58 protein-coding genes and 1 pseudogene (2 of these 59 cut by a window edge) are annotated in these 56090 nt (G+C 66.6%); 33 read left to right on the forward strand and 26 right to left on the reverse strand.

Annotated elements, in window-relative coordinates; all coding sequences use genetic code 11:
• The 3 genes in view from AB0I14_RS15100 to AB0I14_RS15110 are tightly spaced (at most 6 nt apart) and all read left to right on the forward strand, a layout consistent with a single transcriptional unit that may run on beyond the window.
• Nucleotides 1–38, forward strand: the 3' portion of a protein-coding gene (locus tag AB0I14_RS15100) for a glycosyltransferase family 4 protein (protein ID WP_358022481.1). Its footprint begins 1234 nt before the window's first position; 38 of the gene's 1272 nt are visible here — the last part of the coding sequence; its start codon lies off the left edge, out of view; it ends in the stop codon at nt 36–38.
• Nucleotides 32–754 carry a class I SAM-dependent methyltransferase gene (locus AB0I14_RS15105; RefSeq protein WP_358022484.1) on the forward strand — a complete coding sequence of 241 codons (723 nt, stop codon included), beginning with the start codon at nt 32–34 and terminating at the stop codon, nt 752–754. The genes AB0I14_RS15100 and AB0I14_RS15105 overlap by 7 nt, the downstream gene beginning before the upstream one ends.
• 6 nt (nt 755–760) lie before the next feature.
• Entirely contained in the window at nt 761–1843 is a 1083-nt protein-coding gene (locus tag AB0I14_RS15110) for a prenyltransferase (RefSeq protein WP_358022487.1), read from the forward strand.
• Here the strand turns inward: AB0I14_RS15110 and AB0I14_RS15115 are convergent.
• On the reverse strand, nt 1840–2511 hold the full coding sequence (locus tag AB0I14_RS15115; RefSeq protein WP_358022490.1) for a class I SAM-dependent methyltransferase: 672 nt from the start codon (nt 2509–2511) through the stop codon (nt 1840–1842). The genes AB0I14_RS15110 and AB0I14_RS15115 overlap by 4 nt on opposite strands.
• 54 nt (nt 2512–2565) lie before the next feature.
• On the opposite strand from AB0I14_RS15115, the gene AB0I14_RS15120 reads away from it, so the two are divergent.
• The gene (locus AB0I14_RS15120) at nt 2566–3135 is read left to right on the forward strand and encodes a TetR family transcriptional regulator (protein WP_358022493.1); all 570 of its coding nucleotides are present in this window, start codon (nt 2566–2568) and stop codon (nt 3133–3135) included.
• On the opposite strand, the gene AB0I14_RS15125 is transcribed toward AB0I14_RS15120, so the two are convergent.
• Entirely contained in the window at nt 3112–3696 is a 585-nt protein-coding gene (locus tag AB0I14_RS15125) for a TetR/AcrR family transcriptional regulator (RefSeq protein WP_358022496.1), read from the reverse strand. The genes AB0I14_RS15120 and AB0I14_RS15125 overlap by 24 nt on opposite strands.
• 92 nt (nt 3697–3788) lie before the next feature.
• On the opposite strand from AB0I14_RS15125, the gene AB0I14_RS15130 reads away from it, so the two are divergent.
• On the forward strand, nt 3789–5150 hold the full coding sequence (locus AB0I14_RS15130; RefSeq protein WP_358022499.1) for a cytochrome P450: 1362 nt from the start codon (nt 3789–3791) through the stop codon (nt 5148–5150).
• Between the two features lie 4 nt (nt 5151–5154).
• Here the strand turns inward: AB0I14_RS15130 and msrA are convergent, their stop codons facing one another.
• Entirely contained in the window at nt 5155–5667 is a 513-nt protein-coding gene (msrA, locus tag AB0I14_RS15135; RefSeq protein ID WP_358022502.1) for a peptide-methionine (S)-S-oxide reductase MsrA, read from the reverse strand.
• Between the two features lie 35 nt (nt 5668–5702).
• Here msrA and AB0I14_RS15140 point away from each other — a divergent pair, with 35 nt between their 5' ends.
• From AB0I14_RS15140 to AB0I14_RS15155, 4 genes are all read left to right on the forward strand, one after another.
• A complete protein-coding gene (locus tag AB0I14_RS15140) occupies nt 5703–6107 on the forward strand; it encodes a hypothetical protein (RefSeq protein WP_358022505.1) in 405 nt (134 codons plus the stop codon).
• A 42-nt stretch (nt 6108–6149) separates the two neighbouring features.
• Nucleotides 6150–6650 (forward strand): nuclear transport factor 2 family protein, encoded by a 501-nt coding sequence (locus tag AB0I14_RS15145; protein WP_358022508.1) that lies wholly within the window; start codon nt 6150–6152, stop codon nt 6648–6650.
• Between the two features lie 2 nt (nt 6651–6652).
• A complete protein-coding gene (locus AB0I14_RS15150) occupies nt 6653–7669 on the forward strand; it encodes an NAD-dependent epimerase/dehydratase family protein (protein WP_358022511.1) in 1017 nt (338 codons plus the stop codon).
• 62 nt (nt 7670–7731) lie between these two features.
• On the forward strand, nt 7732–8550 hold the full coding sequence (locus AB0I14_RS15155) for a class I SAM-dependent methyltransferase (protein WP_358022514.1): 819 nt from the start codon (nt 7732–7734) through the stop codon (nt 8548–8550).
• Between the two features lie 65 nt (nt 8551–8615).
• Here AB0I14_RS15155 and AB0I14_RS15160 read toward each other — a convergent pair whose 3' ends face one another.
• The gene (locus tag AB0I14_RS15160; protein WP_358022517.1) at nt 8616–8840 is read right to left on the reverse strand and encodes a hypothetical protein; all 225 of its coding nucleotides are present in this window, start codon (nt 8838–8840) and stop codon (nt 8616–8618) included.
• A gap of 132 nt (nt 8841–8972) precedes the next feature.
• Here AB0I14_RS15160 and AB0I14_RS15165 point away from each other — a divergent pair, with 132 nt between their 5' ends.
• Nucleotides 8973–9242: an FAD-dependent oxidoreductase gene (locus tag AB0I14_RS15165; RefSeq protein WP_358022520.1), complete on the forward strand. Its 270-nt coding sequence runs from the start codon at nt 8973–8975 to the stop codon at nt 9240–9242.
• Nucleotides 9243–9288: 46 nt separating this feature from the next.
• On the forward strand, nt 9289–10755 hold the full coding sequence (locus tag AB0I14_RS15170) for an HNH endonuclease signature motif containing protein (RefSeq protein ID WP_358022523.1): 1467 nt from the start codon (nt 9289–9291) through the stop codon (nt 10753–10755).
• Between the two features lie 10 nt (nt 10756–10765).
• Here the strand turns inward: AB0I14_RS15170 and AB0I14_RS15175 are convergent, their stop codons facing one another.
• Both AB0I14_RS15175 and AB0I14_RS15180 read right to left on the reverse strand, forming a co-directional pair.
• Nucleotides 10766–11221 (reverse strand): SRPBCC family protein, encoded by a 456-nt coding sequence (locus AB0I14_RS15175; protein ID WP_358022526.1) that lies wholly within the window; start codon nt 11219–11221, stop codon nt 10766–10768.
• 21 nt (nt 11222–11242) lie between these two features.
• Nucleotides 11243–12214: an aldo/keto reductase gene (locus tag AB0I14_RS15180; protein WP_358022875.1), complete on the reverse strand. Its 972-nt coding sequence runs from the start codon at nt 12212–12214 to the stop codon at nt 11243–11245.
• Nucleotides 12215–12275: 61 nt separating this feature from the next.
• Between AB0I14_RS15180 and AB0I14_RS15185 the strand changes: the two genes are divergently transcribed.
• The 4 genes from AB0I14_RS15185 to AB0I14_RS15200 all read left to right on the forward strand — a co-directional run bounded on the left by AB0I14_RS15185 (nt 12276) and on the right by AB0I14_RS15200 (nt 15037).
• Nucleotides 12276–12635 carry a DUF427 domain-containing protein gene (locus AB0I14_RS15185; RefSeq protein ID WP_358022529.1) on the forward strand — a complete coding sequence of 120 codons (360 nt, stop codon included), beginning with the start codon at nt 12276–12278 and terminating at the stop codon, nt 12633–12635.
• Between the two features lie 9 nt (nt 12636–12644).
• Complete coding sequence (locus tag AB0I14_RS15190; protein ID WP_358022533.1) at nt 12645–13544, forward strand: DNA-3-methyladenine glycosylase 2 family protein; 900 nt, start codon at nt 12645–12647, stop codon at nt 13542–13544.
• 70 nt (nt 13545–13614) lie between these two features.
• On the forward strand, nt 13615–14166 hold the full coding sequence (locus AB0I14_RS15195; protein ID WP_358022536.1) for a DNA starvation/stationary phase protection protein: 552 nt from the start codon (nt 13615–13617) through the stop codon (nt 14164–14166).
• Between the two features lie 76 nt (nt 14167–14242).
• Nucleotides 14243–15037 (forward strand): hydrolase, encoded by a 795-nt coding sequence (locus AB0I14_RS15200; RefSeq protein ID WP_358022539.1) that lies wholly within the window; start codon nt 14243–14245, stop codon nt 15035–15037.
• Between the two features lie 2 nt (nt 15038–15039).
• Here AB0I14_RS15200 and aqpZ read toward each other — a convergent pair whose 3' ends face one another.
• Nucleotides 15040–15813 (reverse strand): aquaporin Z, encoded by a 774-nt coding sequence (aqpZ, locus tag AB0I14_RS15205; RefSeq protein ID WP_358022543.1) that lies wholly within the window; start codon nt 15811–15813, stop codon nt 15040–15042.
• 123 nt (nt 15814–15936) lie between these two features.
• Complete coding sequence (locus AB0I14_RS15210; protein ID WP_358022546.1) at nt 15937–16737, reverse strand: PaaI family thioesterase; 801 nt, start codon at nt 16735–16737, stop codon at nt 15937–15939.
• 62 nt (nt 16738–16799) lie between these two features.
• Here AB0I14_RS15210 and AB0I14_RS15215 point away from each other — a divergent pair, with 62 nt between their 5' ends.
• The 3 genes from AB0I14_RS15215 (at nt 16800) to AB0I14_RS15225 (ending at nt 25301) form a co-directional block, all read left to right on the forward strand.
• Nucleotides 16800–18857 carry a heavy metal translocating P-type ATPase gene (locus tag AB0I14_RS15215; protein WP_358022549.1) on the forward strand — a complete coding sequence of 686 codons (2058 nt, stop codon included), beginning with the start codon at nt 16800–16802 and terminating at the stop codon, nt 18855–18857.
• 395 nt (nt 18858–19252) lie between these two features.
• Nucleotides 19253–23842: a glutamate synthase large subunit gene (gltB, locus tag AB0I14_RS15220; protein WP_358022878.1), complete on the forward strand. Its 4590-nt coding sequence runs from the start codon at nt 19253–19255 to the stop codon at nt 23840–23842.
• On the forward strand, nt 23835–25301 hold the full coding sequence (locus AB0I14_RS15225) for a glutamate synthase subunit beta (RefSeq protein WP_358022552.1): 1467 nt from the start codon (nt 23835–23837) through the stop codon (nt 25299–25301). The genes gltB and AB0I14_RS15225 overlap by 8 nt, the downstream gene beginning before the upstream one ends.
• Here the strand turns inward: AB0I14_RS15225 and AB0I14_RS15230 are convergent.
• Nucleotides 25298–25987 (reverse strand): LuxR C-terminal-related transcriptional regulator, encoded by a 690-nt coding sequence (locus tag AB0I14_RS15230; RefSeq protein ID WP_358022555.1) that lies wholly within the window; start codon nt 25985–25987, stop codon nt 25298–25300. The genes AB0I14_RS15225 and AB0I14_RS15230 overlap by 4 nt on opposite strands.
• A gap of 76 nt (nt 25988–26063) precedes the next feature.
• Here AB0I14_RS15230 and AB0I14_RS15235 point away from each other — a divergent pair, with 76 nt between their 5' ends.
• The 4 genes and pseudogenes from AB0I14_RS15235 to AB0I14_RS15250 all read left to right on the forward strand — a co-directional run bounded on the left by AB0I14_RS15235 (nt 26064) and on the right by AB0I14_RS15250 (nt 31744).
• Nucleotides 26064–27773, forward strand: coding sequence for an amidohydrolase family protein (locus AB0I14_RS15235; protein WP_358022558.1), 1710 nt, complete (start codon nt 26064–26066; stop codon nt 27771–27773).
• Nucleotides 27773–29209 (forward strand): amidase family protein, encoded by a 1437-nt coding sequence (locus AB0I14_RS15240; protein ID WP_358022561.1) that lies wholly within the window; start codon nt 27773–27775, stop codon nt 29207–29209. Before AB0I14_RS15235 ends, AB0I14_RS15240 begins: the two co-directional genes overlap by 1 nt.
• Nucleotides 29193–30095, forward strand: a pseudogene (locus AB0I14_RS15245) (nitrilase-related carbon-nitrogen hydrolase); the annotation flags it as partial. The gene AB0I14_RS15240 and the pseudogene AB0I14_RS15245, both read left to right, overlap by 17 nt.
• A gap of 305 nt (nt 30096–30400) precedes the next feature.
• Nucleotides 30401–31744 (forward strand): glycosyltransferase family 87 protein, encoded by a 1344-nt coding sequence (locus AB0I14_RS15250; RefSeq protein WP_358022564.1) that lies wholly within the window; start codon nt 30401–30403, stop codon nt 31742–31744.
• A gap of 471 nt (nt 31745–32215) precedes the next feature.
• Here AB0I14_RS15250 and AB0I14_RS15255 read toward each other — a convergent pair whose 3' ends face one another.
• Nucleotides 32216–33067 (reverse strand): LLM class F420-dependent oxidoreductase, encoded by an 852-nt coding sequence (locus AB0I14_RS15255; protein WP_358022567.1) that lies wholly within the window; start codon nt 33065–33067, stop codon nt 32216–32218.
• Nucleotides 33068–33217: 150 nt separating this feature from the next.
• Here AB0I14_RS15255 and AB0I14_RS15260 point away from each other — a divergent pair, with 150 nt between their 5' ends.
• A complete protein-coding gene (locus AB0I14_RS15260) occupies nt 33218–34564 on the forward strand; it encodes an NAD-dependent succinate-semialdehyde dehydrogenase (RefSeq protein WP_358022570.1) in 1347 nt (448 codons plus the stop codon).
• Here AB0I14_RS15260 and AB0I14_RS15265 read toward each other — a convergent pair.
• A complete protein-coding gene (locus tag AB0I14_RS15265) occupies nt 34557–36191 on the reverse strand; it encodes a SulP family inorganic anion transporter (protein ID WP_358022573.1) in 1635 nt (544 codons plus the stop codon). The genes AB0I14_RS15260 and AB0I14_RS15265 overlap by 8 nt on opposite strands.
• An 80-nt stretch (nt 36192–36271) precedes the next feature.
• Here AB0I14_RS15265 and AB0I14_RS15270 point away from each other — a divergent pair, with 80 nt between their 5' ends.
• Both AB0I14_RS15270 and AB0I14_RS15275 read left to right on the forward strand, forming a co-directional pair.
• Nucleotides 36272–36649, forward strand: coding sequence for a DUF393 domain-containing protein (locus AB0I14_RS15270; RefSeq protein ID WP_358022576.1), 378 nt, complete (start codon nt 36272–36274; stop codon nt 36647–36649).
• A gap of 9 nt (nt 36650–36658) precedes the next feature.
• A complete protein-coding gene (locus tag AB0I14_RS15275) occupies nt 36659–37663 on the forward strand; it encodes a PHP domain-containing protein (RefSeq protein WP_358022881.1) in 1005 nt (334 codons plus the stop codon).
• Nucleotides 37664–37666: 3 nt separating this feature from the next.
• Here the strand turns inward: AB0I14_RS15275 and AB0I14_RS15280 are convergent, their stop codons facing one another.
• Nucleotides 37667–37957: a YiaA/YiaB family inner membrane protein gene (locus tag AB0I14_RS15280; protein ID WP_358022579.1), complete on the reverse strand. Its 291-nt coding sequence runs from the start codon at nt 37955–37957 to the stop codon at nt 37667–37669.
• 75 nt (nt 37958–38032) lie between these two features.
• Here AB0I14_RS15280 and AB0I14_RS15285 point away from each other — a divergent pair, with 75 nt between their 5' ends.
• Nucleotides 38033–38464: a hypothetical protein gene (locus tag AB0I14_RS15285; RefSeq protein WP_358022582.1), complete on the forward strand. Its 432-nt coding sequence runs from the start codon at nt 38033–38035 to the stop codon at nt 38462–38464.
• 14 nt (nt 38465–38478) lie between these two features.
• Here AB0I14_RS15285 and dinB read toward each other — a convergent pair whose 3' ends face one another.
• Together dinB and AB0I14_RS15295 are read right to left on the reverse strand one after the other, a co-directional pair.
• Entirely contained in the window at nt 38479–39717 is a 1239-nt protein-coding gene (dinB, locus tag AB0I14_RS15290) for a DNA polymerase IV (protein WP_358022585.1), read from the reverse strand.
• Between the two features lie 24 nt (nt 39718–39741).
• The gene (locus tag AB0I14_RS15295; RefSeq protein ID WP_358022588.1) at nt 39742–40383 is read right to left on the reverse strand and encodes a TetR/AcrR family transcriptional regulator; all 642 of its coding nucleotides are present in this window, start codon (nt 40381–40383) and stop codon (nt 39742–39744) included.
• 78 nt (nt 40384–40461) lie between these two features.
• On the opposite strand from AB0I14_RS15295, the gene AB0I14_RS15300 reads away from it, so the two are divergent.
• Nucleotides 40462–41931, forward strand: a complete 1470-nt coding sequence (locus AB0I14_RS15300) for an NAD(P)/FAD-dependent oxidoreductase (protein ID WP_358022590.1) — start codon at nt 40462–40464, stop codon at nt 41929–41931.
• Nucleotides 41932–41992: 61 nt separating this feature from the next.
• Here the strand turns inward: AB0I14_RS15300 and rraA are convergent, their stop codons facing one another.
• The 8 genes from rraA to AB0I14_RS15340 form a co-directional block, all read right to left on the reverse strand.
• Complete coding sequence (gene rraA, locus AB0I14_RS15305; RefSeq protein WP_358022593.1) at nt 41993–42472, reverse strand: ribonuclease E activity regulator RraA; 480 nt, start codon at nt 42470–42472, stop codon at nt 41993–41995.
• 20 nt (nt 42473–42492) lie between these two features.
• Nucleotides 42493–43260: a MerR family transcriptional regulator gene (locus tag AB0I14_RS15310; RefSeq protein WP_358022596.1), complete on the reverse strand. Its 768-nt coding sequence runs from the start codon at nt 43258–43260 to the stop codon at nt 42493–42495.
• A gap of 44 nt (nt 43261–43304) precedes the next feature.
• Entirely contained in the window at nt 43305–43853 is a 549-nt protein-coding gene (locus AB0I14_RS15315; RefSeq protein ID WP_358022599.1) for a hypothetical protein, read from the reverse strand.
• A 99-nt stretch (nt 43854–43952) separates the two neighbouring features.
• Entirely contained in the window at nt 43953–44906 is a 954-nt protein-coding gene (locus tag AB0I14_RS15320) for a CopD family protein (protein WP_358022602.1), read from the reverse strand.
• Nucleotides 44882–45388, reverse strand: coding sequence for a copper resistance CopC family protein (locus tag AB0I14_RS15325; RefSeq protein ID WP_358022604.1), 507 nt, complete (start codon nt 45386–45388; stop codon nt 44882–44884). Before AB0I14_RS15325 ends, AB0I14_RS15320 begins: the two co-directional genes overlap by 25 nt.
• Nucleotides 45385–46071, reverse strand: a complete 687-nt coding sequence (locus tag AB0I14_RS15330; RefSeq protein ID WP_358022607.1) for a YcnI family protein — start codon at nt 46069–46071, stop codon at nt 45385–45387. Before AB0I14_RS15330 ends, AB0I14_RS15325 begins: the two co-directional genes overlap by 4 nt.
• Before the next feature lie 37 nt (nt 46072–46108).
• Nucleotides 46109–46633 (reverse strand): hypothetical protein, encoded by a 525-nt coding sequence (locus tag AB0I14_RS15335; RefSeq protein ID WP_358022611.1) that lies wholly within the window; start codon nt 46631–46633, stop codon nt 46109–46111.
• Between the two features lie 9 nt (nt 46634–46642).
• A complete protein-coding gene (locus tag AB0I14_RS15340; RefSeq protein WP_358022884.1) occupies nt 46643–47299 on the reverse strand; it encodes a DUF6474 family protein in 657 nt (218 codons plus the stop codon).
• Nucleotides 47300–47511: 212 nt separating this feature from the next.
• Here AB0I14_RS15340 and AB0I14_RS15345 point away from each other — a divergent pair, with 212 nt between their 5' ends.
• From AB0I14_RS15345 to AB0I14_RS15355, 3 genes are all read left to right on the forward strand, one after another.
• Nucleotides 47512–48744 (forward strand): hypothetical protein, encoded by a 1233-nt coding sequence (locus AB0I14_RS15345; RefSeq protein ID WP_358022613.1) that lies wholly within the window; start codon nt 47512–47514, stop codon nt 48742–48744.
• A 69-nt stretch (nt 48745–48813) separates the two neighbouring features.
• Nucleotides 48814–49305 carry a DUF955 domain-containing protein gene (locus tag AB0I14_RS15350; RefSeq protein ID WP_358022616.1) on the forward strand — a complete coding sequence of 164 codons (492 nt, stop codon included), beginning with the start codon at nt 48814–48816 and terminating at the stop codon, nt 49303–49305.
• Nucleotides 49302–50444, forward strand: a complete 1143-nt coding sequence (locus tag AB0I14_RS15355; protein ID WP_358022619.1) for a hypothetical protein — start codon at nt 49302–49304, stop codon at nt 50442–50444. The genes AB0I14_RS15350 and AB0I14_RS15355 overlap by 4 nt, the downstream gene beginning before the upstream one ends.
• 82 nt (nt 50445–50526) lie before the next feature.
• Here AB0I14_RS15355 and AB0I14_RS15360 read toward each other — a convergent pair whose 3' ends face one another.
• The 4 genes from AB0I14_RS15360 to AB0I14_RS15375 all read right to left on the reverse strand — a co-directional run bounded on the left by AB0I14_RS15360 (nt 50527) and on the right by AB0I14_RS15375 (nt 53519).
• A complete protein-coding gene (locus AB0I14_RS15360) occupies nt 50527–50925 on the reverse strand; it encodes a secretion protein EspR (RefSeq protein ID WP_044518958.1) in 399 nt (132 codons plus the stop codon).
• An 891-nt stretch (nt 50926–51816) separates the two neighbouring features.
• Entirely contained in the window at nt 51817–52353 is a 537-nt protein-coding gene (locus tag AB0I14_RS15365) for a peptidase (RefSeq protein WP_358022622.1), read from the reverse strand.
• A gap of 232 nt (nt 52354–52585) precedes the next feature.
• Nucleotides 52586–53209: a superoxide dismutase gene (locus AB0I14_RS15370; RefSeq protein ID WP_358022625.1), complete on the reverse strand. Its 624-nt coding sequence runs from the start codon at nt 53207–53209 to the stop codon at nt 52586–52588.
• Between the two features lie 151 nt (nt 53210–53360).
• Nucleotides 53361–53519: a hypothetical protein gene (locus AB0I14_RS15375; protein WP_358022627.1), complete on the reverse strand. Its 159-nt coding sequence runs from the start codon at nt 53517–53519 to the stop codon at nt 53361–53363.
• A gap of 453 nt (nt 53520–53972) precedes the next feature.
• On the opposite strand from AB0I14_RS15375, the gene AB0I14_RS15380 reads away from it, so the two are divergent.
• From AB0I14_RS15380 to AB0I14_RS15390, 3 genes are all read left to right on the forward strand, one after another.
• The gene (locus AB0I14_RS15380) at nt 53973–54314 is read left to right on the forward strand and encodes a rhodanese-like domain-containing protein (RefSeq protein WP_358022629.1); all 342 of its coding nucleotides are present in this window, start codon (nt 53973–53975) and stop codon (nt 54312–54314) included.
• A gap of 126 nt (nt 54315–54440) precedes the next feature.
• Nucleotides 54441–55433 (forward strand): DUF4328 domain-containing protein, encoded by a 993-nt coding sequence (locus AB0I14_RS15385; protein ID WP_358022631.1) that lies wholly within the window; start codon nt 54441–54443, stop codon nt 55431–55433.
• Nucleotides 55434–55438: 5 nt separating this feature from the next.
• Nucleotides 55439–56090 carry the 5' portion of a glycerophosphodiester phosphodiesterase gene (locus AB0I14_RS15390; RefSeq protein WP_358022634.1) on the forward strand. The gene runs 218 nt beyond the window's last position, so only the first 652 of its 870 coding nucleotides appear in the window; it begins with the start codon at nt 55439–55441; its stop codon lies off the right edge, out of view.

Genomic DNA, 56090 nt, shown 5'->3' on the forward strand with positions numbered 1-56090 from the left:
GCACGCGAGGAGCGGAAATGAAGGAAACGTCATGCTGACCGTCGATTTCGACCGTCTCGGTGTCGGACCGGGCACGACGGTGATCGACGTCGGCTGCGGCGCGGGCCGCCACACGTTCGAGGCCTATCGGCGCGGGGCCAATGTCGTCGGCTTCGACCAGAGTGCGTCCGACCTCAACGACGTCGACACGATGCTGCAGGCCATGCGGGAAGAGGGCGAGGTTCCGCTGTCGGCCAAGGGTGAGGCCGTCAAGGGTGACGCACTCGACCTCCCGTACCCCGACGCCAGCTTCGACTGCGTCATCGCCTCGGAGATCCTCGAGCACGTCCCGCAGGACGAGCGGGCCATCGGCGAACTGGTGCGTGTCCTCAAACCCGGTGGCTCGCTGGCCATCACGGTGCCGCGCTGGCTGCCGGAGAAGCTGTGCTGGATGCTGTCGGACGAGTACCACGCCAACGAGGGCGGACACATCCGCATCTACAAGGCCGACGAGCTGCGCGACAAGGTCCTCGCGCACGGGCTCACGCTCACCCACACGCACCACGAGCATGCGCTGCACTCGCCGTACTGGTGGCTCAAATGTCTTGTCGGCACCGAGAAGAACGACCACCCCGCGGTCAAGGCCTACCACCAGCTGCTGGTGTGGGACATGATGGGCCGGCCGTGGCTCACCCGCACCGCCGAGTCGCTGCTGAACCCGGTGATCGGCAAGAGTGTGGCGCTTTATTTCCACAAGCCGGAATTCAACGGGTAGGCGTCCGTGCTTGCGCCTGAGATCCCCGGTGTGCCCGGAGTTTTGACACCAGAAGACTGCCTGCAGACGGCGCGATCGATCGCCGCGACCCAGGAATCCTCAGGCGCCCTGCCGTGGTTCGACGGTGGCCACACCGACCCGTGGGACCACGTGGAGAACGCCATGGCGCTGACCGTGGCCGGGTTGATCGAACCCGCCCGGGCGGCCTTCGACTGGTGCCGCACCGTGCAGCGTGCCGACGGCTCCTGGCCGATCCAGCTACGCAACGGGGTCGTCGAGGACGCCAACAGCGACAGCAACTTCTGCGCCTACGTGGCCACCGGCGTCTGGCATCACGTGCTGATCACCGGGGACCGCGCTTTCGCCGAGTTGATGTGGCCGGTGGTGACCCGGGCGCTCGATTTCGTGCTGGGTCTGCAGGCCTCGGGCGGCGAGATCTACTGGGCTGCAAGCCCGTCCGGCGCGGTGGAGGAGGCGCTGCTGACCGGTTGCGCCAGCGTGTACCACAGCATCCGGTGTGGGCTGGCGCTTGCCGACTATCTCGACGATCCCCAGCCGGAATGGGAGGTCGCAGTCGGGCGTCTCGGCCACGCCATCGCCGCTCATCCAGAGGCGTTCTCCGCCAAGGACACCCATGCGATGGAGTGGTACTACCCGGTGCTCGGCGGCGCACTGCGCGGGGCGGCGGCCCAAGCGCGGATCGACGACCGGTGGGACGATTTCGTGGTGCCCGGACTGGGCATCCGGTGCGTCGATCATCGGCCCTGGGTCACCGGTGCGGAGACCTGCGAGCTGGTGATGGCCCTGGACGCGATCGGTGACACGCGGCGGGCCCGCGAGCAGTTCGCGGCCATGCAGCACCTACGTGAGGACGACGGATCCTATTGGACCGGGCTGGTTTTCGCCGACGGCAAGCGCTGGCCCGAGGAACGCACCACGTGGACCGGCGCGGCTATGATCCTGGCTGCCGACGCGTTGTCGCAGACCACCGCGGCCAGCGGCATCTTCCGTGGCGTCGGGCTGCCGCGCGGCCTGGAGGGCGAGTACGACTGCGAGTGCGTGGCGGGCCGGCAAGCCGGCGACCGCTAGTCCAGCAGTCCCGGCTCGCCCGAGGTCCGCTCCAGCACCCGCATCGACCCCATCGTCACGACCTCATCGAAGGCGCCCGTCGCCAGCGCGCGCTGGTAGATGTGGAACGGCGCCTGGCCGCCGTCATCGGGATCGGGGAACACGTCGTGGATGATCAGCGCGCCGCCCACCTCGACCCAGCGGGCCCAGCCGTCGAAGTCCCGCTGCGCCGCCTCTTCGGTGTGTCCACCGTCGATGAACAGCAGCCGCAACGGCGTTCGCCAGCCGCGGGACACCACGGGTGAGCGGCCGACGACGGCGACCACATGCTCGTCCAGGCCGGCAGCGTCCAGGGTGTGACGCATCGTGGGCAGGGTGTCGAAGAGTCCGGTGACGGGATCCACCATGGTGGTGTCGTGGTACTCCCAGCCGACCTGATGCTCTTCCGAGCCGTGGTGGTGGTCGACGGTGTAGAGCACCGAGTTGGTCTCCTGCGCGGCCGCGCCCAGCATGACCGTCGACTTACCGCAGTAGGTGCCGATCTCGACGCCGACCCCGCCGCCGAGGTAGCGCAGCCCGGCGTCGTAGAGGGCGCGGCCCTCGTCGGCGGGCATGAAGCCGGTGACCTGCTCGGCAAGGGCGAACAGGCGCTCGGCGCGCGGCGGCAGGGCGGTGTCAGCGGTGCTCATGAATGCCCAACCTACCGTTGCTGGCCGACGGCGGTTGTAGTAGCGTCCGGACACGTGTCCGAGACGGCCCTGGAGTCGACGCGCCGCCGTCTGAGTGCACGGCAGGCCGATACTGTCGAGCGGCTGGGCAAGGCCGCATTACAGCTGATCATCCGGGACGGATTCGCGGGACTGACCGTGCGCCGGGTGGCCGCCGAGGCCGGTGTCGGGGCAGCGACGGCATACACCTACTTCTCCTCGAAAGAACACCTTGTCGCCGAGGTGTTCTGGCGCAGGCTTTCCGCTGCGCCGCCGGCCGCGCACGAATCGGCCGACCCGGCCACGCGGGTGGTCGAGGTACTGCAGCACATCGCCTCGCTGGTGGCCGACGAACCGGAGTTCGCCGGCGCGGTCACCAACGCCCTGCTCGGCAAGGATCCCGATGTGGACGCGCTGCGGCAGCGCATCGGCGCCGACGTGCGGGGCCGGCTGGTCGCCGCACTCGGGCCCGACGTGGACCTCGATGTGATCGAAGCGCTGGAGTTGCTCTACACCGGCACGCTGGTGTGGGCCGGCATGGGATACGAGACCTACGCCGCCATCTCGCAGCGGCTGGAGAAGTCAGCGCGGTTGGTGCTGAGCTGAATTCGCGGTCATGATCGCCGTCGATGCGGCGACCGCGGGTCCGTAGATCTCCTGGATGTCCCCGCCGTCTTCGACGATCAGCGCGGTCAATTCGCGTAGTCCGCCCAGCAGGATGATGGCCATCGGCTCGGTGAGCCGGGGCAGGCCGGCACGTTGGAAGCCCGCGCTGCCGCTGAGTTCGATCAGCAGATCGGTCAGCTCCCGCAGGGCTTCGCGTTGCAGGGGCCGGGCCCTGCTGCCCAGTGCGGGCAGTTCGCGGATCCAGCTCAGGGTGATGGCCGGGGCGGATGCGATGTGGTCGACATAGGCGCCCACGGCCTGTCCGATCTGGTCCGGCCACGACGCCTCGGGGTCGACGGCGCCCTGAATGCGGTCGACGAGTGCGGCGTTGTTGGCGCGCAACAGCTCGAGGAAGCCGTCCTCCTTGGTGCCGAACTGGTCGTAGAACGTGCGCTTGGACGTGCGGGCGTGGCGGACGATGTCGGCGACCGTGGTCTCGCGATAACCCTTGTCGTTGATCGCCGTGGCGAGTCCGTCGAGCAAGCGCAACCGGTAGGTCATCGTGTCCGACCCCCTTGCGCTGCCTGGTACCTGGGAGTACCGTACCTCATAACCATTGGTACTGTGCGGTACCAGGATTGGCTGGAGATGGTATGACCGAGCTTGTAGCTGCTGAGAAGACCACCGATAACCCCACTGCGAGCGCCGCGCCGGGCCGGATACCGCCACCGGCGCGGTTTCCGAAGCCGTTGCAGGCCATCGGCTTTGCCCTGGCCAGGCGCTGGGTGGTGAAACAGGTCGCGCGGCGTCAGGGCGATGTCTTCAGCCTGAAGCTCCCGATCTTCGGCCCCACCGTGTTGGTCGCCGACGCCCAACTGGCCAAACAGCTCTTTGCGGCCAACCCCGACGACGTCGGCAACATCCAGCCCAACTTGAGCCGCATCCTGGGATCCGGATCGGTGTTCGCCCTCGACGGCACCGATCACCGGCGCCGTCGCAAGCTGCTGACCCCGCCGTTCCACGGCAAGAGCATCAGGAACTACGAGCAGATCTTCGAAGAGGAGACTCTCCGGGAATCGGCGAACTGGCCGCAGGGACAACAGTTCGAGACGCTCGAACCGATGATGCGGATCACCCTCAACGTGATCCTGCGCGCGGTCTTCGGCGCCGACGGTGAGCAACTCGACGAGTTGCGCCGCATCATCCCGCCCTGGGTCACCCTGGGCTCGCGGCTGGTGGTGGTGCCCACCCCGGCGCGCACCTACGGCCGGTTCAGTCCGTGGGGCCGGCTGGCCGGATACCGCCAGCAGTATGACGCCGTCATCGGTCGGTTGATCGACAAGGTCGAAGCCGACCCGGACTTCGACCAGCGCGACGACATCCTGGCATTGCTGCTGCGTAGCACGTATGAGGACGGATCGGCCATGTCCCGCAAGGACATCGGCGATGAGCTGCTGACCCTGCTGGCCGCCGGGCACGAAACCACGGCGTCAACCCTGGGCTGGGCCTTCGAGCGGATCAGCCGCCATCCGCAGGTGCTGGCCGAGCTGGAGGCCGAGGCGGCCACCGACGGCAACGAATACCGTCAGGCCACCATCCTGGAGGTGCAGCGCAACCGCACCGTCATCGACTTTTCCGGCCGCCACGTCTATGCGCCGTCAATCCGGCTGGGGGAGTGGGAGATTCCGCGCGGACACTCCATCATCGTGGCTATCTCGCAGATCCAGGAATCCGAAAAGGAATTCCCCGATCCGGACCGGTTCGATCCGCAGCGATTCGTCGGAAGCCGGCCCGGCCTGGGCTGGCTGCCGTACGGCGGCGGCACCCGGCGCTGCGTCGGGGCCGTGTTCGCGAACGTGGAAATGGATGTGGTGCTGCGAACGGTGTTGCGGCACTTCGTGATCGAGACCACCACCGCACCGGGCGAGAAAGTGCACTCCCGCGGTGTGGCCTACACCCCTGCGGCGGGCGGGCGCATCGTCGTGCATCGCCGCGCCACGCCGCTGGGGGGCTGACCGGCTATCCGGCGGTCTGACGCCTGGGCAGCTTCCAGCCCGCGCGCGGGAAATGGCACGTGTACCCGTTCGGGTAGTGCACCAGATAGTCCTGGTGCTCGGGCTCGGCATCCCAGAAATCACTCGCCGCGGTCACCTCGGTGACCACCTTGCCCGGCCACAATCCCGATGCGTCCACATCGGCGATGGTGTCCAGCGCAACGCGCTTCTGGTCGTCGTCGAGGTAGAAGATCGCCGACCGGTAGCTCGTGCCGACGTCGTTGCCCTGCCGATCCTTTGCCGACGGATCGTGGATCTGGAAGAAGAACTCCAGCAGCGCGCGGAAATCGGTTTGCGCCGGGTCGTACTCGATCTCGACGGCCTCCGCATGGCCCGGATGGTTCCGATACGTCGGATGGTCGTTGCGACCGCCGGTGTACCCCACGCGGGTGGAGATCACGCCGGGCTGCTTGCGGATGAGGTCCTGCATACCCCAGAAGCAGCCGCCCGCCAGGATCGCTGTCGAATAGTTACCCATGTGCCCCATTGTGCTCCGTGGTTACCGTGGTGGTCATGCGTGTAGTTGTAACCGCAGTGCTCGCCGGTTTACTCCTGCCGGCCGGCTGCCCCACCGCGGCGGCCGATCCGACCCCGGTCGAAGTGCCGGAGGTGCCGGCTGATCCCGCGCGGACCCTCTTCGTCGACAACCCGGCGATCGTCGACCCCCACTTGACCCAGATCGAATCCTTCAGCCGTGACCAGGAACGCCTGCTGGTCAACTTCACCGCGGGGACCCCGGACTGCTTCGGCATCCACGTGGTCACCCGGGAAACCGCCGATGCCGTCACGATCGACCTTCGCGGCGGGACGCCACCGGAATCCGTCGGCCGGATGTGTATCGCGCTCGCGGTGCACGGCACCGCCGAGGTGGCCCTGCAGGCTCCGCTGGGTTCCCGGCAGGTGCTGACCGCGCAGTGACGGGTCTCGACAAAGGTCGATAGAACGTGTTCTAGTTTTGGGGTGACGAGCAGGTCTTTCAGCCGCGATGAACTCGCCGCTGCCTTTGAAACGTTCGAGCAGACCGTCGACCGGGCCGCGCAGACCAAGAACTGGGACGTGTGGGCCGACCACTACACCGTCGACGTCGACTACATCGAGCACGCGGTGGGCACCATGAAGGGCCGCGAGCAGGTGCGGCCCTGGATCTGGAAGACCATGACCACCTTCCCCGGCAGTTACATGACGTCATTCCCGTCGCTGTGGTCGGTGATCGACGAGCCCACCGGGCGCATCATCTGCGAGCTGGACAACCCCATGCGCGACCCCGGTGACGGCACCATCATCAGCGCCACCAACATCTCGATCCTGACCTACGCAGGCGACGGCCTGTGGTCACGTCAGGAAGACGTCTACAACCCGCTGCGGTTCGCCTCCGCGGCCCGCAAGTGGTGCCGCAAGGCCGCCGAACTCGGCACGCTGACCGAAGAGGCCGAGGCGTGGCTCAAGAAGTTCGGCGGCTGAGGGTGAGCGCGAAGCTGGTCATCGGGGCCAACGGATTCCTGGGCTCGCATGTGTTGCGCCAACTGGTCGCGGCCGACGACGGTTCCGAGATCCGGGCGATGGTGCGGGCAGGCGCGAACACCATTTCGATCGACGACCTGCCGGTGCAGCGGATTCACGGCGATGTCTTCGACACCGAGGCCCTGCGCGAGGCGATGACCGGCTGCGACGTCGTCTACCACTGCGTCGTCGACGCCCGCGGGTGGTTGCGCGACCCGTCGCCGCTGTTCCGTACCAACGTCGAGGGCACCCGCAACGTGCTCGACGTCGCGGTGGAAGTCCCCGGACTGAGCAAGTTCGTCTACACCAGCAGCTACGTCACCGTCGGCCGCAAGCGGGGGAAGCGGTCCACCGAAGCCGACATCGTCGACGTGTCAAAGGTGACGCCGTACGTGCGCTCGCGCGTGCAGGCCGAGGAACTCGTGCTGCAGTACGCGCACGAACGAGGGCTACCCGCCGTCGCGATGTGCGTGTCCACCACATACGGAAGCGGTGACTGGGGGCGGACCCCGCACGGCGCAATCATCGCCGGAGCCGCGTTCGGCAAGCTGCCGTTCGTGATGAGCGGGATCGACCTGGAGGCCGTCGGCATCGACGACGCTGCCAAAGCCATGCTGCTCGCCGCCGAACGGGGCGCCCCGGGCGAGCGCTACCTCATCTCGGAGAAGATGATCAGCAACGCCGAGGTGGCCAGGCTGGCCGCCGAGGCCGCCGGCGTCGCACCCCCACAGCGGTCGATCCCGCTGCCGGTGTCCTACGCGCTGGCCGCAGCAGGCACCCTGAAGGGCAAGCTGCGCGGTACCGATGAACGGTTGTCGCTGGAATCCCTGCGGCTCATGCGGGCTGAAGCCGAGCTCGACCACTCCAAGGCCGTGCGCGAACTCGGTTGGCAGCCAAGGCCGGTCGAGGAATCGATCGCCGAGGCAGCAAAGTTCTGGGTGGGCCTGCGCGCGGCCAAACGGGCCCGCAACGGCAGCTGAACACCACGCCGAGAGGTGTTAAGCCACTGGGCGGCAAGCGTATTGCGGCCTAACCTGGCGATATGACCGACAAGTTGAAAGTCGACCTCACCGGGGCGCCGCAGACCATGCTCGCGACGTTCTACGCCAAGGCGCTCGACGCCGGGATGCCCAACCCGATCCTGGGCGACCAGCTGGCCAAGGAGATCGCCGACCGCATCGACTACGACTGGAGCCGCACCTCGATCACCGAGGCCACGTCGCCTTCGGTGACCACCCGCAGCGCCCACTTCGACCGCTGGACACGCCAATTCCTGGCCGTGCATCCCGAGGCTGTGGTGCTGCATCTGGGCTGCGGTCTGGACGGCCGGTTCTTCCGGGTCCAGCCCGGCCCCGGCGTCGAGTGGTACGACATCGATTACCCCGACGTCGCGCACCTGCGTGAGCAGCTGTATCCCTCAGCCGAGCACTATCACGTCGTCGCCGCCTCGGTGACCGACCCGTCCTGGCTGCGCGATGTTCCCGCCGACCGGCCGACCCTGATGCTCGGCGAGGGGCTGACGATGTACCTCACCGAACGCGAAGGCGTCGCGCTCCTGCGACGCGTCGTCGACGGATTTCCTTCCGGGGAACTGCAATTCGACGCGTTCAACAGCCTTGGTATCAAATCGCAGTGGAGCAATACCGTGGTACGCCGTTCCGGGGCCAAACTCCACTGGGCCATCAACGGCCCCGAAGACATCCTGCGGGCGGTGCCGGGTACCCGGCTGCTGGCCCGGATGTCGCCCTTCGATGACCCGATGTTCAACACGCTGCCCTGGTACTACCGGATGATGCTGGCCGTCATGAAACCGGTCCCGGTGTTGCGATACATGGCGCAGTATCACCGCTACGCGTTCTGACCTTCAGGCACCGAACAGTGAAGAGGGGCAGCCCTTTCCGGGCTGCCCCTCTTCATCTGTCAGCGTCAGCGGGCGCCGCCGCTGTGGCGAACGGTGTTGTCCACCTTGGGAACCATTGGCTTGGGGTGCAGCTGATCGAGCCAATCGAGGCGGTCGACACCCGTGGAGATGGTGACGCTGCTGGGGGCCGCGACGTGAGCGGGCTCAGCGGCCAGGGCCGGTGCGGCCAGGCCCAGGACCGCTGCACTCAGTCCGCTGGCGGCGATGGCGGCGAATCCGAACTTCTTCATTTCCCAACTTCTCCCTGTCTGGACCGGCTGTCGTTTCTGGCGCTTTCTGTGCCGGTTATGACTGTGTAAACCGAGAGGTCAGCCGGACAATTTCCGGTGGCAGAAATTGATCGGCGCGTGGCAGAAAGAAGTATGTTCAGGCAGAAACCAGCGGTGCCCAACACCGTCAACGGTCAGGTCTCCCACTGGTTCGACGAGCTGCCCACGCCCCGGCCCGCCCTACCGGGGGACCGTGACGCCGACGTGTGCATCGTCGGTGCCGGATACACCGGGCTGTGGACCGCCTACTACCTCGCCCAGGCCGACCCGTCGCTGCGGATCACCGTGCTGGAGGCGGCGGACGGGGCCCGGACCTCGCCGATCGCCCGCGTCGCCGACGTCATCACCCGCAAGCCGCACTGACGGCTGATCTGCTCCTTTGTCGGCGAGCCGAAGTAGAATCGAATGTATGTTCGAAGCTGATTCCGATGCGGCCCTGATCGACAGGATCAGCGACGGGGCGCGGGCGGAGTCGGCGGCGATCGCGGGACGCCTTGCCGCGATCGGCGAACTCGACACTCGCCGGGAACGGGAGCTGGCCGAGACGATCTTTTGGACCACCGATCCGTTCGAAGCGGTGGCCGCGGAGGTGTCAGCGGCGTTGAACATCAGTCGGGGCCGGGCCGGCACGCAGATTCATCACGCCCGGGTGTTGCGCGACAAACTGCCTCTGGTGGCAGCCCGGTTCGCGGTCGGGGACATCGACTATCGGGTGGTGCGGATGATCATCGCGCGCACCGGCATCGTCGATCCCGCGGTGTGGTCGGGGTTGGATGAAGAGCTGGCCGCCCGTGCGCACCGGTGGATGCGGTTTTCCGAACGGCAGTTGCGGGATCGGGTGGATCAGTGGATCGCCAAACTCGATCCGAATGGGGTGCGGGTGCCGCCGAATGTGGATGAGGAGCGGTTCGTTCAGGTCGAACCGAGCAGCCCGGGTATGGCCTCGGTGTGGGCCAATGTCCACGCTGCCGATGGGGTCGCGTTGAGTCAGCGTCTGGATGCGGTGGCCGACACCGTGTGTGAGCACGATCCGCGGACCCGTGAGCAGCGCCGCGCCGATGCGATCGGGCCGGTGGCTCGGTTGGAATCGCAGTTGCCGTGCCTGTGTGGTCGTGAGGATTGCCCGGCCACACAGAAGCGGGCCGCCGCCGATGCTGCGATGGTTCACGTGTTGGCTGAGCGGGCCACCGTGGACGGCACCTCCGATGATCCGGGGTATCTGGCCGGCCATGGGATCTTGCCCGCCGAGTCGGTGCGGGACCTGGCCGCCACCGCCAAGATCAAACCCGTGCGCATGCCCACCGAGCCTGGCGAGCCCAGCGATCCGACCGAGCCCGCTGAGCCAGAGAACTCTGAGCCGCAGTACCGGCCGTCTGTGGCGTTGAGTGAGTTCATTCGGTGGCGGGATTTGACGTGCCGGTTCCCGGGCTGTGATGCCCCGGCCGAACGTTGCGATATCGACCACACCGCACCCTGGCCCACCGGCCCGACACATCCGTCGAACACCAAATTGTATTGCCGGGCACACCATTTGGTGAAAACGTTCTGCCCCGGTTGGACGGATCGCCAATTACCGGATGGCGCCGTCGAGTTCACCACCCCCACCGGACACACCTACACGACCGAACCCCACGGCGCCGCCATGTTCCCGACCCTGGGCCAATCCACCGGGCAACTGGATCTCCCCGAACCGCAAGCCCCGCATCCCGATCGCGCCGCGAAGATGCCCAAACGCACACGAACCCGCGAACAAGACCGCCAAGACCGCATCGCCGACGAACGACACCTACGCGCCGAACTCAACAACGACCTCGCATACGAACGCGACTACCAAGCCTGGCTCGCCGAAGAATACGGGCCACCACCACCGTTCTGAGGCAGGGCAATCAACCTTCGGCGTGTTCCTTCAGCCGCTGCAGGGTGAGCTCGATGTGCTCGGCATTGGCGCCATCGCGGTCCGGGACCCCGGTGGCGAGGCCTGCGACCTTCTTGAACCAGCCGGCGCGGCGATCCCAGGTGGACTCGGTCACCGTGCAGCCGCCGTCGGCGGCGGCGATGTCGTAGCGCCAGTGCGCGACGGGGAACACCAGGGACTTCACGTCGAAGGCGAATGTCTTGCCCGGCTCGGCGTCGGTAACCGTGCAGACGGTGCTCCAGGCTTTAGAACCATTGCGGTTGTGGCCCTTGAAAACCGAACCGGGGGTGGCCGAATCGCCCTTCTGCCACTCCATCGCGTGTGCCTCCTCGGCGAGCGAGGCCAGCGTGGGCAGATCGGTGATGAGTGCATACACCGCCGCGGGGTCGGCAGCGATCGACACGGTGGCTTTCACAGGCGCGGTCATGGGCCTGATCGTAGACCCGGGCTACCGGTCGATCATCCGCATCTGAGCCTCGGTGTGATGGTCGCCGGCGGGCGCGGCGAGATTGTCGAGCCTGGACAACTGGTCGGGACCGAGCGTGACCGCATCCGCCGCGATGTTCTCTTCCAGTCGTTCGACACGCCTGGTTCCGGGAATCGGCACGATATCTGGGCCACGCGACAGCAACCAGGCGAGCGCGACCTGTCCCGGCGTCACACCCGAGGCCTCGGCGATCGCCCGCACCTCGTCGGCCAGGCGCAGATTCACCGCGAAGTTCTCGCCGGTAAACCGAGGGTTGTCACGGCGGGTGTCGTCGTCGGCCAAGTCGTCGACGGATCGGATCTGGCCGGTGAGGAACCCACGTCCGAGCGGTGAGTACGCGACGAAGCCGATACCTTTCTCGCGCAAGATATCGAGGATTCCGTCCTCGGGATCGCGGGTGAACAACGAGTACTCCGACTGGAGTGCAGCGATCGGATGTACGGCATGGGCACGCCGGATGGTTTCGACCCCCACCTCGGACAACCCGATATGGCGGATCTTGCCGGCAGTGATGAGCTCGGCGAGTACGCCGATGGTCTCCTCGATTGGCGTGGAGCGGTCCAGGCGGTGCTGGTAGTAGAGGTCGATATGGTCGGTGCCCAGGCGTTGCAGCGACCCGTCCACCGCGGTGCGGATATTGGCTGGGCTGCTGTCCGCCCCGTCGCGGCCGGTGTGGGAGATCATCCCGAATTTGGTGGCGAGCACGACCTTGTCGCGTCGGCCCCGCAGTGCCCGGCCGACCAACTCCTCATTCACGTACGGGCCGTACACCTCGGCGGTGTCGATGAGGGTGACACCGAGGTCGATGGCCCGGTGGATGGTGCGGACGGATTCGGCGTCGTCGCGACCGGCGCTGCCATAGGCGAAGGACATACCCATCGTGCCCAGGCCGATCCGCGCCACTTCGAGGTCACCCAACCGTGCGGTCTGCAATGTTCCCATCGCTCCAGTGTGCCCCGGGAATCGGTGGCCGCGCCGTAGCGTTGTGCCGCATATGACCGAGCGCCAGGTGCTGCAGCCGAGCGCAGCCCACCCCATCACCATCGCCCCGACCGGCCGTCGGGTCACCGTCACTGTCGGCGGCGCGATCGTCGCGCAGACCGATGACGCTCTGACCCTTCAGGAATCGAACTACCCTGCGGTGCAATACATTCCGCGAGCCGACATCGTGTGGGAGACGCTGACGCGCAGCGGCACCACCACCTACTGTCCGTACAAGGGTGAGGCGAACTACTACCACGTCGGCGGGGTCGAGGACGCAGTCTGGACCTACGAGCAGCCGTATGCGGCCGTCGCCGAAATAGCCGATCACCTGGCCTTCTACCCGCAGAAGGCTGACGTCACCCTGGCCTAGTCTGGAGCGGTGCCCTCAACCAGCGTCACGTTCGACGGTCCGGCCAGTCCGGGCCTGACGCTGGCCCCGTGGCGGCGCGGCGGAGGTGACCCCTGCAACCGGATCGGCGCAGACGGCGCGATCTGGCGAACGTCGGCAATGCCCAGCGGTGCGGTCACCGCGCGCATCACCAAGTCGGCCCGCGACACGGTGTCCTGCGAGGCCTGGGGTTCGGGTAGCGCGGAGTTCCTGGATGGTTTCGGGGCGCTGGTGGGTGCCGACGACGACGCCGGCGGCTTCGACCCTGTCGAGCCGACCATTGCCGAGGCGCACCGGCGGGTGCCGCACCTACGTCTCGGACGCAGCGGCCTGGTACTCGAGGCGTTGGTGCCCGCGGTCCTCGAGCAGCGGGTCTCGGGCATGGACGCGTGGCGGGCCTGGCGACGGTTGGTGCTCGCGTATGGTGCCCCGGCCCCTGGTCCGGCGCCTGACGGGATGCGGGTGCCACCCACCGCCGACGCATGGCGGCGCATCCCGTCGTGGGAATTTCACCGGGCCAACGTGGACCCGGGCCGGGCCCGCACCATCGTCGGCTGCGCGCAGCGCTCCGATGCCCTCGAGAGACTCACCGCCGAGCGGGCCGTGACGGCGCTGCGCTCACTGCCCGGGGTCGGCGAGTGGACGGCGGCAGAAACCGTGCAACGTGCCTTCGGAGACGCCGACGCGCTGTCAGTCGGTGACTATCACCTGGCCACGATGGTGGGCCGCAGCCTGCTCGGCCGGCCGATCGACGACGCGGCGATGGTGGAACTGCTCGAACCGCTGCGACCGCACCGGCAGCGTGCCGTTCGCCTACTGGAAGCCAGTGGGCTGGCCCATAATCCGCGTTTCGGAGCGCGTCAGGCAATTCCGAACCTGCGCGCGCTGTAGCCCGGGTGATTGCGCGGCGCGGTTGTCGGGTACCCGGGGCGGAACCGATCGTGAACCGAAAGGAGCCGCAATGACTGCGTTCACCATTCCCGGACTGACCGACAAACAGGGAAGCGCCGTGGCCGAGCTGTTGCAGAAGCAGCTCAGCACGTACAACGACCTGCATCTGACGCTCAAGCACGTCCACTGGAACGTCGTGGGTCCGAACTTCATCGGAGTGCACGAGATGATCGACCCGCAGGTGGAGCTGGCGCGGTCCTACGCCGACGAGGTCGCTGAACGGATTGCTGCACTGGGTAAGTCGCCGAAGGGCACTCCGGGCGCGATCGTCTCCGACCGCACCTGGGATGACTACTCCGTGGGACGTGACAACGTGCAAGCCCACCTCGCAGCACTCGACCTCGTCTACAACGGGGTGATCGAGGACACCCGTAAGGCGATCGACCGGCTGGAGAAACTCGACCTCGTGTCCCAGGACGCCCTCATCAATCACGCCGCCGAACTCGAGAAGTTCCAGTGGTTCGTCCGGGCGCATCTGGAAAGTGCCGGAGGCACGCTGGTCCACGAAGGGGCACCCACTGAGCGCGGCGCGGCCGGAAAGGCGCGGCGCAAGAGCGCATAGTTTCCGGGCTTGACCTCAAGTGCTGTTGAGGTGCCAGGGTCGGTGTATGCCTAGTTGGATATGCACGGGATGCGGTGTGGAACACCCGGATTCCGATACCGAACCCGCCGATAGCTGTGTGTTGACATCGGAGACCGTGTCGATCGAGGAACGTGGTGACCTGCCACCGCACGGCACCTGGACCACGCTGGAGGAATTGGCGGCGCAACCACACCACACCGAACACGTCGACCACGGCCGCGGAGTGCACAGTCTGCGCCGCGCACCCAAGTTCGCCATCGGCCACCGGTCGTTCCTGGTGCAGACCGCACACGGAAACCTGTTGTGGGACGCGCCGAGCTACCTGGATGACGAGATCGTCGGCCTCGTTCACGGCCTCGGTGGCGTCGACGCGATCGCCGCCAGTCATCCCCACATGTTCGGTGCGCAACTCAGTTGGAGCAGAGCATTCGGCGACGTGCCGGTTTGCGTGAATGCCCTTGATGAGGAATGGCTTCCGGGTCCGGATCCGCTCACCCAGCTCTGGACCGACGAGCTGGAACCGCTGGGTGGAGTGCGACTGATTCAAGTCGGCGGTCACATGCGGGGCAGTTCGGTGGCGCTGACGGCCGACGGCACGCTGTTGGTCGGGGACACCATCTCCGGCGGACTGGCCAAGAACTGGGTGTCGTTCCAGCGCAACTTCCCCAAACACGTTCCGTTGTCCGCCGCCGTGGTGCGACGGATCGCGGATCGGCTCGACGGGTACGACTACGACCGGCTCTACACCCTTGGCGGCGATGAGATAGACAGCGCCGCCAAGGACGTAGTGCACCGGTCAGCCGAGACTCATATCCGTTGGGTCAGTGGAGAATTCGACCACCTGACCTGATCTCACCGCGCCCGCTGCTCTTCCAGGGCATCGTCGCGCACCGGGCGTTCGGCCAGCGCTTCCGGGGCACCGAACAGGAACGGGTAGGCCAGGCCCGCGATGGCGGCGCCGACCAGCGGTGCCAGCCAGAAGGCCCAGAGTTGTGCGGGCGCTCCGTTGCCGTTGAAGAATGCGACCGCCGTGGAACGGGCCGGGTTGACAGAGGTGTTGGAGATCGGGATCGAGATCAGGTGGATCAGCGTCAGGGTGAGGCCGATCGACAAACCGGCGAAGCCCTTCGGCGCGCGGTCGTCGGTGGAACCGAGGATGACCAGCAGGAACACCGCGGTGAGGATCACCTCGGCCAGCAGCACCGCCGCGAGCGAATATCCGCCGGGGGAGTGCTCGCCGTAACCGTTGGCGGCCATGTTCCCGGTGGCGGACCAACCGTCCTTGCCGCTGGCGATCACATAGATCACCAGGCCGGCCACCAGACCGCCCACGACCTGTGAAATCCAGTACGGCACAACGGCTGCCCACTCGACGCGGCGGGCGAGTGCCGCGCCCAGCGTGACGGCCGGGTTGAAATGCCCGCCGGAGATGGTGCCGAAGGCGTACACGCCGGTCAGAACCGTCAGGCCGAAGGCGAGGGCCACCCCGAGGAACCCGATCCCTACGGAGAAGCCGTCGGAGAGAAACTTCGCGGCGAACACCGCGCTACCGCAACCGCCCAGGACCAGCCAGAATGTCCCGATGAATTCGGCTGCCAATCGATGTGACATGGTCGGCGTACCCATGGCGAACTCCTCTCTAGATGTGACTAGATGTGATTCACCCGGAGCGTGTCACGCCAGTAGCTGATGGCAGAGTCGTTGTTGCGAAACCGATTGCACAGTGAAATTAACGTTGCCATACCGAAATCAGCGATAAGCGGTCAGCCGGGCCACCAGCGCCACGGCGCCGTCATCGCCGATGGCCTGCGCGTCAGCCACCCCGGAGCTGCGTCCGGCTCGTAATATGCGTGCCTCGTAACGGGATTCATTACCGCCACGGAACTGGCGCAGGTAATTGACCCGCAGGGACGCCGTTCGCCAGGGCTCGCCGACATCATCTCCGAGCGCCGCGGAGCCGACGAGTTCCAGTGCGGCCGCCGACACCCCGCCGTGCACGATGCCGATGCTGTTGTTGATGACGGGATCGGGCAGCTGCCGCAATACCGCGGTGCGACCGCCGGTCTCTGCGACCTCGACCGACATGCGGTCTTCCAGGGTGGCAGGTGGTGTGCCCTCGGCAGAGTCGGCGGGCCACGCGACGACGTGCCCCGGCGCGTGGATGTGGAAGGACCGCACCGTCGCCGTCCCGACCAACTGGTCGCCATGGGTCAGTTCGCACAGCCCCAACGACGCGGTCCCCTTCGGGCCGAACGGTCGCGCGGTCGCCACCACCGGAACCTCCGGTGCGGCTGTGACGAGGTCTATCGCGTGCGGGGTGAGCTCGATGGCCAGCTCGCTGGACACCGTCCACTCGTCGTCATTGCGGCGAAGGTGGTTGATCAGGCCGCCGACATGATCAACCAACATCGCCAGCGGTGCGACGGTCGGCATCCGCGTCAGGGGATTGAGCATGCCGCCCACGGGGATGGAGGCCACGCAGCGGTCCGGGCTCTCCTCAAGGGTTTGTACGCCCATGCGGCCCAACGGGGTATTCAGCGGATAGTGCATCGCCGTCAACAGTTACGCCCATCACGGTGGCGAGATACCCCCTAGGGGTATATGGTGGCGATATGACCACGACCGAACACGCGATGCACGAGCACGAACACACCGGTCACGCGGAGCATGCGGGCCACGGCGACCATGTCGCCCAGTTCCGGAAGCTGTTCTGGGTCATGACGGCGCTGGCCGTGCCGACCGTGGCGCTCTCGCCGATGTTCGCGATGATCCTCGGCTACTCGATCCCGGATTTCCCCGGCGCGCGCTGGGTCTCGCCGGTGCTCGGCACTGTGATGTACATGTGGGGCGGCCGACCGTTCCTGACCGGTGCGATCAGCGAAATACGCTCGCGCGCACCGGGAATGATGCTGCTGATCGGATTGGCGATCACCGTCGCCTTCGTCGCGTCCTGGGGCGCGAGCCTGGGCGTGCTGCACCACGAACTGGACTTCTGGTGGGAGCTCGCGCTGCTGATCGTGATCATGCTGCTGGGGCATTGGATCGAGATGCGATCGCTGGCCCAGACCACCTCCGCCCTGGATTCGCTGGCCGCGCTGCTGCCCGACGAGGCCGAGCGGGTGGAGGGCGACGGCGACGGCGAGCAGGTGGTCACCGTGGCCCCGGCGGACCTCCGGGTCGGCGACCTGGTGATCGTCCGGCCAGGTGGCAGCGTCCCCGTCGACGGCCGGATCACCGACGGTGCGGCCGACATGGACGAGTCGATGGTCACCGGAGAGTCGCGGACAGTGCGCCGGGGCGTGGGCGACGACGTCGTCGCGGGCACCGTCGCCACCGACTCCGGGCTACGGATCCGGGTGACGGCCGTCGGCGACGACACCGCCCTTGCCGGCATCCAGCGGTTGGTCGGCGAGGCGATGAACTCCTCGTCGCGGGCGCAGCGCCTGGCCGACCGGGCGGCGGGCTGGCTGTTCTGGTTCGCCCTGGGATCGGCGATGCTGACGGCGCTGGCCTGGACGCTGCTCGGTGAGCCCGATCAGGCGGTGGTTCGCACGATCACGGTGCTGGTCATCGCGTGCCCGCATGCCCTGGGCCTGGCCATCCCGCTGGTGGTGTCCATTGCGACCGAACGGGCAGCGCGGGGTGGAGTGCTGATCAAGGATCGGCTGGCGCTGGAAACCATGCGCACGGTCGGGGCAGTGCTGTTCGACAAGACCGGCACCCTGACGAGGGGCGAGCCGGCGGTCACCGCGATGGCGGCCACGGACCGTTCCGAGAATGACCTGCTGGCGCTGGCCGCAGCCGCCGAAGCCGACTCGGAGCATCCGCTGGCCCGGGCCATCGTCGCCGCGGCACGGCGCCGCGACCTCGACGTGCCGCCGGCCAGCGACTTCAGTTCCTCCCCAGCGGTCGGGGTCAGCGCCCTGGTCGGTGGGCATCGGGTGCAGGTCGGCGGGCCCGCATTGCTCGACCAGGCCGGAAAAGCGGCCCTGCCGGACAGCGCGCAATGGGACGGCGCCACCGTCCTGCACGTGCTGGTCGACGGGGTAGTGGCCGGCGCGCTCGCTTTGGCCGACGAGATCCGGCCGGAAAGCCGGCAGGCCGTCGACGCGCTGCACAATCTGGGCATCGAAGTGGTGATGATCACTGGTGACGCCGCGCCGGTGGCTTCGGCGGTGGCCTCAGAGCTGGGCATCGACCGGGTATTCGCCGGCGTGCGGCCCGAGGACAAGGCCGCCAAGGTCGCCGAATTACAGCGTGAGGGCCTGACCGTCGCGATGGTCGGTGACGGCGTCAACGATGCGCCCGCGCTGGCCGCCGCCGACGTCGGCATCGCGATCGGTGCGGGGACCGACGTCGCCATCGCGTCGGCCGGGGTCATCCTCGCCAGCTCCGATCCGCGATCGGTGCTGTCGGTGATCGAACTTTCCCGGCAGTCCTATCGGAAGATGAAGCAGAACCTTTGGTGGGCAGCGGGTTACAACCTGATCTCGGTCCCGTTGGCTGCCGGCGTGGCCGCTCCGCTGGGCTTTGTAATGCCGATGTCGGTCGGAGCGATATTGATGTCAGCGTCGACAGTCGTCGTGGCACTCAACGCGCAGTCCCTACGTCGGCTCGACCTACGGCCCGAGGCCGGCGTGCGCAGTGTTGCGCAGGCCTCGGGACGTTGACGATGCAATTCTAAGAATCTGACTAAGCTTTACTGCAAATATCGAATATCGATATAACAGCACTATAACGGGCTAGTGTGATCTGTGTGGCAAACTATGCGGACGCGTGGGGTGGCTGTGAGCCCCGCCGGGGGGCGGGTCACCCCCGATGGCGTCGACATGAAATAACAAGGGCGGCAGCGGAATTCGTCATTTCCGCGACCGGCTGGCGCGCGGGTTCCAAAGTTGCCGAACAAGCATAGTTAGGCTTGGCTAAGTTGGCATCTGCCACGGTAGTTGCCTTATCGTTTTCTCCACTTATGGCGTGTGGGACATAGCCGTCGTCCAGTGCTGCACGGAGGCCACCCACGCCGAGCCGGCTTCTTCGTAGAAGCGTGTTGAAGGGCAAGGTGGGAATGGCGCCCAGCAAGGTCGGGCTGTACAACCCCGCATACGAACATGATGCGTGCGGTGTGGCAATGGTGGCAGACATCCATGGTCGCCGGAGCCGGGACATCGTGGACAAGGCGATCACAGCACTGGTGAACCTGGAGCACCGCGGTGCCCAGGGCGCAGAGCCGAACACCGGCGACGGCGCAGGCATCCTGCTGCAGGTCCCCGATTCGTTCCTGCGCGAGGTGGTCGACTTCGAACTCCCGGAGGCCGGAAGCTACGCCACCGGCATCGCCTTCCTGCCGCAGTCGTCGCGCGACGCCTCCACGGCAGCCGAGGCCGTGGAGAAAATCGTCGAGGCCGAGGGCCTGAAGGTGCTGGGCTGGCGTCCGGTGCCGATCGACGACTCCTCACTGGGCGCCCTGGCCCGCGACGCCATGCCGTCGTTCCGGCAGCTGTTCATCGGCGGCGCCACCGGCATGGACCTGGAGCGCAAGGCGTACGTCGTGCGCAAGCGCGCCGAACACGAGTTGGGCACCAAGGGACCGGGCCAGGACGGCCCCGGTCGCGAGACGGTGTACTTCCCGAGCCTGTCCGGCCAGACCTTCGTCTACAAGGGCATGCTGACCACCCCGCAGCTGAAGGCGTTCTACCTGGACCTGCAGGACGAGCGGATGACCAGCGCGCTGGGCATCGTGCACTCCCGCTTCTCCACCAACACGTTCCCGTCCTGGCCGCTGGCCCACCCGTTCCGGCGGATCGCCCACAACGGCGAGATCAACACCGTCACCGGTAACGAGAACTGGATGCGCGCACGTGAGGCGCTGATCCGTACCGACGTGTTCGGCACCGACGGGCTCGACAAGATCGTCCCGGTCTGTACCCCCGGCGCGTCGGACACCGCGCGCTTCGACGAGGTGCTCGAGCTGCTGCACCTCGGTGGCCGCAGCCTGCCCCACGCCGTGCTGATGATGATCCCCGAGGCATGGGAACGCCACGAGTCGATGGATCCCGCTCGCCGGGCCTTTTATGAGTTCCACGACTCACTGATGGAGCCCTGGGACGGACCGGCCTCGGTCTGCTTCACCGACGGCACCGTGATCGGCGCCGTGCTGGACCGCAACGGCCTGCGCCCCTCCCGTATCTGGGTGACCGACGACGGCCTCGTCGTGATGGCGTCCGAAGCCGGCGTGCTGCCGCTCGACCCGTCCACCGTCGTCAAGAAGCTGCGCCTGCAGCCCGGCCGGATGTTCCTGGTGGACACCGCCCAGGGCCGCATCGTCTCCGACGAGGAGATCAAGGCTCAGCTGGCCAGCGAGGAGCCCTACCAGGAATGGATCGAGGCGGGCCTGTTCCCCCTCGACGAGCTGCCGCCGGGTGACTACGTCCGGATGCCGCACCACCGCGTGGTGTTGCGCCAGCAGATCTTCGGCTACACCTACGAGGAGCTGAACCTGCTGGTCGCGCCGATGGCGCGCACCGGGGCCGAGGCCCTGGGTTCGATGGGCACCGACACCCCGGTCGCCATCCTCTCGGCACGGCCGCGGATGCTGTTCGACTACTTCCAACAGCTGTTCGCCCAGGTCACCAACCCGCCGCTCGATGCCATCCGCGAAGAGGTGGTCACCAGCCTGCAGGGCGTGATCGGGCCCGAGGGCGACCTGCTCAATCCAGGTCCTGACTCGTGCCGGCAGATCGTGCTCTCGCAGCCGATCCTGCGCAACGCCGACCTGTCCAAGCTGATCTGCGTCGACCCCGACCACGAGGTCCGGGGCCACAAGCACGGCATGCGCGCCGCGGTGATCCGCTGCCTGTACCCGGTCAACCGGGGCGGCCAGGGCCTCAAAGAGGCCCTGGACAACGTCCGCGCCAAGGTCTCGGAGGCGATCCGCGAGGGCGCCCGAATCATCGTGCTGTCCGACCGTGAATCCAACGAGACCATGGCGCCGATCCCGTCGCTGCTGTCCGTGGCGGCGGTGCATCACCACCTGGTCCGCGAGCGCACCCGCACCAAGGTGGGCCTGGTCGTCGAGGCCGGTGACGCCCGCGAGGTGCACCACATGGCCATGCTGTGCGGCTTCGGTGCCGCCGCGGTCAACCCGTACATGGCCTTCGAGTCGATCGAGGACATGGTCGACCGGGGCGTGATCGCCGAAATCAGCAGCGACAAGGCCAAGGCCAACTACGTCAAGGCCGCCGGCAAGGGCGTGCTGAAGGTGATGTCCAAGATGGGCATCTCCACCCTGGCCTCCTACACCGGTGCGCAACTGTTCCAGGCGATCGGCATCTCACAGGGGGTGCTCGACCAGTACTTCACCGGGCTGAGCTGCCCGGTGGGCGGCATCGACCTCGACGACATCGCTGCCGACGTCGCGACCCGCCATTCGCTGGCCTACCTGGACCGCCCCGACGAGCGCGCCCACCGCGAGCTCGAGGTCGGCGGCGAGTACCAGTGGCGCCGCGAGGGCGAGTACCACCTGTTCAACCCGGACACGGTGTTCAAGCTCCAGCACTCCACCCGCACCGGCCAGTACTCGATCTTCAAGGAGTACACCGCCCTGGTCGACGACCAGAGCGAGCGGATGGCCTCGCTGCGCGGCCTGCTGAAGTTCCGCAGTGGTGACGAGGCCGTGCGCCAGCCGATCTCGATCGACGAGGTGGAACCGGCCTCCGAGATCGTCAAGCGCTTCTCCACCGGTGCCATGAGCTACGGCTCGATCTCGGCCGAGGCGCACGAGACCCTGGCCATCGCGATGAACCGCCTTGGTGGACGGTCGAACTCGGGTGAGGGCGGCGAGAGCGTGCACCGCTTCGAGCCGGACGAGAACGGCGACTGGCGCCGCAGCGCCATCAAGCAGGTGGCCTCCGGCCGGTTCGGGGTGACCAGCCACTACCTGACCAACTGCTCTGACATCCAGATCAAGATGGCCCAGGGCGCGAAACCTGGTGAGGGCGGCCAGCTTCCGGGGCACAAGGTGTACCCGTGGGTGGCCGAGGTGCGGCACTCGACCCCGGGCGTCGGCTTGATTTCCCCGCCGCCGCACCATGACATCTACTCGATCGAGGATCTCGCACAGCTGATCCACGACCTCAAGAACGCCAACCCGGCCGCGCGTGTTCACGTGAAGCTGGTTTCGGAAAACGGTGTGGGAACGGTTGCCGCGGGTGTCTCGAAGGCGCATGCCGACGTGGTGCTGATCTCCGGCCACGACGGCGGAACCGGTGCCACCCCGCTGACGTCGCAGAAGCACGCGGGCGCCCCGTGGGAACTCGGGCTCGCCGAAACGCAGCAGACCCTGCTGCTCAACGGCCTGCGTGACCGGATCGTGGTCCAGGTCGACGGTCAGCTCAAGACCGGCCGCGACGTGGTGGTCGCCGCACTGCTGGGCGCCGAGGAGTTCGGCTTCGCCACCGCCCCACTGGTCGTGGCGGGCTGCATCATGATGCGCGTCTGCCACCTCGACACCTGCCCGGTGGGTGTGGCCACCCAGAACCCGGTGCTGCGGCAGCGGTTCAACGCCAAGCCCGAGTTCGTCGAGAACTTCTTCATGTTCATCGCCGAAGAAGTCCGTGAGCTCATGGCGCAGTTGGGCTTCCGCACCGTCACCGAGATGGTCGGACAGGTCGGGGCGCTCGACACCACCCAGGCCGCCGAGCACTGGAAGGCCCACAAGCTGGACCTGACGCCCGTGCTCTACGAGCCCGAGTCGGCGTTCATGAACCAGGACCTCTACTGCAGCTCGCGTCAGGATCACGGTCTGGACAAGGCGCTGGATCAGCAGTTGATCGTCCAGAGCCGCGACGCCCTGGACAAGGGCACTCCGGTCCGCTTCTCCACCAAGATCACCAACGTCAACCGCACGGTCGGCACCATGCTCGGCCACGAGGTGACGAAGGTCTATGGCGGGCAGGGGCTTCCGGACGGCACGATCGACATCAACTTCGACGGGTCGGCCGGCAACAGCTTCGGCGCGTTCGTGCCCAAGGGCATCACGCTGCGGGTCTACGGTGACGCCAACGACTACGTCGGTAAGGGCCTGTCCGGCGGCCGGATCGTGGTCCGCCCGGCCGAGGAGGCGCCGGCAGGCTTTGCCGCGGAGGACAACATCATCGCCGGCAACGTGGTGCTCTTCGGCGCCACCAGCGGCGAGGCGTTCCTGCGCGGCCAGGTCGGCGAGCGGTTCGCGGTCCGTAACTCCGGCGCCCACGCGGTCGTCGAGGGTGTCGGCGACCACGGCTGTGAATACATGACCGGCGGCAAGGTCGTCATCCTCGGACCCACCGGCCGCAACTTCGCGGCGGGTATGTCCGGCGGTGTCGCCTACGTCTACGACCCGGCCGGTGTGCTGGGCGAGAACCTGAACACCGAGATGGTGGAGCTGGAAGCTCTGGAGGCTTCTGACATCGAATGGTTGCAGGGCATCCTCACCGCCCATGTCGACGCAACCGATTCGGCTGTGGGACAACGGGTCCTGTCTGATTGGGTTAACGAGTTGAAGCACTTTGTGAAGGTCATGCCGCGCGACTACAAGCGCGTGTTGGCCGCGATCGCCGAGGCTGAACGTGCCGGCGAGAACGTGGACGAGGCGATCATGGCGGCCGCAAATGGCTGATCCGCGCGGTTTCCTCAAGCACACCTCGAAGGAACTCCCCACCCGCAGGCCGGTTCCGCTGCGCCTCAAGGACTGGAAAGAGGTCTACGAGGACTTCTCCCACGACAAGCTGCAGGACCAGGCATCGCGATGCATGGACTGCGGTATCCCGTTCTGCCACAACGGCTGCCCGCTGGGGAATCTGATCCCCGAGTGGAATGACCTGGTCTACAAGGACCGGTGGCGCGACGGGATCGAGCGGCTGCACGCCACCAACAACTTCCCGGAGTTCACCGGACGGCTCTGCCCCGCCCCGTGTGAGGCGTCCTGCGTCCTTGGCATCAACCAGGATCCGGTGACCATCAAGCAGGTCGAGGTCGAGCTCATCGACAACGCCTTCGACCAGGGCTGGGTCGTCCCGAAGATGCCCGACGTCCAGACCGGCAAGAAGGTCGCCGTCGTCGGGTCCGGGCCGGCCGGACTGGCGGCCGCCCAGCAGCTCACCCGGGCCGGCCACACCGTCACGGTGTTCGAGCGCGCCGACCGCATCGGCGGCCTGCTGCGCTACGGCATCCCCGAGTTCAAGATGGAAAAGCGCCACATCGACCGGCGCCTGGAACAGATGGCTGCCGAAGGCACCCAGTTCCGGCCCGGCGTCAACGTCGGTGTCGACATCACCGTGGCCCAGCTGCGGCTGAACTACGACGCCGTCGTGCTGGCCGGCGGTGCCACCGCATGGCGCGATCTGCCGATCCCGGGCCGCGAGCTCGACGGCATCCACCAGGCCATGGAATTCCTGCCCTGGGCCAACCGGGTTCAGCTCGGCGACGATGTGTTGGGCCCCGACGGCCAGCCGCCGATCACGGCCAAGGACAAGAACGTCATCATCATCGGCGGTGGCGATACCGGCGCGGACTGCCTGGGCACCTCGCACCGTCAGGGTGCGGCCAGCATCCACCAGTTCGAAATCATGCCGCGCCCGCCGGAGACCCGCGCCGACTCGACCCCGTGGCCGACCTACCCGCTGATGTTCCGGGTGTCCTCGGCCCACGAGGAGGGCGGCGACCGCGTGTTCTCGGTCAACACCGAGGAATTCACCGGCGCCGACGGTCACGTCACCGCACTGCGGGCGCACGAGGTCAAGATGAACGCCGGCAAGTTCGAGAAGGTCGAAGGGACCGACTTCGAGCTCAAGGCCGACCTGGTGCTGCTCGCGATGGGCTTCGTCGGACCGGAGAAGGAAGGTCTGCTGAACAAGCTCGGCGTCGAGCTGACCGACCGCGGCAACGTTTCCCGCGACGACAACTTCCAGACCACGGTGCCCGGCGTGTTCGTCGCCGGCGACATGGGCCGGGGGCAGTCGCTGATCGTGTGGGCCATCGCCGAGGGCCGGGCCGCCGCCGCGGGCGTGGACCGCTACCTGATGGGCAAGACCGCCCTGCCGGTAGTGATCAAGCCGACGGCCGCACCGCAGCGCTAACCCTGCACCAGCCGGGTGACCAACTCGGTTCGTGTGTGCACGTCGGATTTTCGGTAGACGTGCTGCAGGTGGGTTTTCACCGTCGGAACGCTGATGAACAGGGAGCGGGCGATGTCGCCGTTGCTCGCGCCCTGAGCCAGTAGTTCGACGACGTCACGTTCCCTCGCAGACAGTTTCCAATGCTCGGGGACCGCAGAGGAACTTGGCGTGCTCGGCAATTGGCCCAGCATGCAGTACGACTGCTCGACATATCCGTGGGATTTCTGCAGGAACCCAATCTCTTCTTTGGTGAAGTCGCCGTCCTGCGCGCTTTTCAGCAGGGAAACCCCGGCGACAATCCGCCCGGCATGGCGTAGGTACAGCTCCGCTTCGTACCGATAGCCCATCGGACGGAAGAACTCCGCGTAGTAGTCGGTCCGGTCCAAGCGTTGACCGAGATCGTTCGACGTGGCGAGATCAGCACCGGACCCGGCGAACCGGCGGGGATGAAACGGGTCCAACTCGTGAAAATAGCCGGTGTAGCGGCCGTTCTCCTCGGGACGGATCCGGTCGAACACATGCTCACCGGCATTCATCGTGTCATCGACCGAGTAGAAGACCATCCCCGAGACACGAACGAAGCGGGACAGGAACTCCATGGTGTTGCGCTTGAACCGAGTGTTGCGGTGCACCGGCCGAACCGACATCTCGCACTCCTCCCACCGTCAGAGTTCATCCTTTTGGACGATTCTGCCCTCGCCCGGCCGCTCATAGAGTGCCCACGTGAGCAGAACAATCATCCGGGCGGCGAAGATCCTCACCTTCGACGAGGCACGGCCGAGCGCGGAGGCCGTTCTCATCGAAGACGGCGTGATCCTCGACGTCGGTAGCTTCGAGGCGCTGTCAGAGTCCGCGGGTCCGGACGTCCAGATCATGGATGCCGGCGGCGCGGTGGTGATGCCGGGGCTGATCGACACGCATCCCCACGTCATGCACTTCGGCGCCTTGCGCGGCGGCCTCGTCGACCTGAGCGACGCGGTGGACCACGCCGACATCGTCGTGCGGATCCGGGCCCGCGCCGCCGAGACTCCTCCCGGCGAATGGATCATCTGTACTCCGGTCGGTGAAGCCCACTACTTCATCCGAAGGTCGTGGCGAGACCTCGCCGAACGCCGCCTGCCCGACCGTCACACCCTCGACCTGGCCACCACCGACCATCCGGTGCTCATCCAGGCCTGGGCGCCCAGGACGCCGAACATCGTGGCGTTCAACAGCGCCGGGTTGCGCGCGGTCGGGCTGTCGGACTTCATCCCCGACCAGGTGTGCGACGTCGAGCTCGACAAGGACGAGGCCGGCCGGTTGACCGGCATCCTGCGGGGACCGGTCAACAACTACTACACCTACGACCCGTTCTGGGGCCAGATCCTCCTCAAGCTCCCTCCGCTCAATCCCGAGCACGCCGTACCCGGTGTGCTCGACGAGATGGCCCGCTTTTCCGCTCGTGGCGTCACCGCGCTGTACGAGGGCCACGCGATGGAGCCGATCCACCTCCAGATGTATCAGCATCTCCGCGCTGCCGGGCTGCTCACCATGCGCGTTCAGGCGACGTTCGACGTCGAGTCGGTGATCTTCTATCCCTTCGAACCGTTGTCACTGCCCGATTTCGACGAACGGTTGAAATCGCTTGCGCCACAGTCCTCTGATACCGCCGACGATATGTTCCGCATCGCCGGGATGACGATCAGTCCCGGCGGGCCCTGCTTCGCCGGTCATTTCGCGATGCACGAAACCTACGCGGATCCGTTCGGGAGGCCCACCAAGGGAAATCGGTTCGTGTCGCTCGAAAAGGAAGAGTCGTTCGTCCGTTTCTGTGCTGAGAACGGAATCAGGGCCAACATCTGCATCGGTTCCTACCGGGAGCACGACGACTTCCTCGAGATCGCCGAGCGGGTCGTCGCCGAGCATGACTTCCGGGACAAGAACTGGATTCTGCAGCACGCCATCACGATCAGTCCCGACCATGTGCGCCGGTACAAGGCCCTCGGCTTTCAGATCACCACATCCGTCGGATTCGCCTGGGGCAAGGGCGCGATGTACGACGAACGGATCGGACGGCACGTATGGCGCGACATGGTGCCGCTGCGGCGCCTGCTGGACGCCGGTCTCGATGTCTCCGGCGGATCCGATTGGGGTCCGAAGAGCCCGTGGGAGCAGATCGCACTCGCGCAGACGCATGAGATCGCGGGCACCGATCTTCGCAACGACGGGCCCGATCAAGTCATCACCCGCATGGAATCACTTGCCATGTGGACGACGAGCGCTGCGAAGATCCTCGGCTGGAGCGGCATCGGCTCCGTTCGGCCAGGCAACCACGCCGATCTGATCTTCGTCGATCGCGATCCGTCGACGTGCGATATCGAAGATATGAAACACACTCGCGTCCACCGGACCATGTTGGCGGGCAACGTTGTTCACGACGACGGCGGGCTCTGATGAAACCAGACGAGTACACGAAGTGCGACGCGACGGGGCTCGCCGAGCTGATCCGCGACAGGCAGGTTTCAGTCGCCGAAGTGCACGACACGGCCCGCGGTGCGATCGAGGCGGTCAATCGGAAGCTCAATGCCGTGGTCGACGGGCCCTGGTCGGAATCGCTGAACTGTGACGGGAACGGGGTGTTCCGCGGGGTTCCGTTCGCGCTCAAGGATTTCGCCATCCATGCCGCCGGAGTGCCGACGCGCTTCGGCAGCCGGCTGGCTGGGCACGGCGTGGCGTTTCCGTACGACACCGAACTGATGACGCGCTTCCGCGCCGCCGGGCTGGGCGCGGTGGCACTCACCACCACCCCAGAGTTCGCGTTCAACGGGAACACCGAACCGGTCACCCAGGGATCAACGCGAAACCCCTGGGACACGACACGCAGTGCCGGAGGTTCGAGCGGGGGCTCTGCGGCACTCGTCGCCGCCCGCGCTCTTCCGATCGCCCACGCCACCGACGGCGGCGGATCGATCCGAATTCCCGCTTCCGCCAACGGATTGGTGGGACTGAAGCCGAGTCGTGGTCGGGTACCCGTGGGACCGGACGCGAGCGAACCGCTGTCCGGACTGGGTGCCGAGTTCGGACTGACCAGGTCCGTGCGCGACTGCGCAGCCCTGCTCGACGCGGTGAGCGGGCCGGCCTCGGGTGACAAGTACATCATTCGTGACCCCGCCCGGCCCTATCTCGAGGAGCTCGGCCGAGATCCAGGGCGCTTGCGTATCGCGATCCACACCGAATCGTGGTCCGGGGACCCGGTCGACGAAGAGGTGGCCGACGCGGTCGCTGCCGTCGGGGCGGTACTGGAAGGCCTGGGGCACCACGTCAGGCCGGACTCACCGGACTTCGACTGGGATCAGTTCGTCGACGCCAACCTGCCGGTGTGGGGTGTGTCCCTGGCCGAAGGCATCGACGCGCTGGCTGCGGCGTTGGGCACGACACCGGGTCCGCACAACCTCGAGGCGACGACCCTGGCCTGCGCGGACCACGGCCGCCGCGTCACAGCGACCGAACTCGGTGGAGCACTCACGGTCTTCAATCGCGTTTCCCGCACCGTCGGAACGTTTTTCACCGAATACGATCTACTGCTGACGCCCACGCTGAGCGAACCGCCGCTCAAGTTGGGTGAACTCGATTCCGATGACGCGTCGCTCACGCCCCAGCAGTGGATGCGCAAACTACTCGGAGTGTGTTCCTTCACCCCACTGTTCAACGTCACCGGTGGGCCGGCGATCAGTCTGCCGCTCGGGTGGACCCGCTCCGGACTGCCGGTCGGTGTTCAGCTGGCCGCGCCGATGTGCGGCGAAGGCACCCTGATCGCCGTTGCGTCCCAATTGGAGACGGCCATGCCCTGGGCTGACCGGGCACCGGGGGTGAATGCCGGTGGCCGCTGACGAGAGCAGGCTGCCCATCGCGCCCTATCTGGCCGTGGGTCTTTCGACCGTGGTCCGAAACATCGAACAGCGATCGCAGATCCAGGCGAACCTCGATGTCATCGAGGACACCATTCATGCTGCGGTATCGACGGTTTCGATCAACCTGCCGGTCAAACTGATCGCCCTTGCCGAAGGCGCCCTGACCGGCTTCGGCGATGAGGCGTTCGATGTGCCACACGTGAAAGCCGCGCGGGAGATGTTCATCGACATCCCCGGACCCGAGACCGATCGTCTCGGTGCCCTTGCCAGGGAGCTCGGCGTCTACCTCATCGCGCAATGCAAGGCCAGGTGGCCGGAGGTCATGCCGGATCGCTACTTCAACTCGATGATCGTGATCTCGCCGGCAGGGGAAGTGGTCCATCGCGCGACCAAGAATCACGTCTGGTGCCGCGAACGCTCCTGCACGCCACACGACGTGTACGACCGCTGGGTCGAACTGTTCGGCGACGGGCTCGACGCGTTCTATCCCGTGCTGCGCACCCCGGACATCGGTGTGATCGGAACGATCTGTTGCAGCGACGGCGAGTACCCGGAAGCGGTACGCGCGTTGGCATTTCAGGGTGCCGAGGTGGTGTACCGGCCGAGCGAAGCCGTGCCCATGACCCAAGCCGGCCCCGACCCCGGTGGAACGTGGTTGCTGCAGAACCGGGCTCACGCGCATTTCAACAGCCTCTACATGATCTGCCCGAACACCGGCCCCGTGTATGCCACGCAAACCGCAGCGCACGCCTTCGACATCGCCGGTGGCAACTCGCACATCGTGGACTACAACGGGGCAGTACTCGGCCGCACGGTCTCCGGACACAACTCGGTCGTGGCAGGCGTGGTGGACATCGAGGCCCTGCGCCAATTCCGGGTGATGAACCTGAACTCGAATTGGCTCAAGGACCTCCGGACCGAGGTCTTCCGCCGCATGTACGACGAACCGATCCACCCGAAGAACCTCTGGCTCGACCACGAGCCGGTACCGCACGCGGAAGCCGACGAGATCTACCGGGCCAACATCTCGCGACTGATCGCCCGCGGGACCTACACCGCGCCGGCGCACAGCTTCCCCGGCGCAGGCATCCAGCCTCACCGACGAGCGTAATAATCGGCTGGGGTGGGGCACCCTGTCGCGGATTGTCCCGCTCTGGAAATGTTGCCACGGTGCGTAGCGGGGGTGTAGAGGTGAGGCTGAGACGACGCCTCGTCGCGGGTGCGGTATTGGTGGCTGTCCTGGCGGTGGTGGTGCACAACCACCTGGTTCCGTTCGGTACCCACTTCTTCGGGCTGACCGAGAACAACTTCGACCTGGATACCTATCGCGCGGCGGTGCACGCTTCCTGGGACGGCAGAAGCCTGTACCAGGAACCGGCGCTGCGCGGCGCCTGGTACGTCTATCCACCGTTCGCGACTTTCGCCCTCGCGCCGTTCGCCTGGCTGGGTTTCGATGTCGCCAAGTACGTTCTGCTGGCGCTCTCGATCTGCTTGCTCGCGCTCATCGCGTGGCGCATCCTGCGCCTGGCCGGAATCCGCGCAGATCTGCGGCTCGGCGTGATGAGCGCCGCGCTCGCGGTGATCGTCATCGATGTAGAGTCGGTGCAGGCCACGTTGTGGTGGGGACAGATCAACGTCCTGCTCATGGCGCTGGTGATGCTCGATCTGCTGCGCCCCGATCAGGCCCGGTGGCGGGGGATCGGACTCGGCCTGGCCGCGGGCATCAAGCTCACGCCGCTCGTGTTCCTCCCATATCTGTTGCTCACCCGGCAGTGGCGTGCCTCGGCCACTGCCGCAATCACTTTCGTCGCGACCGCTGCGCTCACCTGGCCGCTCCTACCGCGAGACAGCGCCTGGTTCTGGAGCCACCTCGGCGACACCGCCCACATCAGCTCCATCGATCACCTGGCGAACCAGTCGATCAACGGATTTCTCGCCCGGTACTTCGCGCCGAATCCGCGGCCGGAATGGCTGTGGATCGTGATGAGCCTCCTGGTGCTTGCCGCCTGCCTCGCCATCGCGACGTGGGCGCACCGACGAGGGGAACGTGCGCTGGCCGTGGTGCTGGTGGGCCTGACCGGCTGCGCGGTATCGCCGTTCAGTTGGGCGGCGCACTGGGTGTGGTTCGCGCCCGCGATCTTCTGGCTCGTCGCGAAAGCCTGTACGACGCAGGGTCAGTGGGCCCGCGGCTGGGCTTACCGGGCTGCCGGCCTGCTCGCGATGACCTTCATGTGGACGCTGCACCGGCCCGGCCGCAATCACACCACCATGTACTTCAGCGGCGTGTACTGGAACTTTCTGGACCTGAGGCGGTTCTGGGTCGGCCAGCTCGCGAGCGGTTGGTACCCGCTGACGTTCGTGTGCTTCGTGATCGCTGCGGTGAGTTGGCTGCGGCTGAGCGCGACGGCGAAGGGCGACGATCCGGACGAGATCTCCATGACGTCCGACGACATCGACGACTACCCGCCGGAGTTCCTCGATGAGGAGCTGGCGCGTCTAACGAAGCAGAGTTGAGAGATTTCTTAATTAACTGTTGTGTCCTGCATCACAGCACGTGGGTGTGCTGACCAGCGCTGAAATGTGATCCACGTCTCGGAAATGCCGAATTTCACTGCCTCGTTTGCCACATTAGTCTCATTAGAAACATCTGATTTTTGTGCGGCGTGCCTCGCGCTGTTTGCCGGATGTCAGGTATTTAATGACGTGGTGAGAGTGCTGCGGTAACGTAGAACTACGGGTACAGCAACCAGTAATTCGCAGGAGTGATCACCGTGTACATCAATCCGATCAGTCGGTCACGGATGGGTCGTATTGCCTGGTCATTGTTCCGTCATCCGATGAAGAGCCGTGAGTTCCCGGCCAAGAACGAACGCCTGGCCACGGCAGACGAGCTACTTCGCTTCGGGGTTTGACGGGTATCCGTCACAGCGCACGACGCCCTCGAATCGACGCAAAAGCGCCGGTCCGAGGGCGTAGCTGTATGTGTCAGATGGTGAGCTGACCCGAATCCCTGATCGCCTCGGCCAACGGTTCCAGCACGGCCGGATCGTAGGGCGGCGGCAGGTAGATGATCGCCAGGTCCAGGCCCTCGGCGCCCAACGCCGCAGCTTCGTCGACCGCCTTCGCGTAATCGCGATCCTCACCGAGACGCACGTGCGCCGACAGGGTGATCTCCTCGGGATCGCGGCCGAGGTCGGCGCAGTGCGCCGCCAGCACGTCGCGCTTACGGGCGAACTCCTCGGGTGGGCCGCCGACGAAGTTCCAGTGATCGGCGTACTTCGCGGTGATGCGCAGCGTGCGCTTCTCACCGCTGCCGCCGATACAGAACGGCGGATGCGGCTGTTGCGGGCCCTTGGGCTCGTTGCGCGCATCCTTGAGTTGGTAGAACTTGCCGTCGAACGTCGTCGTCTCCTGCGTCAGCAGTCCTTTCAGAACCTCACAGGCCTCCTCGAACCGGTCGAAGCGCTCCTTGATCGAGCCCAGTTCGATTCCGTAGGCGCCCGACTCCTCCTCGTTCCAGCCGGCGCCGATGCCCAGCTCGAGGCGACCGTTGGAGACGATGTCGAGTGCCGAAGCCATATTCGCCAGCACGGCGGGATGGCGATAGTGGATACCGGTGACGAGCACCCCGACCCGCAACCGCTCGGTGGCCTGGGCCAGCGCGGTCAGCGTCGTCCAGCCCTCGAGGCAGGGACCGGATGGGTCGGAGAAGATCGGATAGAAGTGGTCGAACGTCCAGCCGGATTCGAAGACGTCGATCGTGTCGGCTGCTTTCCAGATGGCAAGCATGTCGGCCCAGGGCGTGTTCTGCGGGGATGTTTTGAAGGCGAAGCGCACGTCATCACAAACTAGTCGCGTTGCGGCATTCATTCCGGACCATCCCGGCCGTGCTGATTCCGTATCTTCTGTGCCATTTGGCCGCTGCAATCGGTAGTCTCAGGCAGGGAAATATGCGGAATCCCGCGATCAGACCATCTGGGAGTGAACATGAGTGAGTACGCAGTCACCGATCCGGCGACCGCAAAGGTGGTCGCCACCTACCCGACCTCGACCGACGCCGAGATCCAGGCCGCGATCGAGGCTGCTGCCAAGACCGGCCGTACCTGGGCACGTACCACCACGGTGGCCGAGCGGGCCGCACTCATCGGTAAGGTCGCCGCCCTGCACGAGCAGCGCCGCGAACAGCTCGCCGACGTCATCGTCCGTGAGATGGGCAAGCCGCGCGACCAGGCCCTCGGCGAGGTCGACTTCAGCGCCGCCATCTACCAGTACTACGCCGACAACGCGGAGAAGTTCCTCGCCGACGAGGAGATCACCTTGCTCGAGGGCGAAGGCACCGCAGTGGTCAAGCGGGGCCCGGTCGGCGTGCTGCTCGGGATCATGCCCTGGAACTACCCCTACTACCAGGTGGCCCGCTTCGCCGGCCCAAACCTGATCGTGGGCAACACAATTCTGCTCAAGCACGCCCCGCAGTGCCCCGAATCCGCCGAGCTCCTGCAGCTGATCTTCCTGGAGGCCGGGCTCCCGCAAGGCGCCTACGTCGACATCCGTGCCACCAACGACCAGGTCGCCGAGATCATCGCCGACCCCCGGGTGGCCGCGGTGTCGCTGACAGGTTCCGAACGGGCGGGTGCCGCAGTGGCCGAGATCGCCGGCCGCAACCTCAAGAAGTGCGTGCTGGAACTCGGAGGCTCCGATCCGTTCATCCTGCTGTCGACCGATGATCTCGACGCGACCGTGCAAGCGGCCGTCGAGGGGCGGATGGAGAACACCGGGCAGGCCTGTAACGCCGCCAAGCGGTTCATCGTCGCCGAGGACATCTACGACGACTTCCTGACCAAGTTCACCGACAAGCTGCTGGCCGCCGCCGACGGGATCGCACCGCTGTCCTCGGAGCTGGCCGCCGAGAGGCTCGAGCAACAGGTCAAGGACGCCGTCGCGCAGGGTGCCGAGCTGAAGTCGGCAGGTGAGCGCCGCGGCGCCTTCTACCCGCCCGCCGTGCTCACCGGCGTCACCGAGGACAACGACGCCTACCGCCAGGAGCTGTTCGGCCCGGTCGCCGTGGTGTACAAGGCCGGCTCGGAAGACGAGGCGGTCGCGATCGCCAATGACACCCCGTTCGGATTGGGTTCTTACGTCTTCACCACCGACGCCGATCAGGCCGCCCGGGTGGCTGACCGGATCGATGCGGGCATGGTGTTCGTCAATGCCGTTGGCGCCGAAGGGGCCGAGCTGCCGTTCGGTGGCATCAAGCGGTCCGGTTTCGGACGCGAACTGGGCAAGTTCGGCATGGACGAGTTCGTGAACAAGAAGCTGATCCGTACGGTCAGCTGACGTGCGTGCGCGCGTGTTCGATCGCTTCGTCGAGCGAATCGAGCAAGTGATTTTCGTGTCGCAGTGACTCGAACACGCCGACGTTGGTCAACAACTCGGCGTGTTCGGGGCGAACACCCTTGATGATCACCGTGATTCCGCGTGACTCCAGTTCGGTGGCGATCTCCGCGAGGGTGTTCGCGCCGGTGGCGTCGAGCATGCCGAGTTGCGACATTCGGATGATGACGACGGACGTCTGCGGATGGTCGGCGTCCACGATTGCACTCGAAATGCGTTCGGCTGCACCGAAGAACATCGCGCCGTTGAGGCGCAGCAAGGCGATCTGGTCGTCGCCGGGCTGGGGTGGACCGGGGAGCTCTTCGCGAACGACGCTGCTGCGCCGCGCTACCGAACGCAACGCGAAGAACGCGGCGACGACGACGCCGATCTCCACGGCTTCGATCAGGTCGAAGCACACGGTGACCGCGGCGGTGAGCGTGAACGTCAACGCATCGGATCGGGTGGAGCGCAGGATCTTCCGGATCGTGACCGCCGAGATCATCCGGAACGACGTCACCATCAGGACTCCGGCCAGCGCGGCGAGCGGAATCGTGGACACCGGGCCGGTGGCCAGATACACCACGCCGAGCAGGACAAACGAGTGCACGATCGCCGCCACCCGCGTCCTGGCGCCGGACCGGACGTTGACCGCGGTGCGGGCGATCGCGCCGGTGGCGGGCATGCCGCCGAAGACTCCGGAGGCGACCGAGGCCAGACCCTGCCCCACCAGCTCACGGTCGGGGTCGTACGGTCCGGTGGGCGACATGGTCGCGGCGACCCGCGCCGACAGCAGCGATTCGATGGCCGCCAGTGCGGCGATGGCCAGCGCGGCACCCGACAGGGTGCGCAATGCGCCGAGGTCGGCGTGGGGTAACACCGGGGTGGGTAGGTGGGACGGCAACTCACCTATCGCGGCGACCGGGAGGTGGAGCACAGAAACCAGAACGGTGGCCACGATCACCGCGGTCAACGATTCGGGGATGGCGCGATGGAGCCGGGGCAGGATGACCATGAGGAGTGCGACAACAGCCACTACTGCAAGGGTTTTCGCGGCGGCTGTCCAGTCGGCCTCGATGACCACCGAGATCGCGGCAGGGAGCGTGCGCTCACCGGCCGGGGCCTGCTGCGCGAAGGCGGCTGGGACCTGTTGCAGGAAGATGATCGTCGCAATGCCCAGGGTGAACCCCTCGATCACCGGCCACGGAATGAATGTCACGGCCCGGCCGAGACCGGTGGCCCCGGCGGCCAGCACCACGAGGCCCGCCGCGACGGTCACCAATGCGATGCTGCCGAGACCGTGTTGCGCGACGATCGGCGCGAGGACCACCGCCATCGCCCCCGTCGGGCCGGACACCTGCACATGCGAACCGCCGAATACAGCGGCGACCAGGCCTGCCACCACTGCCGTGACCAATCCTGCGGCGGCTCCGACCCCGGAACTGATCCCGAACGCCAACGCCAACGGCAGTGCCACCACACCGACGGTCACACCGGCGAGGACGTCACGGCGCCACGAGCGTGGCAGTCCTGCGTAGTCGTCGCGATGGGGCAGTAGCCGGCCGAATGTGCCGGCGGCGGTCCTGATCACGGTATTGCCTGACGGATTTATGGATTGAACGATTTCGCAATCCACTGTACGGCATCGCAAATGCTGGGCACACTGAAGGTATGAGCGGCGTCCTGTACTTCGACGGAAACTGCGGCATGTGCACCCGCAGCGTCAACTCCCTGATGCGGCGGCAACGGACCGGTGACCTGCACATCGAGCCGTTTCAACGGCCGGGCACGGCCGAGCGGCTCGGTGTGACAGCCGATCAGCTCACCGAAGCGGCGTGGTGGCAGGACTCGTCGGGGGATGTCTACCGCGGCGCCGAAGCGATCAACGCTGCGCTCTCGGCCGGGATGGGGACCCGGATTCCGTTGGGGGTGTACCGGATTCCCGGGGTGCGGCAGCTGCAGAACGGCGCCTACCGCTGGGTGGCGAACCATCGCTACCGGTTCCCCGGCGCGACGCCGCACTGCGCGGCGCGGCCGGGTGATTGCTGAACGATGCCCATGGATCCGGTCACCGCACTGCGCCAGATCGCGTACTACAAGGACCGCGCGCGGGAAGATCCCCGGCGGGTGATGGCCTACCGCAATGCGGCCGACGTCGTCGAAGGGCTGACCGACGCGCAGCGGGAACGGCTGGGCGCGTCGAACGGATGGCAGTCGTTGCCGGGCGTGGGTCCCAAGACCGCGAAGGTGATCGCGCAGGCCTGGGCCGGGCGTGAACCCGAAACCCTCGTCGAACTGCGCTCGGCGGCTGAGGATCTCGGTGGCGGCGACGTGCGCGCTGCGCTCCGGGGCGACCTGCACGTGCACTCCAACTGGTCAGACGGATCCGCCCCGATCGAGGAGATGATGCTGGCCGCGCGCGACCTGGGCCATGAGTACTGTGCGTTGACCGACCACTCACCGCGCCTGCGGGTGGCCAACGGGCTGTCACCGGAACGGTTGCGCGAGCAACTCGACGTCATCGAACAATTCCGCGAACTCGTGGCCCCGATGCGCATCCTCACCGGCATCGAGGTCGACATCCTTGAGGACGGATCGCTGGACCAGGAACCCGAACTGCTGGAACGCCTGGACGTAGTTGTGGCCAGCGTGCACTCCAAACTCGCCATGGATGAGGCGGCCATGACCCGCCGCATGGTCAAAGCGGTGTCGAATCCGCACACCGATGTGCTCGGGCACTGCACCGGACGTCTGGTCACCGGCGGGCGCGGCGTGCGGTCGGAGTCCAAGTTCGATGCCGAGAAAGTCTTCAGGGCGTGCCTCGACCACGGCACCGCCGTCGAGATCAACTCCCGCCCAGAGCGGCGCGACCCGCCGACCCGGCTGCTGAACCTGGCGCTGGAGATCGGCTGCCTGTTCAGCATCGACACCGATTCCCATGCGCCCGGCCAGCTGGAGTTCCTCGGCTACGGAGCCCAGCGGGCCCTGGATGCCGAGGTGCCGATCGAACGGATCGTCAATACGTGGCCGGCCGAGCAGCTGCTCGAGTGGACCGCCGGCTGAGGCTCAGGTGCCCGAGGTGAACGGATCATGCTCGGCGAGAAGCCTTTCCATGCGCGCCTCGTCGAGACGTACCCGGACGGTGGTGGCCTCCTGCTGATCGCGGATCACCTTGGCCAGGGTGAAGGCACTGGTGACGAGGAACAGGACGGACATCCCCAGGAACATCCTCTGCCAGGAATCGATCGGTAAGAAGAAGATTCCACCGAGCACGCCGAGGAAACTCACCCCGAATGCGATGGTGGCCTGAAGTGAGAATGCGGCGGTGACTTTCGAGCTGTCGTTGAGTGCGATCATGCCCCGAGCCTGACGTAGAACGCGATTGGCCGGATGCGTGAGAATACTCAAAACACTTCGGTCTAAGCTCACGCGATGCATGCGGATCTCGGGATCGACACCGTCATCACCCTGCTGGCAGCCGGCCTGATCTTCCTGTTGGCGCTGGTGCTCGGGGTGTGGAAGTACCAGCAGATGGCCACCAGGGAGAACCATCTGGCCCATCCGTACGTCGACATCGCCCACCGGGCCGCCCTGTTGTATTCGTTCGCGACGCTGCTGGTTGCGGTGTTCGTCGAACTCAGCGCCTGGCCCACCTGGGTGAACCTCACCGCGGCGATGGTGCTCGTGCTGTTCTTCGTCGGCGCAATCATCGTCTACATCGAGCACGGCGCCAGGCAGGACACCACCAACCAGTTCGAACAGCCCACCGCGGCACTGCACGCCGGGACCATCGCACTCATCGTCGGTGAGATCGGCGGGTTCGCCGTGCTGCTGGCCGGATTCGTTGCCGCGCAACTGGTCTAGTACGCGCAACTCTGTTAGTAGGGCAGCGTCGGCATCTCCAAGCCGGGATCCCGGCCGACCAGTACACCACGGGTCAACAGCGCGTTGCCGAACCGCTGACGTACCTCATCGATGGCGCCGTCGATGGCCACCGGATCCGGTTCTGACTCAAAGGGCAGTTCCAACTGCTGGCTGCCCTGGTGGTCGATATTGGAGACCGCGAACCCGATCAGGGTCAGCCCACGTTCGGCGATCACCGGCGCGGCGGCAGTGACCAGCACGCGGGCGGCGCCCAGGATCGCGTCGGTCGAGGCGGTGGCCCGGGGCATGGTGTGCGATCGGGTGGCCCGGCCGAAATCATCGAAGCGCAGGCGCAATACGACCGTCCGCCCGGTCCGCCCGGCTCCGCGCATGCGGCGGGTGATGCGGTCGACGAGGTTGACCACCACGACATCCACCTCTGCGGCCGACATGGTGTTGCCGCGCCGACCGAGTGCGCGCTGGGCTCCGACCGAACTGCGCCGCACCCCCGTCGTCACCCGGCGTCGATCGATGTTGCGCGACAACGCATACAGCTGTCGCGCCATCGCGCCGCCGACCATGGGGCGCAGGGCGGACTCGGGCAGCTCGGCCACGTCCGCGACGGTTTCGATCCCGTGGGCATGGAGCTTCTCGGCGGTCTTGGCGCCCACACCCCACAGCCGGCGCACCGGCAGCGGATGCAGGAACGCCAGCTCACGATCGGGCGGCACCAGCAGCAGGCCGTCCGGCTTGGCCACCTGACTGGCCACCTTGGCCAGGAACTTGGTGCGCGCGATGCCGACGGTGATGGGCAGGCCCACCTGCTCGCTGACCTGCTCGCGCAGCCGTCGGGCGATCTCCACCGGAGTGCCGGACACCCGACCCAACCCGGACACGTCGAGAAACGCCTCGTCCACTGACAGCGGCTCGACCACCGGCGAGGTGTCGTGGAAGACCTCGAACACGTGCCCGCTGGCCTCCGAATATGCCGACATCCGCGGCGGCACCACGATGGCCTGCGGACACAGCGCCCGGGCCTGGCCACCGCTCATCGCCGTGCGGACCCCGAACGCCTTGGCCTCGTAACTGGCCGCCAGCACCACACCGCCGCCGACGATCACCGGGCGGCCTCGCAGCGCTGGATCGTCGCGCTGCTCGACCGATGCGTAGAACGAATCGAGATCAGCGTGCAGGATGCCCGCCTGCGGAGCATGCGATTGAGCGTGAGCGCTGGCGCCATTCGACACGAACATATGTTCGCATAGATGGCGGACGGGTCAGCGAGTGTCGCCGTAGATGCTGGTCAACCAGATGTGGGCGAGGGTGTCGACGACCTTGTCGTAGGCGACCGCGGGTTGTTCGGCGCCCAGAGCCGCCATCATGGTCCGCTCGTTCATCAGGTTGAGCGAGGTCGCCAGGTCCATGGCGGGAATGGTGTCCGGGGCGGCGCTGCGTTGACGCTCGGCGGTGATCAGCGCGGCGGTCAGGTTGATCCATTTCTGCATCAGCCCGGACCAGAGCGCGCGGAACTCGGGGCTGCTACTGAGTGCTTCGGTCCCGGCGCGTGCCGTGGCGGGATCCGACCCGAATGAACTGAAGAAGATCTCGATGCCTCGGCGGATCGCCCGCCTGGGATCCGCCGGCATGTCCTCCAGCGCACTGTCGAAACCGGTGTCCGCGCGCTTGATCAGCGGATCGAGCAACGACAGCACGACCGCTTCCTTCGACGGGAAGTAGAAGTAGAACGTCGGCCGGGAGATCCCGGCGCCTTTGGCCAGGTCATCGACCGAAATGTCGGCGAACTTCTTGGTCTCCAGCAGCTGCCTTGCCGTCTCGAGAATGGCCGCCTCGCGGTCGTCGCCGGATGGCCGGGCGGCGCGGCGACCGCGCGGGGCGCGCGTCGTACTGGAGGTGGTCACGATCAGCACCCTAACACCGCGTTGAATTTATCAACATACTGTTGACCCACTCAACACCATGTTGATACCGTCGGTCCCATGACCGAACATTTCGATGTTGTGATCGTCGGTGCCGGCATTTCCGGCATCAGCACGGCCTGGCACCTGCAGGACCGTTGCCCCACCAAGAGCTACGTGATCCTCGAGCGCCGGGAGAACATCGGCGGCACCTGGGACCTGTTCAAATACCCGGGCATCCGGTCCGACTCGGACATGTTCACCCTCGGCTTCCGGTTCAAGCCGTGGGAGTCGGCCAAGTCCATCGCCGACGGACAGTCGATCTGGAACTACATCAACGAGGCCGCCGACGAGAACGGCATCAGGAACCACATCCGCACGGGCCACCGCGTCCTCTCGGTGGACTGGTCGGATGCCGACAACCGCTGGACCGTCGACGTCGAGCACAACGGCGAAGCCAAGCAGATCACCGCATCGTTCCTGTCGGTATGCAGCGGCTACTACAACTACGACGAGGGCTACTCGCCCGAGTTCCCGGGGGCCGAGAACTTCAAGGGCCAGATCATCCACCCGCAGCACTGGCCCGAGGACCTGGACTACACCGGCAAGAACGTCGTGGTGATCGGCTCCGGTGCCACCGCCATCACGCTCATCCCGTCGCTGGTCAGCGGCGGCGTCGGGCACGTCACGATGCTGCAGCGCTCACCCACTTACATCGGATCCCTGCCGCTGGTCGACCCGGTGGCCGTGAAGACCAACAAGTACCTGCCCAAGAACCTGGCGCACTTCGTCAACCGGTGGAAGCAGATCGGATACAGCACCGGCCAGTACCAGGTCGCGCGCCGCTTCCCGTCAGTCTTCAAGCAGTTCCTGCGCAAGATGGGGACCCGCCGCCTGCCCGAGGGCTTCGACTACGACAAGCACTTCAGCCCGAGCTACGCCCCGTGGGACGAGCGAGTCTGCCTGGCGCCCAACGGGGACCTGTTCAAGGCCATCCGCTCCGGTAAGGCCGGCGTCGTCACCGACACCATCGACACCATCACCGAAACCGGCATCAAGCTGACCTCCGGTGAGGAGCTGCAGGCCGACATCATCGTCACCGCAACCGGTTTGAACATGCAGTTGTTCGGCGGCGCGGTGGCGTACCGCAACGGTGAGCCGATCGACCTGACCGAGAGCATGACCTACAAGGGCCTGATGCTCTCCGGCGTGCCGAACATGGCCATCACGTTCGGGTACACCAACGCATCGTGGACTCTGAAGGCCGATCTGGTGTCCGAGTTCATCTGCCGTGTGCTGAACTACATGGACGCCAACGGTTTCGACCGCGTCGAGCCGCAGCACCCCGGTGGCAGTGTCGACGAGCTGCCGTTCATGGACTTCACCCCGGGCTACTTCCGGCGGGCCATGGACACCCTGCCGAAGTCGGGTTCGGAAGCGCCGTGGAAGCTCAAGCAGAACTACTTCTTCGACATGCGCACGATCCGCTACGGCAAGGTCGACGAGGAGTCGCTGATGTTCACCAAACACCGCGCCGCAGTGAAGGTTTAATACGGCAGAACACGAGAAAGCCCCCCACTGCGCAGTGGGGGGCTTTCTCGTCTGCTCGCGTTCAGGGGGTGACGACGACGATGCCGTCCTCGTCGGCGTACGCGATCTCGCCGGGGACGAAGGTCACGCCGCCGAAGCTGACCTCGACGTCGCGCTCACCCTCGCCGGTCTTGGTGCCCTTACGCGGGTTGGTGCCGAGCGCCTTGATGCCGACGCCGATCGTGCGCAGCGCGGCCGCATCCCGCACCGCACCGTGCACGATCACCCCGGACCAACCGTTGTCGGCGGCCAACCCGGCGATGATGTCACCGACCAGCGCGGTGTGCAGCGACCCGTCGCCGTCGACCACCAGCACCCCGCCGTTGCCCGGGGTGGACAGGATCGACTTGAGCAGCGCGTTGTCCTGGAAGCAGCGCACCGTGGTGATCGGCCCGGCGAACACGGTCTTGCCGCCGTAGTTCTGCAACTGCAGGTCGCAGCTACGGACGTCGGGGTAGATCTCGTCGACCAGATCAGCGGTGGCGCGCGGTTCGATACTCACCCGGCGATTATCGCAGCCCGCTAGCGACCGGCACTTTGCACGATGATGTCGTACACGAACTGGGCCAGCCCGGGCTCGGCATCGTCGTAGTAGCGGGTGAACCGCTCGTCCTCGACATACATGGCGGCGATACACACGTGCATGTCGTCGCTGCAGTCATAGAACCGGGAGATCGAGGCACGATGCCGGGCCGCCAACGCATCGGCCTGCGCCGAGCCTGGCGTCAGACCCGCGCGCTTACCCTCGGCCAGTGCGGCGAGCAGTGCGTCGTTCTCCGCCTTCAGCTCGATCCAGTCCTGTTTGGTGAGCTGCGCCGCGCGCTGCTGCGACTGCTTCCATTCCTCCGTATCCGCCCAACGTTGTTCGGCCTCCTCGGCGTACTCCTGGCCGAACGCGGTGGTACCGAAGATCTCCACCTGCTCCTCGGCGGTCAGCTGAATTCCTCTGTCGTGGGCACTCATCAATTCCTCCACTGCCTTGATGGTCTGCTGAAGCTGTGCCGCCCGATCGCACAGCAGGCGGTGCTGGCGGCGCAGGTGCGCGAGCACATCGGAATCCGGTGCGTCGAGCAGGGCCCGGATCTCGTCCAGGGCCATCCCGACCGACCGGTACACCAGCACCAGATGCAAACGCTCGATATCGGCGTCGGTGTAGCCGCGGTAACTCGCTGCTGTGCGGACACTGGGCACCACCAGGCCGATGTGGTCGTAGTGATGCAGCGTGCGCACCGAGATACCCGTCAACGCGGCAATCGCACCAACGGATCGTGTCTGTGAATTCGCCTGCATCAGGCCACTATCGACCCTGACGTCGCGTCAGGGTCAAGCCGTGCTCAGCTGTCCTCGGAATTACGGCGGCTGAGCACAACCAGGAGCAGGGCCAGAACGCCGACGGCCACCGCCGCCAGCAGCGGGAGTTTGGACGACGGGCTGTCGGCAAGTGGGGCCGGCACCGGGCCCGACACCGGGTTGGCCGCCGAGGTGACCGTCGATTTGGCTTGGGCGGCAGCCTCTTTGGCTGCCTTGGCGACATCCGGCAGGGGGATGACGGGCGCGGGCGCCGGCTCGGCAGGGGGCGGAGCGGCGGGAGCTGGAGCGGCGGGGGCTGGAGCCGCAGGCGGGGCGGGCGGGGCCTTCTTGGCCGGAGCTTTCTTCGCCGGGGCCTTCTTGGCGGCCTTGGCCGGAGCCTTCTTCGCCGCTGCTTTCTTGGCCGGAGCCTTCTTCGCGGGAGCCTTCTTGGCCGGCGGAGGTCCGGGCTTGGGGGCCGGGGCCGGGGTCGCAGCGGGCGGAGCGGGATCTGCGCCGGCCGTTGACGCGTCGGCCGCAGCCGACTCAGCTGCGGTTTCGGGCTTCTCGGCGGGTTGATCCTGCTGCTCTGCCATCTGGCTGCTCCTTTGCAGTAACTGATGTTCCGCGCCAGCTCGGCCGGCGCGGTGGGCGGGGGCCGGCAGTGTTTCCCATCATGCCAGGCGCCGCAGCGGTCAACCCGTGACGGCCAGAGCCGCGGCGAGCGTGACCGCCACTGCCATGATGCCCAATTCCACCAACGATCGGTTCTGCGACAGCGTGGCGCTGCTGCGGTGCGCCCGCGCCGCGGGCAGCCAATGCGACCGGTTGTGCCAGGCCAACACCAACAGGGCCGTGGTCACGACCACCTTGGCCGCCAACACCCGGCCGTAGCCGGTCGCCCACAGATCGGCGGGCGAGTTCAACTTGATCGCCGCCCCGACCACGCCGGCGATCAGCAGCACCCCCACGCATGACAGTGACAACTGCGAGAACCTGGGCAACACCCTGGCCCACTGACCCCGGTGCGTCACAGTGAGCACCAGCGCGGCCAGCACGCCGCACCACACCGCGGCCGCCAGTGCGTGCACCGCCACCGCTATGCCGCCGACCGGGCTCTCCGAGAGATGCCCCGCCAGCGTCCTGGCCGCAATGCCGAGCGCGGCGAGACCGACCGTCGCGACCGTCGTCGTCGCACCCCGCGGGGCCAGGATTGCCACGCCGGCGACGATCAGCGCGGCCGCAATACCGACCAGCCCCGAACGGCCCGCGGTCGTATAGAGGCCGAAGTCAGTCAGGGTGCGGACGCCGATCTGCCAGAACCCGACGCCCGCGGTCTGCGCCGCCTCCACGGTCAGCCGCACGACCTCGGTCAGCAGCCAGATCGCCGCGACCAACCCGAGCGGTACCGCGGCCCGGCGGCTCAATTCGGCGCGGTAGCGGTCGGATTCGAGCAGTGGCACCGCGGACAGGCCCAGGGTGACGATGGCCGCGCCGTCAGCCAAGGCCCGGACCACTGCTCCGGCCACCGGGCTGTGCGGGTAGGCCAGCGCCCAGGCGGCCACCGACGTGGCGATCACGACGGCACCGCCCGCCGCCACCGCACCGGCGACCCCGCGCCCGGTCAGCGTTGGCGTCGGACCGCCCACCAGGCTCCACCACCGATGAGCACCACGGCCACCAGCACGAACGGCCACACCACGATGCCGCCGTCGGATTGCGCAGGCGACGACGCGGCCGCTCCCGGCGTACCCGAACCGGCGACGGTCAGGTCGAACGACCAGGAACCCGACACCACGTGCCCGTCGGCCGAGGTCACCCGGTAGTTGACCGTGTACGCACCGGCCGGGCCGAGCGGACGGACCCCGACGCTGAGCACCGCGCCGGCCACCAACGGATCGCCCTCGGACCACAGGTTGTTGTCCGGCCCGACGACCGTCATGTTGGCGAAGGCGGGCTGCAGTGCCTCGTTGAACGTGGCGCTCACCCGCGGCGGTGAGCTGCTCAACGCGGAATGTTCGGCCGGGTCGGCGGCGATCCGGGCCGCGTGCGCCGATGCCGCAGGGGCCCCGAGCAGCGCCGAGGAGGCCAGGATCAGCCCGGTCAGGGTGGCGGCCAGCAGCCGGCTCATGACCGGCGCCGGTTCAGCAGGCCGGCGACCACTGCGACCGCCGCCACGATCAACGCTCCGCCGGCCAGCCAGCGGGCCGAGTTGTCGACGCTGCCCGCGGGCTGCGCGACCGGCGCGGGCGCACTGCTGGGCGCCGCGGGCACCTCGGTGCCGTGCTCGGTGGGGCCCGCTGCGGGAGGTCCGCCGGTCAGCGTCAACTGCGGTGCCGGATGCTCGGGCTCGCTGCCGTCGGGCAGGGGTGGCTGATCCCAGCGGACCACGGAGCCGTCCGAGTAGGTCTGGGTGACGGGAAAGCTCGCCGTCGCCGCGTCGGGAAGCTTGATCGACACCCGGAACAGGGCGAACTGCTCGGGTGAGATGCCCACCCCGGGGGCCGCGGTCCACGTCACCGTCCGGACCGTGCCCGCCGAGGTGTCACGGTCCAGCTTGGCGGTCCAGCCCGGCATCACCTCGGTGCGGGCCGAGGCCACATCAGGCAGGTCGACCGTCAAACGTGTTGTCAGCGCGCCGGTATCGGACTCGCCGGGGACCCGGAAGGTGAGCACCGAGGTGGTCCCCGGAGTCGGATTGTCGGCGTCGACGTGGACATGGGCCCAGGCCGGTGCCGCGGTGAGCAGACCGGTGACGGCTACCGCGGCGGTCGTGAGGAGGGCGCGCGAGGACGCCCCGGTGAAGGGTTGCATTCGGGGGTGTCTTTCTGGAGTTGATCGGGTCGGATGGTCAGGCTGCGACGCCGACCGGCGGACCCCGATGAGACACCGAAGCGGCAAGCAGAAGGGCAGAGTGCAACGGTTGATCGGCGCTGCGTGCCGTGACGCCGGCCGTCGACCCGGGGGCGGGGCGGGGCGTCCTGACCACGACCCGGGCCACCCGCGAAACCGCTGCCGACAAGCGGGCGCCGCAGGCGATCAGACCCGCGCCGAGCGATACCGCTGCCACGTGCGCGCCGAACATCGCCAGGCCGGACGGCGCGCCGTGCGCGTGACCAGCCGTGGCCAACAACCCGTGCGCCAGTAGCTGGCCGGTGGCCAGCAGACCCCACAACACTGCGGTGCGGTTGGCGCGGGCCAGGGTCGCGGCCACCGTTCCCAACGTCACCGCAAGGACCACGAGTTGGGCGGCCACGGCACCGCCCGGCAGGGCGCCGCCGGCGACGCCATGAGCGGCGATGGCCAGTGCGGCCGTGAGTGAGCCGACGGCCGTACCGCGCAGCGGGGCTGCGGAGTCGATACGGGCGACGGTCATGGAACTGAGCTAGACCAACCCGAGTCGAGCCATCAGATCGGCATCGATGCCGTCGAGTTGGGCGGCGATCGCCGCGTGGGCACCGCGGCGACGTGCGGTCGGCATGTTCTCGGCCGCCGTCACCGCCGCGGCCAGATCGGTGAGCCGCTCGTTGATCGCCGTGACGAACTGTTTGGTCTCGGCGTCCTTGGGCTTCTTCTCGGCGACCTGTCGCAGGGTCTGCTCGGCACCGGAGATCCGCGCGGACAACTCGGCGCCGTGCCCGGAGAACTGACCGAGCTGGGCCAGCGGAACACCGAGACGATCGGCGCGACGCTCGTCCAGGGCGCCCCGGGCGGCCGTGGCGGCCCGGTAGATCAACGGCACGAGCACCGGTGCCAGCAAACGTGTGACAGTGAGTACCCGGCGAATCCGGGCGGGGGAGAGAAGGCGTCCCTCGCGGGCCGCCTTCAACTCGGTTTCGGCCACTTTGAGGGCGTTACGGTCACTGTCCCGCTGCGCTTTGACCTGAGCTTTGAGGGCCCGCTGCGCAGATTTTTGATCGGACTTGATGCGACGGGCGTCGTTCTTTGCGGTGAGCCGGGCTTCCAGCTTGGCCTTGGCCTTGATGGCGCGGGCTTCGGCGCGGCGGGTGGCGCGGCTTTTTCGTCGCGTGAACAGGCCCATTCCGGTTGCCTCCCGGTCAATTCGTCGTGTGTTCGTGGTCACCGCAGAACTGCTGCAGACCCACAGTATCGTCCGGTGGATTTGCTCCGCCGGGGCTCCCCGCCATGGGCGCGGGTAATCGCCTCGGCTAGCAAATTTGAACTGCCCGGTTGTGCAAGAATCAGATTCATCAATCGAAGCTGTTGGGCGGTGCGCGAAAGGGTGGTGAGAACGTGCGTTCGCGATTGCGCGTCGCCGCCTCGACCGGTCTGGTTCTAACGGGCCTGTTCATCGCCGGTGTCGGAGGGGCATTGGCATTTGCCGATCCCGATCGGGGTCGGCCCGATAGTGGTCAGGGATCGTCGAGCAGCGCAGGCAATGGCCACGACGGGCATGACGGCAAGGACCACGGCCAAGGTCATGCCCAGGATGGCGGCGACCAAGGCGAAAATGACGGCGGCACGGGTTCCCCGGGCACGCGTACGTCCCACAGTGGCACTCGGACCACCGGCAAGCCGACCAAGACAACGGGCCGGCCGACCAAGACAACGGGCAAACCTTCCGGGACGGGAGAACCGACCGACACCGCGCAACCGTCCGGCTCTCAGACGCCTCCGCAAACCGGGACCGATACCAAGACGCCGACCCCGACGAAGACCGAGACCGAGACCGAGACCGAAACGCCATCCACCTCGCAGCCGTCGGAGTCGGAGACCCCCACGACTTCGGCCTCGGTGACGACCACAGGGGTGACTTCGACCGACACCACGGTGACGACCTCGCGGACCACCGAGACGACCTCGGAGACGACCAAGACCACCGAGACGACCAAGACCACCGAGACGACGAAGACGACCGAGACCACCTCCGAGACGACCAAGTCGACCTCGGAGACGACCTCTGGAACGACGGAGACCACCGAGACCACCACGACCCTCGTCGGCGGCGCGGCCGGCGGCGGTGGCGGGGGAGGCGGTGTCCCGGCGCCGTTCAACTACCCACGCCCACCGGCCATGCTATTGCCGGGTGCGCAGGCACAGGTTCCCGACGTGGCCGTACCACCCCCGCCCGGCCTGGCCGCAGCGGTCGGGGTGCCGCCGATCGCCGTCCCGGTCATCGCCCTGCCGGTCATCGTGCCGCCGCTCGCGCTGCCATTGGGCGCCCCAGGCTCCGACCATGGGCCGCAGTCCGGGCCACGGTTGGGACCTGACGTGCAACCCAGCACCAAGATGCGCACCGAGTCGCGGCCGCCCGCCGCGGTCGGCTTGGACGCAGCGATGCCGGTGGCCTTCCGGGCCGGGTACGCGGACTACCTGCGCACCGCGAGCACGAGGGAACTCGCGGCGATGGCGCTGCCCGGGGTGACCGGGATGATGGCTCTGACCGGCCTGGGCGGACTCGTGGGCTACCGGCAGGCCAAAGCCGGACGAACGGTCCGGATCGATGCGAGTCGGTTCATGAGTTAGGTATGACTTGGAAGAATCCAGATGGCTGGAGTTGTCCAGGGATGCTACGAAAGGGTGAAAGGGGGGAACATGTCCGCCAGTCGAAGCGTCACGCGTGCTGTCAACGAGGTTCTCGACCTCGCCCCGCGACGGGGTGAAGTCACATTGACCCGCCTGGTCGACGCGGTGGCCGAGGACCGCGGCAGGCCGATCGAGTTGACCATGGCCGAGCTGCCGACCGGTGTCTGCGGGCAGTGGCGGCAATACACCGACCGCGATGTGTTCCTCATCCAGCAGGGTCTGCCGGCCTGGGACCGCACCCTGGCTCACGAACTCGGGCACCTGGTCCTGGGCCACGAAGGTATATCGATCGTCGACGCTGCCGCGGCCACCGCTGAGGTGGCCACCTCGGATCTGATCAGTTACATGCTCAACCAGCGGACCGGCTGCATGGGCCCCAACGGTGAGGACATCGAGCAGGAGGCCGAGGATTTCGCCGCGCTCCTGCTCTACCGCCTCGGCCGGTTGCCGTCCGACCGGTCATCGATCGTGCAGGTCCGCCTCGGAGAGGCGTTTGGTTGATCGTCTGGGTGATCGCCGGCCTACTCGGCCTGGCTACCGGCCTGCGCATCGGTTGGGCTCTGGTCAACAAGCAATCCCTGGTGAGCTCGGCGATGATCCTGTCGCTGGGCAGCCTCGGCGTCGTCGCCGCGCTGAACTGGCAGCCGCTCGCCCTGCTGATCGACACGGTGGTGCACTGGCCCAACATCGCGGCAGGCCTGAGCCAGGTTGCGCTGATCGCCTGTGCGGCAGGCAGTTGCGTCATGATCACGACGGCGTCCTCGGGCCATTCGGCCACGCTCACCCGTCGTATCGCACTGATCCAGTACGGCATCGCCGGCGTCGTCGCCGTCATCAGCCTGGTGATCTTCTTCCGCGCCGGTCGGCAACCGGAGATGTCCCCCGCCGAGTATCTGACGCGGGACCTCGGATCGCACGGCGCCTCGTGGCTGCTGCCACTGCTCTACGTGTTTCTGGCGCTCACCCTGGTGGTCTGGGCCGGCCTGCGCTATTCGAACCGTAGCCGGCGCGGGCGGGCGCTGTTCCTGTTCACCATCGGCATGGTGCTGATCGTGGCTGCCAGCGGCTTCGTCCTGCTCAGGGCTGCGGGGCGGACCGAACCCGTCGGCGTCGGTGCCGCGGCCACGCTCCTCGGTTGCGCGATGGTTGTCGTCGCCGCCGGATCGCTGCTGCCCAGTGTCGAAGACTGGTTCGGTGCACGCCAGGAATTGCGGACCATCAAACCGCTTCTGAGCGAATTGGCCGAGCGTCAGCCCGACGTCGGCATCGGTGTGCGTCCGCGCGGGCCGTTGGTGTTCCGCGTCGCCGAACGGATGTCGCTGATCTCCGATGCTCTTTATCTGGAGGCCACCGCCGCCGATGCGCGGCAGCATGAAGCCGCCGGGCCGCGTGGGTCCAGCGGTTCGGGAGAATCAAGCGACACAACACAATTGGGGGATGCCGAGCGACCTCAGATACCACCCCGGGATCAGGCCGAGGCCATCGCGGAGTGGATCTACGACACCCGCGGGGGTGACAAGGATTCGACGTTCCCTGGGCTGGCGTGGTTGAGCCAGCCCGAATCGTATTCCGACCGGGAATGGATTCTGGCGATTGCCGAGCAGTACCGGGAATTGGACCGTGCGGCGTCGCGCAGCTGAAACCCGCGCAAGTGGGATCCACCGAAGTGATCCCCACTGACGTGGGTTTCAGCGCGCGAAAGTACCGGCCGAAACTGACGAATCAGTCGTCGAGGTGTTCCCGGCGGCGCAGTTCATCTACCTTCTGCACCAGATCCTGCTGAGCTTCGTTGGACAGCCCGACGGTGCGGGCAGCGATCCGGCGGATCCCCTCGTCACGCATGCTGGCCAGCCAGGTCAGCTCCTTGTCGAGCTTCTCGTAGTACTCGTCGTCGGTGAAGTAAGCCGGTTTGATCCGGAAGAAGTTGGCAAGTGCGGCCATGGTTGCCACCGACGGGTTGGTCCGGTTGCCCGAACGGAGTTGCGACAGGTACGGGGCCGACATGGTGACGCCCTCGGACTTGAGTGCGGCGATCACCTCGGCAGACGTATGGGGTCCGCGCCCAGGTGGATAAACCGTATCGAACAGGCGGTTTAGGCGGGCGGCGAACGTCTTGCTCATCGATTTGACCTCCACATGCTTCATGAGCGGTACGAATTAGGCGGCGTATTTGCTGACCATCGTAGCGAGTGTTGTGACGACAACCAAGTGCAAACGCCACAAAAGTTAAACGGGCTTTACGTTTCGGTCGCCCCTGCTGCGGATACCGGGACCTTCGCCGTAGGGGTGCGGCGGGATTGCGCCGTCTGACAATGCAAAAGGTGACGGCTGCGTTGCATTGGATGCGATGAGCTGCGAGCACGGGGGTGCGCGATCATGATCAACTTCTCGGCCGGCAACCGAAGCGGCGCCGTGACTAGCAGAAACAGATATTTGCTAGAGTGCAGGACCCGGGTCGCGTCAGATTGCGCGCGACACCGTTGTCGGACGACGTGGAACACGTTACAGGTTGGGCGGCGGAATGCCCGTCAACCCCCTCGCGCGCGATAGCCAGACAGGGCTGGGCGGATTCTGGCCCCGATTCCGGAAGACAGTTGCCGGGCGGAAGCGGGCGGAGGTTTCCGCCGTCGCCGGACAATCGACGGTACAAATACGCCAACGGTGACGGTTGCGGCGGGCCGCCACGGCTATCTGAAGCCCGCATCGGGTCGCCGGTATCGGCGATCCTGCTACGACGCTGACGCCTGCGTCTGCGGACATGGCGACCTTTCGACACACCGCCGAATACTTGCCGCTCACGCGGCTTACCCACATACGGTCGAAGGTGTCGCCCACCGCATCGCAGGCTGTCGGCCGGGCTCAAGGCCAGCGTGTCGACGCGACGATTGCGGGCTTCCGCCCTTCGCTGATTTAGAGGACCCTAGCTGTTGTCCGCCGAGCTCGCTAGGTTTCCTTTCCATTTTCGATAGCTGGATTCTCTTTGTTGGAGAGGATGTCCCGCTTCTGGTGCGCTTACGCCGCCAACAGCATCGCCAGGATCGCTGTGTCGGGATGACTGATCGGGTCGACACCCACCCTGCTCACCATCGACGTGACCGTGCCGTCGGATTCGGCTTCCACCCAGGCCGCGCGGTGTTCCAGTCCGAGATGCGGAAGGCCGGGGAGTAACACGCAGCCCGAAGCGGCGCCGGTGCACTCGGGAAGCGACGGCGTTGTCTCCGACGGGGGATGCAACATCAGTAGTGCCGGCGGTTGATGGTCGGCGAAATACCCGGGCGGAACCGCGGATTCGCCGACCACCGGTCCCTCTGCGATGACAATGCCGACGGTGCCGGGGCGGGGCATCTCGGGCAATTCCTCGCGAACACCGAAAATCGTTGTGGTGGAAAGCAATCCGGGCAGTGAGGCGACCCTGACGGTGACCATGAGAAGCTGCGCCCACTCTTTGGTGGAGTCGGGCCACCGGCCCAGCACCACAAACCCTTTGAGCGCACCGCCGGAATGAAAGGGGGCGATCTCAATCGCCCGGCCGGACCCCGTCGTATCCATATCGCCTCCGGGACATCGGTGTTGGCTCGCCGGCTGGCCGGTGCTCCGACACGTCTGTGGGTCGATCAGATCAGAATGCGGCAGCAACGGGGACGGCGCAAGGCGACACGGGATCCGGCCCGGTAACGAGTTGGCCCCAGAAACGAGGGCGGGGCGCCACGCAGTATGCGCGACGCCCCTTGGTGAGAGATCAGAAAACCGATCCAGCCCTCAAATCGGACCGAGACCGGAGCTAGCCGAAGATCAGGCCGTTCGTCTTGGAGGTGGCCGCCGCGTAGCGGTTCTGCACGTCCTCCCAGTTCACGACATTCCAGAACGCCTTGACGTAGTCGGCCTTGACGTTCTTGTACTGCAGGTAGAAGGCGTGCTCCCACATATCGACCTGCAGCAGCGGGATGATGCCGAGCGGCACGTTGGCCTGCTGGTCGTAGAGCTGGAAGGTCAGCAGCCGGTCGCCGAGGCTGTCGTAGCCCAGCACGGCCCAACCCGAACCCTGCAACCCGTTGGCGGCGGCGGTGAACTGCGCCTGGAACTTGTCGAACGAGCCGAACTGATCATCGATCGCCGCGGCGAGGTCGCCCGTCGGCTTGTCGCCACCGTTGGGGGAAAGGTTCTTCCACCAGATCGAGTGGTTCACATGGCCGCCGAGGTGGAAGGCCAGGTTCTTCTCGTTGAGGAAGATCGCCGCGTGGTCACCGTTGGCCCGCGCCTCGTCGAGCTTGGAGACGGCATCGTTGACGCCCTTGACGTACGCCGCGTGGTGCTTGCTGTGGTGGAGCTCGTTGATCTGCCCGGAGATGTGGGGCTCCAGAGCTCCGTAGTCGTAATCCAGGTCCGGCAAGGTGTATTCAGCCACGAGATTCCTTCCTCATTGTCGATCGATGGAGCCAGGCGTCCTCTTCGGATCGCCCAGTTCGATCCTCAAGATCGCTGCCAACATTGCTCCATCGCAAGGCGCACCGCAAGGACGCGTGCGCCGACCACACGTATACCCGATCGGGCGTCGGTCAGAACAAGACGATCACGGCCAGCACGCCGAGCAGCAGCAAGGCGATCACGCTGGCCCGAAGGAAGGACATCAACTGGTTACGGGTGTGCAGATGTCCGGATGAATGCCATTCGGGCTGCGAAAAGGCCGATCCCGATCCCATCGGATGTGACGCCATCAAACACTCCTGACCTGCACGATCAATGCTTGTCCCCCAGTGAGTTCTGTCACAACAGCTGGTGTGACGCCGATCATAGCCCGTGTAATGGCCAGGGGAAAATCGGCCTCCGCGTCGATAACGTCCGATGCGGACCGGGGAGCCCGACGTGCTCAGCGCCTCGAATCACGCTGATCTCAACCGGACCGGACGGTGCCGATGACCGCGGTTTAGCCGAGTGCTTAATTTCGCTCCGTGCCGGCGGTGGCTGTTGATCGCTGCCGCGAATACCCCAGGTTTATCCACAGGGATGGACAGCTACCGCCCAGTAATGCCCATCTCGGGGGCTTTTCGCCAGGTGCCGGGGCTGTGGATGAACCTGTGGAAACTGTGGATAGCTTTGCGTTGCTAACGCCGCGGAGTGCCATCAGGGTCGGCTGCGCTCGCCGGTGCCGGCATGCGAGCATTGACGGCATGGACGATGTGGAAGTCGGGCAGGCAGATATCGCTGCGGTACCCACCACGTTCGAAGGGGCTGTCGTGCTGCTCGACGTCCGTGAGGACGACGAATGGCAACGCGGTCACGCCGAAGGTGCCCAGCACATCCCGATGGGTGATGTGCCGACACGTATCGCCGAGATCGACCCGGACGCCGAGCTGTACGTGATCTGCCACGCGGGCGGACGTTCCCTGCGTGTGGCGAACTATCTGGCACGTAACGGTTACACCCCGACCAATGTCGAGGGTGGAATGTTGGCCTGGGCCGGCGCCGGACGTCCCGTCATCACCGACGCCGGCGGCCCGGGAACCGTCTGACCGCGGGGGCAGTCCGGAGATCGTGACTAGGCTGGTCGGATGATCCAGGTGTGTTCGCAGTGCGGGACGCGCTGGAACGTGCGTGACCGGCAGCGGTCGTGGTGTCCCCGGTGTGGCGGTTCGCTGTTGGCGCCCTCGTCGCCACAGTCTCAGTGGGGACCCGCCGCCCGGCCTCCGGCTCCGTCGTCGACGGCACAGCGCACTCCACCGCATCTCGCCCCCGGCTATCGCTGGATAGCCCTGCGTCCCGGCCCTCCGCCACACCAACGCCGGCAGCGGCGCCCGCTCGGCCCGACGCCGCACTATCGCGCGATTCCGAGTTGGGGGCTGCACCAACAGTTCGATCTCGAGGAGCAGCCTCAGAAAACCGATGCCGAGATCGATGCCGGCAATGTGCGCCTCATGCTCGTCGCGGCCACGGTGGTGCTGGGCATCGCCGCCTTCGCCCACGTGATTCGTTACGCGCTGTTGCTGATCAACCGCAGCGTGCTGCTGCATCCACTGATCGCGATCGGCGGTGTGGCCATCGGGCTGCTGGCCAGCGTGGTGGCGATGGGCGTCGTGGTCGTCGCGGTGGTGTCGTTGGTGCGTTGGCTGATCACGCGGCGGGCCGCCGGTTACGCCGCACACGGCGAGGTGGATCCGCGCAGCACCAGGACACTGTGGCTGTGCTGCCTGCTGCCCGGTGTGAACCTCGTGATGGCGCCGGTGTTCGTGTGGGAGCTGGCCGCTCTCGAAGCACGCCTCTCGCACCTGCGTCGCCAGATCGTGGTGTGGTGGATCGTCTGGGTGCTCAGCGCAGTGGTCGCCTTCGCGTCGATGGTGAGCACCGTGTACGTGACGTTCTTCAACGACACCCCGCAGAACATCGCGAACAACACCGTGACCGCGATCGTCGGCTACCTACTGGCGCTGGCGGCATTCCTGCTGACCGCCAAGGTGTTCGTCGGGTTCGAGGGCAGCGGTACGACGACGGCTGAGCGCAGCGTCCGGCGCTGGGTGGTGATCGAGCCCGAGTCCCCGGTCCACACCGAGGCGGCCGACACTTCGCAGAATTGTGAGGATTCCGCTGAATCCGCCGTTCCGGTTGAGACCCAAGGGCAGAACCCGGCAGCATAGGCCGTATGGAAACGGGCGACGGCGGAGCCGCTGCGCAGGCGACACCCGGGCCTGGGCATCCGTTCGTGGTGGCCCACCGGGGAGCATCCGCCGAACGGCCCGAACATACGCTTGCCGCATACGACTTGGCGTTGCGTGAGGGTGCCGACGGCGTGGAATGCGATGTGCGGCTGACCCGTGACGGGCACCTGGTGTGCGTGCACGATCGCCGGGTGGACCGCACCTCCACGGGCACCGGTCTGGTCAGTGAGATGACGCTGGCCGAGTTGCGCAGGCTGGACTACGGGTCGTGGCACGCCGGCGGACGCTCCGACGAGGGTGACGCCGCCGACGAAACCGGCGAAACCGGCGAAACCGGGCTGCTGACCCTCGACGATCTCGTCTCGCTGGTGCTGGACTGGAACCGGCCGGTCAAGTTGTTCATCGAGACCAAACATCCCGTGCGCTACGGCGCGCTGGTGGAGAACAAGGTGCTGGCGCTGCTGCACCGGTACGGAATCGCCGCCCCGGCCTCGGCCGACCTGTCACGCGCGGTGGTGATGTCGTTCTCGGCGGCAGCCGTGTGGCGGATTCGCCGGGCCGCCCCGATGCTTCCGACGGTGCTACTCGGTGAGACGTCGCGGTACCTGGGCGGCAGTGCCGCCACCACGGTCGGCG

The organism is Mycobacterium sp. NPDC050441 (genome assembly GCF_040655355.1).
Lineage (GTDB): Bacteria > Actinomycetota > Actinomycetes > Mycobacteriales > Mycobacteriaceae > Mycobacterium.

Bases quoted from the DNA above. Each gene is read 5' to 3' on its own strand.
- AB0I14_RS15260 (WP_358022570.1), top strand. From the start codon at position 33,218: ATGAGTGAGTACGCAGTCACCGATCCGGCGACCGCAAAGGTGGTCGCC.
- AB0I14_RS15140 (WP_358022505.1), top strand. From the start codon at position 5,703: ATGCGTGTAGTTGTAACCGCAGTGCTCGCCGGTTTACTCCTGCCGGCC.
- AB0I14_RS15115 (WP_358022490.1), bottom strand. From the start codon at position 2,511: ATGAGCACCGCTGACACCGCCCTGCCGCCGCGCGCCGAGCGCCTGTTC.
- AB0I14_RS15300 (WP_358022590.1), top strand. From the start codon at position 40,462: ATGACCGAACATTTCGATGTTGTGATCGTCGGTGCCGGCATTTCCGGC.
- AB0I14_RS15310 (WP_358022596.1), bottom strand. From the start codon at position 43,260: ATGCAGGCGAATTCACAGACACGATCCGTTGGTGCGATTGCCGCGTTG.
- AB0I14_RS15210 (WP_358022546.1), bottom strand. From the start codon at position 16,737: ATGCACTATCCGCTGAATACCCCGTTGGGCCGCATGGGCGTACAAACC.
- AB0I14_RS15160 (WP_358022517.1), bottom strand. From the start codon at position 8,840: ATGAAGAAGTTCGGATTCGCCGCCATCGCCGCCAGCGGACTGAGTGCA.
- msrA (WP_358022502.1), bottom strand. From the start codon at position 5,667: ATGGGTAACTATTCGACAGCGATCCTGGCGGGCGGCTGCTTCTGGGGT.
- AB0I14_RS15215 (WP_358022549.1), top strand. From the start codon at position 16,800: ATGACCACGACCGAACACGCGATGCACGAGCACGAACACACCGGTCAC.
- AB0I14_RS15185 (WP_358022529.1), top strand. From the start codon at position 12,276: ATGACCGAGCGCCAGGTGCTGCAGCCGAGCGCAGCCCACCCCATCACC.
- AB0I14_RS15125 (WP_358022496.1), bottom strand. From the start codon at position 3,696: ATGACCTACCGGTTGCGCTTGCTCGACGGACTCGCCACGGCGATCAAC.
- AB0I14_RS15225 (WP_358022552.1), top strand. From the start codon at position 23,835: ATGGCTGATCCGCGCGGTTTCCTCAAGCACACCTCGAAGGAACTCCCC.
- AB0I14_RS15105 (WP_358022484.1), top strand. From the start codon at position 32: ATGCTGACCGTCGATTTCGACCGTCTCGGTGTCGGACCGGGCACGACG.
- AB0I14_RS15375 (WP_358022627.1), bottom strand. From the start codon at position 53,519: ATGGCGTCACATCCGATGGGATCGGGATCGGCCTTTTCGCAGCCCGAA.
- AB0I14_RS15380 (WP_358022629.1), top strand. From the start codon at position 53,973: ATGGACGATGTGGAAGTCGGGCAGGCAGATATCGCTGCGGTACCCACC.
- AB0I14_RS15285 (WP_358022582.1), top strand. From the start codon at position 38,033: ATGCATGCGGATCTCGGGATCGACACCGTCATCACCCTGCTGGCAGCC.
- AB0I14_RS15170 (WP_358022523.1), top strand. From the start codon at position 9,289: ATGTTCGAAGCTGATTCCGATGCGGCCCTGATCGACAGGATCAGCGAC.
- AB0I14_RS15165 (WP_358022520.1), top strand. From the start codon at position 8,973: ATGTTCAGGCAGAAACCAGCGGTGCCCAACACCGTCAACGGTCAGGTC.
- aqpZ (WP_358022543.1), bottom strand. From the start codon at position 15,813: ATGGGTACGCCGACCATGTCACATCGATTGGCAGCCGAATTCATCGGG.
- AB0I14_RS15365 (WP_358022622.1), bottom strand. From the start codon at position 52,353: ATGGATACGACGGGGTCCGGCCGGGCGATTGAGATCGCCCCCTTTCAT.
- AB0I14_RS15195 (WP_358022536.1), top strand. From the start codon at position 13,615: ATGACTGCGTTCACCATTCCCGGACTGACCGACAAACAGGGAAGCGCC.
- AB0I14_RS15280 (WP_358022579.1), bottom strand. From the start codon at position 37,957: ATGATCGCACTCAACGACAGCTCGAAAGTCACCGCCGCATTCTCACTT.
- AB0I14_RS15155 (WP_358022514.1), top strand. From the start codon at position 7,732: ATGACCGACAAGTTGAAAGTCGACCTCACCGGGGCGCCGCAGACCATG.
- AB0I14_RS15275 (WP_358022881.1), top strand. From the start codon at position 36,659: ATGGATCCGGTCACCGCACTGCGCCAGATCGCGTACTACAAGGACCGC.
- AB0I14_RS15130 (WP_358022499.1), top strand. From the start codon at position 3,789: ATGACCGAGCTTGTAGCTGCTGAGAAGACCACCGATAACCCCACTGCG.
- AB0I14_RS15360 (WP_044518958.1), bottom strand. From the start codon at position 50,925: ATGAGCAAGACGTTCGCCGCCCGCCTAAACCGCCTGTTCGATACGGTT.
- AB0I14_RS15315 (WP_358022599.1), bottom strand. From the start codon at position 43,853: ATGGCAGAGCAGCAGGATCAACCCGCCGAGAAGCCCGAAACCGCAGCT.
- AB0I14_RS15350 (WP_358022616.1), top strand. From the start codon at position 48,814: ATGTCCGCCAGTCGAAGCGTCACGCGTGCTGTCAACGAGGTTCTCGAC.
- AB0I14_RS15325 (WP_358022604.1), bottom strand. From the start codon at position 45,388: ATGAGCCGGCTGCTGGCCGCCACCCTGACCGGGCTGATCCTGGCCTCC.
- AB0I14_RS15335 (WP_358022611.1), bottom strand. From the start codon at position 46,633: ATGACCGTCGCCCGTATCGACTCCGCAGCCCCGCTGCGCGGTACGGCC.
- AB0I14_RS15175 (WP_358022526.1), bottom strand. From the start codon at position 11,221: ATGACCGCGCCTGTGAAAGCCACCGTGTCGATCGCTGCCGACCCCGCG.
- AB0I14_RS15330 (WP_358022607.1), bottom strand. From the start codon at position 46,071: ATGCAACCCTTCACCGGGGCGTCCTCGCGCGCCCTCCTCACGACCGCC.
- AB0I14_RS15340 (WP_358022884.1), bottom strand. From the start codon at position 47,299: ATGGGCCTGTTCACGCGACGAAAAAGCCGCGCCACCCGCCGCGCCGAA.
- AB0I14_RS15270 (WP_358022576.1), top strand. From the start codon at position 36,272: ATGAGCGGCGTCCTGTACTTCGACGGAAACTGCGGCATGTGCACCCGC.
- AB0I14_RS15240 (WP_358022561.1), top strand. From the start codon at position 27,773: ATGAAACCAGACGAGTACACGAAGTGCGACGCGACGGGGCTCGCCGAG.
- dinB (WP_358022585.1), bottom strand. From the start codon at position 39,717: ATGTTCGTGTCGAATGGCGCCAGCGCTCACGCTCAATCGCATGCTCCG.
- AB0I14_RS15230 (WP_358022555.1), bottom strand. From the start codon at position 25,987: ATGTCGGTTCGGCCGGTGCACCGCAACACTCGGTTCAAGCGCAACACC.
- gltB (WP_358022878.1), top strand. From the start codon at position 19,253: ATGGCGCCCAGCAAGGTCGGGCTGTACAACCCCGCATACGAACATGAT.